Annotated in this window: 48 protein-coding genes and 1 tRNA gene (1 of these 49 running past the window's edge); 28 read left to right on the top strand and 21 right to left on the bottom strand. The window is 45.1% G+C overall.

Features of this window, described 5'->3' with window-relative positions; genetic code table 11:
• Positions 1 to 909, top strand: the 3' portion of a protein-coding gene (locus tag KE626_RS26485; RefSeq protein WP_211976040.1) for a glycosyltransferase family 2 protein. 192 nt of this gene lie to the left of the window's left edge; 909 of the gene's 1,101 nt are visible here — the last part of the coding sequence; its start codon lies off the left edge, out of view; its stop codon occupies positions 907 to 909.
• Between the two features lie 12 nt (positions 910 to 921).
• Here KE626_RS26485 and KE626_RS26480 read toward each other — a convergent pair whose 3' ends face one another.
• Entirely contained in the window at positions 922 to 1,281 is a 360-nt protein-coding gene (locus KE626_RS26480; protein WP_211976039.1) for a DUF1801 domain-containing protein, read from the bottom strand.
• A gap of 96 nt (positions 1,282 to 1,377) precedes the next feature.
• On the opposite strand from KE626_RS26480, the gene KE626_RS26475 reads away from it, so the two are divergent.
• The 3 genes from KE626_RS26475 to KE626_RS26465 all read left to right on the top strand — a co-directional run bounded on the left by KE626_RS26475 (position 1,378) and on the right by KE626_RS26465 (position 4,429).
• Complete coding sequence (locus tag KE626_RS26475; protein WP_211976038.1) at positions 1,378 to 2,127, top strand: type 1 glutamine amidotransferase domain-containing protein; 750 nt, start codon at positions 1,378 to 1,380, stop codon at positions 2,125 to 2,127.
• 110 nt (positions 2,128 to 2,237) lie between these two features.
• Entirely contained in the window at positions 2,238 to 3,248 is a 1,011-nt protein-coding gene (locus tag KE626_RS26470) for an LLM class flavin-dependent oxidoreductase (RefSeq protein ID WP_211976037.1), read from the top strand.
• 110 nt (positions 3,249 to 3,358) lie between these two features.
• A complete protein-coding gene (locus tag KE626_RS26465; protein ID WP_211976036.1) occupies positions 3,359 to 4,429 on the top strand; it encodes a 3-oxoacyl-ACP synthase III family protein in 1,071 nt (356 codons plus the stop codon).
• A 1-nt stretch (position 4,430) separates the two neighbouring features.
• On the opposite strand, the gene KE626_RS26460 is transcribed toward KE626_RS26465, so the two are convergent.
• Complete coding sequence (locus KE626_RS26460) at positions 4,431 to 6,374, bottom strand: lectin-like domain-containing protein (RefSeq protein ID WP_211976035.1); 1,944 nt, start codon at positions 6,372 to 6,374, stop codon at positions 4,431 to 4,433.
• A gap of 185 nt (positions 6,375 to 6,559) precedes the next feature.
• Between KE626_RS26460 and rluF the strand changes: the two genes are divergently transcribed.
• Positions 6,560 to 7,309: a 23S rRNA pseudouridine(2604) synthase RluF gene (gene rluF / locus KE626_RS26455; RefSeq protein WP_249207699.1), complete on the top strand. Its 750-nt coding sequence runs from the start codon at positions 6,560 to 6,562 to the stop codon at positions 7,307 to 7,309.
• 57 nt (positions 7,310 to 7,366) lie between these two features.
• Here the strand turns inward: rluF and KE626_RS26450 are convergent, their stop codons facing one another.
• Positions 7,367 to 7,846 carry a hypothetical protein gene (locus tag KE626_RS26450; RefSeq protein WP_211976033.1) on the bottom strand — a complete coding sequence of 160 codons (480 nt, stop codon included), beginning with the start codon at positions 7,844 to 7,846 and terminating at the stop codon, positions 7,367 to 7,369.
• 89 nt (positions 7,847 to 7,935) lie between these two features.
• On the opposite strand from KE626_RS26450, the gene KE626_RS26445 reads away from it, so the two are divergent.
• Positions 7,936 to 8,008: transfer RNA gene (locus tag KE626_RS26445), tRNA-Lys, on the top strand.
• Between the two features lie 148 nt (positions 8,009 to 8,156).
• On the opposite strand, the gene KE626_RS26440 is transcribed toward KE626_RS26445, so the two are convergent.
• Positions 8,157 to 9,389 (bottom strand): alpha/beta hydrolase-fold protein, encoded by a 1,233-nt coding sequence (locus KE626_RS26440; protein ID WP_211976032.1) that lies wholly within the window; start codon positions 9,387 to 9,389, stop codon positions 8,157 to 8,159.
• Between the two features lie 520 nt (positions 9,390 to 9,909).
• Here KE626_RS26440 and KE626_RS26435 point away from each other — a divergent pair.
• Complete coding sequence (locus KE626_RS26435; protein WP_211976031.1) at positions 9,910 to 10,431, top strand: dihydrofolate reductase family protein; 522 nt, start codon at positions 9,910 to 9,912, stop codon at positions 10,429 to 10,431.
• A 176-nt stretch (positions 10,432 to 10,607) separates the two neighbouring features.
• Here the strand turns inward: KE626_RS26435 and KE626_RS26430 are convergent, their stop codons facing one another.
• The 3 genes from KE626_RS26430 to KE626_RS26420 form a co-directional block, all read right to left on the bottom strand.
• Complete coding sequence (locus KE626_RS26430; RefSeq protein WP_211976030.1) at positions 10,608 to 11,135, bottom strand: hypothetical protein; 528 nt, start codon at positions 11,133 to 11,135, stop codon at positions 10,608 to 10,610.
• Positions 11,136 to 11,262: 127 nt separating this feature from the next.
• Positions 11,263 to 12,027 (bottom strand): glycoside hydrolase family 11 protein, encoded by a 765-nt coding sequence (locus KE626_RS26425; protein WP_211976029.1) that lies wholly within the window; start codon positions 12,025 to 12,027, stop codon positions 11,263 to 11,265.
• A 471-nt stretch (positions 12,028 to 12,498) separates the two neighbouring features.
• Positions 12,499 to 12,963, bottom strand: a complete 465-nt coding sequence (locus KE626_RS26420; protein WP_211976028.1) for a DUF1579 family protein — start codon at positions 12,961 to 12,963, stop codon at positions 12,499 to 12,501.
• A 269-nt stretch (positions 12,964 to 13,232) separates the two neighbouring features.
• Here KE626_RS26420 and KE626_RS26415 point away from each other — a divergent pair, with 269 nt between their 5' ends.
• Positions 13,233 to 13,976, top strand: coding sequence for an SDR family oxidoreductase (locus KE626_RS26415; protein ID WP_211976027.1), 744 nt, complete (start codon positions 13,233 to 13,235; stop codon positions 13,974 to 13,976).
• 23 nt (positions 13,977 to 13,999) lie between these two features.
• Here the strand turns inward: KE626_RS26415 and KE626_RS26410 are convergent, their stop codons facing one another.
• From KE626_RS26410 to KE626_RS26390, 5 genes are all read right to left on the bottom strand, one after another.
• Positions 14,000 to 14,590, bottom strand: coding sequence for a TetR/AcrR family transcriptional regulator (locus tag KE626_RS26410; protein WP_211976026.1), 591 nt, complete (start codon positions 14,588 to 14,590; stop codon positions 14,000 to 14,002).
• A gap of 111 nt (positions 14,591 to 14,701) precedes the next feature.
• A complete protein-coding gene (locus tag KE626_RS26405) occupies positions 14,702 to 15,655 on the bottom strand; it encodes a c-type cytochrome (protein WP_211976025.1) in 954 nt (317 codons plus the stop codon).
• Between the two features lie 70 nt (positions 15,656 to 15,725).
• The gene (locus KE626_RS26400) at positions 15,726 to 16,049 is read right to left on the bottom strand and encodes a DUF3817 domain-containing protein (RefSeq protein WP_211976024.1); all 324 of its coding nucleotides are present in this window, start codon (positions 16,047 to 16,049) and stop codon (positions 15,726 to 15,728) included.
• Between the two features lie 14 nt (positions 16,050 to 16,063).
• The gene (locus KE626_RS26395) at positions 16,064 to 16,480 is read right to left on the bottom strand and encodes a hypothetical protein (protein ID WP_249207697.1); all 417 of its coding nucleotides are present in this window, start codon (positions 16,478 to 16,480) and stop codon (positions 16,064 to 16,066) included.
• Positions 16,481 to 16,809: 329 nt separating this feature from the next.
• Positions 16,810 to 17,160 (bottom strand): hypothetical protein, encoded by a 351-nt coding sequence (locus tag KE626_RS26390; RefSeq protein ID WP_211976022.1) that lies wholly within the window; start codon positions 17,158 to 17,160, stop codon positions 16,810 to 16,812.
• Positions 17,161 to 17,595: 435 nt separating this feature from the next.
• Here KE626_RS26390 and KE626_RS26385 point away from each other — a divergent pair, with 435 nt between their 5' ends.
• The 5 genes from KE626_RS26385 (at position 17,596) to KE626_RS26365 (ending at position 21,911) form a co-directional block, all read left to right on the top strand.
• Complete coding sequence (locus tag KE626_RS26385; RefSeq protein ID WP_211976021.1) at positions 17,596 to 18,033, top strand: hypothetical protein; 438 nt, start codon at positions 17,596 to 17,598, stop codon at positions 18,031 to 18,033.
• Positions 18,034 to 18,199: 166 nt separating this feature from the next.
• On the top strand, positions 18,200 to 20,080 hold the full coding sequence (locus KE626_RS26380; protein ID WP_211976020.1) for a tetratricopeptide repeat-containing sensor histidine kinase: 1,881 nt from the start codon (positions 18,200 to 18,202) through the stop codon (positions 20,078 to 20,080).
• The gene (locus KE626_RS26375) at positions 20,070 to 20,711 is read left to right on the top strand and encodes a response regulator (RefSeq protein ID WP_211976019.1); all 642 of its coding nucleotides are present in this window, start codon (positions 20,070 to 20,072) and stop codon (positions 20,709 to 20,711) included. The genes KE626_RS26380 and KE626_RS26375 overlap by 11 nt, the downstream gene beginning before the upstream one ends.
• A 131-nt stretch (positions 20,712 to 20,842) precedes the next feature.
• Entirely contained in the window at positions 20,843 to 21,268 is a 426-nt protein-coding gene (locus KE626_RS26370) for a hypothetical protein (RefSeq protein WP_211976018.1), read from the top strand.
• Between the two features lie 31 nt (positions 21,269 to 21,299).
• Positions 21,300 to 21,911, top strand: coding sequence for an SIMPL domain-containing protein (locus tag KE626_RS26365; protein ID WP_211976017.1), 612 nt, complete (start codon positions 21,300 to 21,302; stop codon positions 21,909 to 21,911).
• Positions 21,912 to 22,115: 204 nt separating this feature from the next.
• On the opposite strand, the gene KE626_RS26360 is transcribed toward KE626_RS26365, so the two are convergent.
• From KE626_RS26360 to KE626_RS26350, 3 genes are all read right to left on the bottom strand, one after another.
• On the bottom strand, positions 22,116 to 23,642 hold the full coding sequence (locus tag KE626_RS26360; RefSeq protein ID WP_211976016.1) for a RagB/SusD family nutrient uptake outer membrane protein: 1,527 nt from the start codon (positions 23,640 to 23,642) through the stop codon (positions 22,116 to 22,118).
• Positions 23,643 to 23,663: 21 nt separating this feature from the next.
• Positions 23,664 to 26,741, bottom strand: a complete 3,078-nt coding sequence (locus tag KE626_RS26355; RefSeq protein ID WP_211976015.1) for a SusC/RagA family TonB-linked outer membrane protein — start codon at positions 26,739 to 26,741, stop codon at positions 23,664 to 23,666.
• A gap of 296 nt (positions 26,742 to 27,037) precedes the next feature.
• On the bottom strand, positions 27,038 to 28,015 hold the full coding sequence (locus KE626_RS26350) for an NmrA/HSCARG family protein (RefSeq protein ID WP_211976014.1): 978 nt from the start codon (positions 28,013 to 28,015) through the stop codon (positions 27,038 to 27,040).
• A 102-nt stretch (positions 28,016 to 28,117) separates the two neighbouring features.
• Here KE626_RS26350 and KE626_RS26345 point away from each other — a divergent pair, with 102 nt between their 5' ends.
• Positions 28,118 to 28,501, top strand: a complete 384-nt coding sequence (locus KE626_RS26345) for a winged helix-turn-helix transcriptional regulator (RefSeq protein ID WP_211976013.1) — start codon at positions 28,118 to 28,120, stop codon at positions 28,499 to 28,501.
• Positions 28,502 to 28,552: 51 nt separating this feature from the next.
• Here the strand turns inward: KE626_RS26345 and KE626_RS26340 are convergent, their stop codons facing one another.
• From KE626_RS26340 to KE626_RS26330, 3 genes are all read right to left on the bottom strand, one after another.
• On the bottom strand, positions 28,553 to 29,494 hold the full coding sequence (locus KE626_RS26340; RefSeq protein WP_211976012.1) for a helix-turn-helix domain-containing protein: 942 nt from the start codon (positions 29,492 to 29,494) through the stop codon (positions 28,553 to 28,555).
• 5 nt (positions 29,495 to 29,499) lie between these two features.
• Entirely contained in the window at positions 29,500 to 30,363 is an 864-nt protein-coding gene (locus KE626_RS26335; RefSeq protein WP_211976011.1) for an NmrA family NAD(P)-binding protein, read from the bottom strand.
• Positions 30,364 to 30,465: 102 nt separating this feature from the next.
• Positions 30,466 to 33,366: a ligand-binding sensor domain-containing protein gene (locus tag KE626_RS26330; RefSeq protein WP_211976010.1), complete on the bottom strand. Its 2,901-nt coding sequence runs from the start codon at positions 33,364 to 33,366 to the stop codon at positions 30,466 to 30,468.
• A gap of 183 nt (positions 33,367 to 33,549) precedes the next feature.
• On the opposite strand from KE626_RS26330, the gene KE626_RS26325 reads away from it, so the two are divergent.
• The 8 genes from KE626_RS26325 to KE626_RS26290 all read left to right on the top strand — a co-directional run bounded on the left by KE626_RS26325 (position 33,550) and on the right by KE626_RS26290 (position 45,534).
• Complete coding sequence (locus KE626_RS26325; RefSeq protein ID WP_211976009.1) at positions 33,550 to 36,627, top strand: SusC/RagA family TonB-linked outer membrane protein; 3,078 nt, start codon at positions 33,550 to 33,552, stop codon at positions 36,625 to 36,627.
• A 68-nt stretch (positions 36,628 to 36,695) separates the two neighbouring features.
• Positions 36,696 to 38,231 carry a RagB/SusD family nutrient uptake outer membrane protein gene (locus KE626_RS26320; RefSeq protein ID WP_211976008.1) on the top strand — a complete coding sequence of 512 codons (1,536 nt, stop codon included), beginning with the start codon at positions 36,696 to 36,698 and terminating at the stop codon, positions 38,229 to 38,231.
• Between the two features lie 56 nt (positions 38,232 to 38,287).
• The gene (locus KE626_RS26315; protein WP_211976007.1) at positions 38,288 to 39,103 is read left to right on the top strand and encodes a glycoside hydrolase family 16 protein; all 816 of its coding nucleotides are present in this window, start codon (positions 38,288 to 38,290) and stop codon (positions 39,101 to 39,103) included.
• A gap of 104 nt (positions 39,104 to 39,207) precedes the next feature.
• Entirely contained in the window at positions 39,208 to 40,305 is a 1,098-nt protein-coding gene (locus KE626_RS26310; protein WP_211976006.1) for a Gfo/Idh/MocA family protein, read from the top strand.
• A 7-nt stretch (positions 40,306 to 40,312) separates the two neighbouring features.
• Positions 40,313 to 41,077, top strand: coding sequence for a 6-phosphogluconolactonase (locus KE626_RS26305; protein WP_211976005.1), 765 nt, complete (start codon positions 40,313 to 40,315; stop codon positions 41,075 to 41,077).
• Positions 41,049 to 41,912 carry an ROK family protein gene (locus tag KE626_RS26300; protein WP_211976004.1) on the top strand — a complete coding sequence of 288 codons (864 nt, stop codon included), beginning with the start codon at positions 41,049 to 41,051 and terminating at the stop codon, positions 41,910 to 41,912. The genes KE626_RS26305 and KE626_RS26300 overlap by 29 nt, the downstream gene beginning before the upstream one ends.
• A gap of 29 nt (positions 41,913 to 41,941) precedes the next feature.
• Positions 41,942 to 43,642 carry a GMC oxidoreductase gene (locus KE626_RS26295; protein WP_211976003.1) on the top strand — a complete coding sequence of 567 codons (1,701 nt, stop codon included), beginning with the start codon at positions 41,942 to 41,944 and terminating at the stop codon, positions 43,640 to 43,642.
• Between the two features lie 89 nt (positions 43,643 to 43,731).
• Positions 43,732 to 45,534: a DUF4091 domain-containing protein gene (locus KE626_RS26290; protein WP_346344487.1), complete on the top strand. Its 1,803-nt coding sequence runs from the start codon at positions 43,732 to 43,734 to the stop codon at positions 45,532 to 45,534.
• Between the two features lie 140 nt (positions 45,535 to 45,674).
• Here the strand turns inward: KE626_RS26290 and KE626_RS26285 are convergent, their stop codons facing one another.
• Positions 45,675 to 46,256 carry a hypothetical protein gene (locus tag KE626_RS26285; protein WP_211976002.1) on the bottom strand — a complete coding sequence of 194 codons (582 nt, stop codon included), beginning with the start codon at positions 46,254 to 46,256 and terminating at the stop codon, positions 45,675 to 45,677.
• Between the two features lie 341 nt (positions 46,257 to 46,597).
• Here KE626_RS26285 and KE626_RS26280 point away from each other — a divergent pair, with 341 nt between their 5' ends.
• Positions 46,598 to 47,767: a hypothetical protein gene (locus tag KE626_RS26280; protein ID WP_211976001.1), complete on the top strand. Its 1,170-nt coding sequence runs from the start codon at positions 46,598 to 46,600 to the stop codon at positions 47,765 to 47,767.
• A 76-nt stretch (positions 47,768 to 47,843) separates the two neighbouring features.
• A complete protein-coding gene (locus KE626_RS26275) occupies positions 47,844 to 48,401 on the top strand; it encodes a dihydrofolate reductase family protein (protein WP_211976000.1) in 558 nt (185 codons plus the stop codon).
• An 11-nt stretch (positions 48,402 to 48,412) separates the two neighbouring features.
• Here the strand turns inward: KE626_RS26275 and KE626_RS26270 are convergent, their stop codons facing one another.
• The gene (locus tag KE626_RS26270) at positions 48,413 to 48,925 is read right to left on the bottom strand and encodes a GNAT family N-acetyltransferase (protein ID WP_211975999.1); all 513 of its coding nucleotides are present in this window, start codon (positions 48,923 to 48,925) and stop codon (positions 48,413 to 48,415) included.
• A 109-nt stretch (positions 48,926 to 49,034) separates the two neighbouring features.
• On the bottom strand, positions 49,035 to 50,024 hold the full coding sequence (locus tag KE626_RS26265) for an erythromycin esterase family protein (RefSeq protein ID WP_211975998.1): 990 nt from the start codon (positions 50,022 to 50,024) through the stop codon (positions 49,035 to 49,037).
• 159 nt (positions 50,025 to 50,183) lie between these two features.
• Between KE626_RS26265 and KE626_RS26260 the strand changes: the two genes are divergently transcribed.
• The 4 genes from KE626_RS26260 to KE626_RS26245 all read left to right on the top strand — a co-directional run.
• Entirely contained in the window at positions 50,184 to 50,777 is a 594-nt protein-coding gene (locus KE626_RS26260; protein WP_211975997.1) for an RNA polymerase sigma-70 factor, read from the top strand.
• A 113-nt stretch (positions 50,778 to 50,890) separates the two neighbouring features.
• Positions 50,891 to 52,168 carry a FecR family protein gene (locus KE626_RS26255; protein WP_211975996.1) on the top strand — a complete coding sequence of 426 codons (1,278 nt, stop codon included), beginning with the start codon at positions 50,891 to 50,893 and terminating at the stop codon, positions 52,166 to 52,168.
• A 260-nt stretch (positions 52,169 to 52,428) separates the two neighbouring features.
• The gene (locus tag KE626_RS26250) at positions 52,429 to 55,785 is read left to right on the top strand and encodes a TonB-dependent receptor (protein WP_211975995.1); all 3,357 of its coding nucleotides are present in this window, start codon (positions 52,429 to 52,431) and stop codon (positions 55,783 to 55,785) included.
• Between the two features lie 35 nt (positions 55,786 to 55,820).
• The coding region (locus KE626_RS26245; protein ID WP_211975994.1) for a RagB/SusD family nutrient uptake outer membrane protein at positions 55,821 to 57,671 on the top strand (1,851 nt) is incomplete at its 3' end.

Raw genomic sequence — 57,671 nt, 5'->3', positions numbered from 1 at the left:
TTTATTAACCCGGAAAACCTGGGTGCGGCAGAAAGCCGTAACAAGGGGATTAATGCAGGCAGTGGCGAATGGATGCTGTTTCTCGATGATGATATTGTTGCAGACGATGATGTGCTTTTCCGTTATGTGGAAGCAATTGAAGCCCACCGGGAGGCCATAGGATTTATCGGGTTAACGGATTTCCCCGCGCCCATGAGTGCTTTTACACGGGCGCTGACGGCGGCGGGGCTGACTACCATCTTTACCATTGCGGAGAGGAAAGAGGAATTTATGTGGGGCGTTACGGCTAACATGATGTATAACCGTGCGGCAATGCAGGAGCTGCGTTTTTCTTCCATCTTTCCGAAAAACGGCGGGGGAGAAGATATAGACTTGCCTGCACAGATCTGTTTGCGGAACAATGCGCGTTTTATCTGTGTAAAGGAAGCCCGTGTTACGCATCCGTGGTGGAACGACGGACAACCGCACTATAAACGTTTTGAACGTTATGGAGAAGGCATGGCTTTGCTGTTGCCCCGTTTTAAACAATTTACCTGGTATGCATTTCCTAACCCGATAGAAGGGGCGTTGCTCGTGCTGTTGAGTGCGCCTTTATTTTTTATATTTCTCAGCTGGCAGAAATGGCTGATGTTATTGCTGGCTATACCGGTGATCGATATACTGATCAATTACATCCGGGCATCACGGGATGGATTTAAAGAACCTAAAGTAGCGTACTATATGACGTTGCTGAGATGCAGTAACGAATGGGGCATGTTTAAGACCGTGATGGGGCAGGGCCGGTTCAGTTATTTTATGAAGCGTATCAATATCGATTTTACCCGGCCGCGTAATTTCCGCACTAACCGCTGGCGGATCATCAAACTGGTGATCTATATTATTTTGCTGGCGGTATTGATCTTTAGTTAGACGGTATACTGTTTATCTTTTTTTTGCTGCATACCATTTCACCATCTTTCCAAGAATGTCGTTAACCGTATCCATCGGAATATCTTCGCGCGGATCGATGAGCAGGATTTTCATGCGCGCACGCTTTTCTATCTGCAGGAGGGGATGGATAATGTTTTTTCCTTCCACGATGCCAATATAGGGTTGTTGCAGTTGTTTGTGTATCCAGAGGTAACAACACATTTTACCGTTATAGCAATAAAAGGGCATCCTATATTTCCAGGCTTCAGTAATGTGCGGGTCTAATTGCAGCAGGTGCGCTCTCAGCGCTAACAGGCAGCCTTTGGCGGGTTCCGGCTGGGATTCAAACCAGGTATCAATATCGCGCAACATGATTTATTTTGGAACTAAATTTACGAATTACCGGCGGCTAAAAACTTTTTCATTATCTTTCTCATCCTGACTTCCCTATTATCAAAATGCATCAGCATGAAGAAAGTCCTGGTACCACTACCTGATTATGGTTTTGACCCAACTGAAGCGGCTATCCCCTGGTTATTGTTAACGGCAGCGGGATACGATGTACAGTTTGCCACACCGGGAGGTTACAGCGCCATGGCCGATTTACGCATGCTGAGAGGAACGGACCTGGGTATCTGGAAATGGGTGCTGACTGCCCGGAAAGATGCGGTAATGGCTTATCACCAGATGTCTAACAGTGATGCATTCTGTAATCCCATACCATACACGGATATTGTTGCGGACAACTATGACGCATTGCTGTTGCCCGGCGGGCATGATAAAGGTGTACGGCCTTACCTCGAATCAGCTTTACTGCAACAGGTAGTGTCCCATTTTTTTGTGACGCAAAAACCGGTAGGAGCTATCTGTCACGGTGTAGTGCTGGCAGCAAGAAGTAAACATCCGCAAACAGGGCTGTCTGTGTTGCACACTTACAAAACCACGGCCTTGTTACAATCGCAGGAGCTGATGGCTTATCGTCTTACCAGGCTATGGCTGAAAGATTACTATCTCACTTACCCGGTAACGGTACAGGCAGAAGTAACCGCGGAACTGCAGGATGCCGCCCAATTTCTTACCGGGCCGTTACCCCTGAAGCGCGACGATGCCCGTCATCTCAGGCGTGGCTTTACAGTGTTGGACCGCCATTACCTGTCGGCCCGCTGGCCCGGAGATGCCTATCATTTTGCCACCGATTTTATCGCGCTGCTGGGTTGATCTGCCAACTTCACCTGTTTATCATGGTGCTTACCTGGAGGTTATCGGCTCGTGTGCATCGGGCGCGTTGTCGTAAATTTGCGGGAATGAACCAATAAACCGTCTGAAGTATGAGTAAGCAAGGATTAACACGTCCGCTGTCAGTATTGGATCTGGCGCCGGTGATGGAAGGACAGACGCCTGCAGAGGCATTTCACAATAGTCTGAGGCTGGCAAAACACGTTGAAAAATTAGGATTTAAGCGCTTCTGGATGGCCGAGCATCATAACATGGTGAGCGTGGCCAGCTCTGCTACCGCCGTATTGCTGGGATATATTGCAGGTGGCACCAGCACTATCCGTGTAGGCTCCGGTGGTATTATGCTACCTAACCACGCCCCGCTGGTGGTAGCAGAACAGTTTGGTACCCTGGCCTCCCTGTATCCCGACAGGATTGATCTTGGGCTGGGAAGGGCGCCGGGCACCGACCAGGTAACCGCCCGCGCACTGCGTCGCGACAGGCTAGGGGCCGGGCACGATTTCCCCGAGCAGGTACAGGAACTGCAACAATATCTTTCGTTTGATAATCATACGGGTCCTGTAAGAGCTATTCCGGGAGAGGGATTGGATATCCCGATCTGGATACTGGGTTCGAGCACAGACAGCGCCTACCTGGCTGCCGCCATGGGCTTGCCTTACGCTTTCGCCAGTCATTTCGCCCCGGCGCAGTTACATGCTGCGCTGAAAATTTACCGGCAGCATTTCAAGCCCTCTGAATTTTTACAGGCGCCGTATACGATGGCCTGCGTGAATGTGATTGCAGCAGATACAGATGCCGCAGCTAACCGTCTCGCTACTTCTTTTTACCAGTTGTTCCTGGGTATTATACGCGGAAAGCTGCGCCGTATGGGGCCTCCCATCGATAGTATGGAAGGTGTATGGACAGAACAGGAAGCCGCACATGCGCAACAGATGCTGTCGTGTTCCTTTATTGGCGGTCCTGGAACCGTACAACAGGGATTGCAGCGTTTTCTCGACGACACAAAGGTGGATGAAGTGATAGCGACGGCACATATTTATGATCAGAACGAACGGCTTTACTCTTATCAGTTGCTTAAAGAACTGTTTAATCATATCGTATAGGCATCCGTTTGCAGCAGCGGACATTGGCTACCTCCCAAAGGCATTTGTTTGTATCTTTATGGAATGGGGTTGTCAGGTGGCAACCTGAAAATCGAACTATGATTCAAACAATGCGAACAGTTATAACCGGTACCGGTAGCTTCATCCCTGCCAACAAAAAATTAAACAGCGATTTTTTGGACCAGGACTTCTACAGCGACCGGCAGGTGCGTATACCTGCTGAAGGAGCGGATATTATCCGGAAATTTGAGGAGGTAACAGGTATTTCTGAGCGCAGGTATGCAGACATAGACATGAACGCCACGGAGATGGCGGTGGCGGCTGCGAAGGTGGCGATCAAAGATGCGGGAGTGGATCCGGAGATGCTGGATCAGATCATCCTGGCGCATAATTTCGGGAATGTTTTAACAGATACTATCCAATCGGATGCGGTGCCTTCACTGGCATCGCGGGTAAAGCAGGCGCTGGGGATCCGTAACCCGGCCTGTATTCCATATGATGTGCTGTTTGGTTGTCCTGGCTGGATTCAGGGGCTGATCCAGGCCGACGCTTTCTTTAAATCGGGGCTCGCAAAAAAATGCCTGGTAATAGGTACGGAAACGCTGAGTCGTGTTATTGACCGCTATGATCGTGACAGCATGATTTTCAGCGATGGCGCCGGCGCCGTAATAGTGGAAGCGCTGGAAGGTAAGAACAGCGCTGCCGGTATTATCAGCGCCAGCGCGCAGTCGTATGCCAACGATGAACTGAATTATATCTATATGGGCATGTCTTATGCCCCGGAAGCGGATAAGCGTATCCGTTATATCAAAATGCTGGGCCGCAAGGTATATGAGTTTGCCCTCAAACGTGTGCCGGAAGCTATGAAAGACTGTCTCGATAAAGGAAATATCAACATCCGGGATGTAAAAAAGATCTTTATCCACCAGGCCAACGAAAAAATGGACATTGCCATTATCAAGGCTTTTTATTTGTTATATGGTATTAAGGAGATACCGACCGATATTATGCCTATGAATATTCATGTGTTGGGCAACAGCTCTGTTGCCACCGTACCTACACTGTATGATATGGTGAAAAGGAATGAGATCGCGAACCAGGCTGTTCACGCCGGTGATGTGATCCTGTTTGCTTCGGTGGGTGCAGGTATGAACATCAACGCCATTTGCTACCGCGTATAAGTTACCGTATAAGCGTTACCGTTCCTTTCCTGCTAAAACGCCGGCCGGTGTAGTCAACTCCCTGCACCATCCATACGTATGTGCCGGGGGGAGCGGGTCTTCCCTGCCAGCTGCCATCCCATCCGCCCGGAAGATCGGCGCTACGGTATATTTCCTGTCCCCATCTGTTCCAGATACAGAAGAAGTCCAGTTTAGGCACGCCGGCGGCTATAACATGGAATACGTCGTTACGCCCATCGTTGTTGGGGGTAAAGGCATTGGGCACATAAAATTCCGGGCCTTCATACACATTTACATTGATGGTGTCTTCATCATGGCAGCCCTCCGGAGAGGTGAGGGTAAGCCGGTAGGATTGATCTTTATGCAGCATGGCTACGGGGTTGGCTATACGTGGATCGGAGAGGCCGGTAGCGGGCGACCAGGTATATTGCAAACGGGTATCGCCCCATTGCGACTGCAATTGCAGTGGTTGCCCGGCAGCTACAATAGTATCGGCCCCGGCGCGGGCATATACTGCGGTAACCGTAACCGGAACGTCTGTAACGGGCGACGCGCATCCATCGGTGCTCACGGCGTATAGCCGTGCAGGATAGTAGCCGGTGTCGGCATAGCGGTATACCGGATCTTTGAGTGCGGAGGTAATGCCATCGCCCATTTGCCAGTGCCATTGCCGGATAGGAATGTTGGGCGTACTGTTGATGCCCTGGAAAACGGTCGAGGCGCCGAGACAAACATTTTCCCCCATACCCCTGACGGCCGGCGTATTGCTGACAAGTATGGATTTAGCAGCCGTGGTGGCACAGCCCTGTTGCGACGTGACCTTTAATTGTATTTGACGGGGACCTGGTGTGGTATAGGGCGCCAGTGGTTTTGCACCGGTGGCGGTAGCGCCGTTACCCCAATCCCATTCCCATTTTGCCAGGGTGCCAACTGTGATGGTGGTAAGGTCGTTCATATACATTTGTGAACCCAGGCACAGGGGATAGGGACCAAAGTCGACTACCGGGTACGCCCCTACGGTAAAAGGGGCCTTTAGTGTATCTGATGTACAGCCGCTGTTATCAGCGATCACCAGTTTTACCTCATAATGTCCGGCCGAAGGGTAGAGGTGTGCCGGAGGCTGCGGGGCAACGGAGGTGGTTCCATCTCCCAAATCCCACCACCAGCTGGTAATAGCACCAAAAGAGCTGGAATTGTCTTTGAACTGTATAGGCGTTCCGTTGCAAAATACCTGCTGCGGGTCAAAATTAAATTCGGGTCGCAGGGCCGCGCAAAACTGTTGCTGGTTGGAGAAGCCACCGGTAGAACCGGCAAAACCCCAGAAAACATTGGGGTCGCCGTTAAAGATGTCGTTGACGAGGTCTTTATCGAGCGTTAACCGTAATTCATTGTCCACGCTAACTTCCAGGTGCTGTAACGGCGCATCCCATTTAATGCGGAACAGGTGCCATTGACAGTCTTCTATATTGTCACTATTGCTCAGTACTGTTACCGGGCCGGCCAGGTTGCCGCTGCTGTTATGATCCGACAGCCCGTTCATTTGTATGGCCAGGTGGTCATAAGAGGGGTCGTTCTCATCAAAATTCTGCCAGGTATCTATCAGTATACCCAATGAAGGAGAAATGCCTTTAAAACCCAGTCCCTGCCCGGTAGCGCCGAGATTGGTACCTTTCGTTTGCAGGATAAAGCCGATGCCGTCTGCCCCCGTAGCGTCCTTGCAGCCGAGGTTTACATCAAATATATAGTTGAAGGACTGTAACAGGTTGATCTTATTTTTATTCCACACGGTGCCGCTGGTATGGAATGCGTCCGGTGTTAATACATAGCAGTTGCAGGTGCGCTGTGTGGCCGCACCGTTGAGTATGTATGGCAGTTGTGTCTGACCCGGAAGCCGGGAATTTAATAACAGCAACAGGCCGGTAACCAGGTATAGTATTCTTTTCATGTAAGGGGTCGGCGGACAGATTGCCGTTAACAAGTTACAGTTCCGGGAGCTAACATCAAAGCATAATTATTGGGTTTTGGCTTGTTCGCCGGCATAACATGAAATTGCCGTGTCGATCCCGGACTTTCCGTTGCCTGACTTTTTGCCCGGTTTTAAGTAATTTGCGGTTGATTTCAACCGTAACTATGGATATAAGCGTTAACAAATACATTAGCGAAACCGGCTTTTGCAGCCGCAGGGAAGCTGATAAATATATTGAACAGGGAAGGGTAACCATCAATGATAACATTGCTTCCAAAGGGAATCGTGTGAAAGATGGCGATGTGGTGGAAGTGGACGGAGAGCCATTGAAGAAGAAGAAATCTACCGTATATATTGCACTTAACAAGCCCAAAGGAATCACCTGCACCACAGATCTGAAAGATAAAACAAATATCATCGACTACGTAAATTTCTCCAGTCGCATATTTCCCATCGGCCGGCTGGATAAGCGTTCCGAAGGACTTATCTTTTTAACAAATGATGGTGATATCGTCAATAAAATTCTCCGGGCAGGTAATCAGCATGAGAAAGAGTATATCGTTACAGTAGATAAGCCCATCGACCTGGAGTTTGTAAAAGCCATGCGCAGCGGTGTTCGCATCCTCGGCGTAATGACGCAGAAATGTTTTGTACAGCAGGAAGGAGCCAACCGTTTCCGCATTATCCTTACGGAGGGGCTTAACCGGCAGATTCGCCGTATGTGTGAAGCATTGGGATATGAAGTAGTGACGCTGAAGCGTACCCGCATCATGAACATGACGCTAAAAGACCTGGCTCCCGGCTCCTGGCGGTATTTTACCAAAGAAGAGATCAACAACATCAACGCCCTCGTTGCCAACAGCAGCAAAACAGAGAAAGGCGACAATAACTACCAGGATGGCATGGATGAATAACCCATGTTAACAGATAATGCATAAGCCGCCATGCTGTAAAGCCGGCGGCTTATTTATTTAATCCAGTTTCTTTTCATAGAGGAAGGAAGAGTCTTTGGAATTATAGGTAAAAATAAATTTTCCGTTTACATCCGATCCGGAAAGAAGGTTGTTTTTATTTGCGAGCGTATACACCGGTTTATGTACAAAAGCGATTACAAAAGAATCAAGATATACATACTGCAATTGCAGATCGGTGAATCCTATTTCTTTCATGTCTTTAAATGCATTGCGGCTTTTATCGTTCATATTTTGCAGGTTCCATATATCCTGCGGAAAATGATGAAACGTACGCCGGTATTCTTTAACGGCCTCCATAAAAGTGATCGTAGGGTGTATGGCCCGTTTTCTTTTTTTGACATTGAGCCGCAAGCCGGTTCCCGTTTCCGTATGCTCCTGGACTTTGAGCTGTCCATCCGCTCCGCGGGAGTAGGTATAAGATTTTGCCGGCGGGGTACAGGCGTAGGCTAACAGTATAATTGCTAAGTACTTTTTCATATAGGTAATGAAGTTATTTTTATTTTTTTGAGAAAAAAATTTGGTGATTGTGGGAGAATGTTTACTTTTGCCACCCCTTAACGGGGAATGATTCCCTAGCTCAGTTGGTAGAGCAATACACTTTTAATGTATGGGTCTTGGGTTCGAGTCCCAAGGGGATCACAGAGAAGTTACAAACCTCGCGCAAATTGTACTTTTTTTGTTTTTTTAGCCGAGTTCCGATTGCAGAGATTTAACCATAGCCCTGATATTCACAATTAAGTATTAAAAAATGACAGGCTTTCTCTGCTTTCTTATATTGAACAAGCCATTACTGGTTTTCTGAAGCCCCTGCCAATTTAGCTTTTACATTTTGCAAGCCGGGCTTTAATGCAAGCGCCTTTTTATAGCAAATAACTGCCTTTGAACGATCACCTTTTTTCAAGTATGCATCTCCCAATTGGCTAAAAGCAGTTGCTGATGCGGGATAGTTTTGGGTATTCATTTCCAGTAAACTTATTGCATTATCCAGTGCTCCATACTGGGCTATTAAATACATTGCTATGTTGTGCACATTTACTTCTGGCGGTGTAACGGAATATCCATACCGTTGAGACAGTTGCTGATAGTGTTGCTTTACAACAGTGGCATTCAATGATTTCAGATCTGTCAGTGGCAGATCCCATTGCCTGAAAATAAACCGCAAAGCGTCATAATAGGCTTTTACGGGCTCCGTCATATGTGTGTCTTCGGGATAGTAAGCATACTTATGGTCTAAGCCCACTATCTTTCTTTGGATCACTATAGAGTCGAATTTTAACAGATTGGTATGGAAGGTAGATTCTGACATTCCTTCGTCCGCATCACTGTAAAAGATCATTTTATTTATATCCCGATCATTTTTTAGCTTTTCATCAGCGAGGCTAAGTAAATATTCCTTATCCCACCAAAAGGATGGGCTTATGGCTATATAAGCACTAAACATATCCGGTTGCGTTAACAGGCAATTGATTGTGGTGATGCCGCCAAATGAATGTCCTGCAAAAATTTTAAAAGGTTGTGTTTTGTAATGCGCGTCAACATAAGGTATCAGCTCTGCACCAATGAACTGTAAGAAATTATTGCCGCCGCCGCTTGACTTAAACCTGGAGTTCGAACTGGTATCAGGCTTTCCGTCATAATCAATAATACTATTGGTTGGGGTAAGGTCCCTTGTGCGGTTTTTGTTAGGAATTCCAACTATAATAATTTCTGGCATGACATTTACATCCTTACGGCTAAGGTATCGGCAATATTCTGCAATCAGACTAAAATGATTATCCCCGTCAAGAACATATAATACAGGGTAGCGCTTATCGGGCAGTAAGGTATCTACAGGCGGAATATAAATATAAATTTTCCGGTCTTCATCCAATACTTTAGACGAGAGTTTGATGATATCTGCTGATATGGGTTTAAATGCCGGGTCGGTTTGGGCAATTAAGCATTTGGGAGTTAATACTATAAAGAAAATATATACAATGTTCTTTCTAAAATGACGCTTTAAGAAGCTGTTGTAAATCATACGAGTAAAGGGTTAAAATATGTTGTTAAGTTTATGTGGTATTGCAAATTTATGCCTTTGCAGATCAGTACCTGCGTGCTGGTCAATTACAACTAACTGTGCGCACTCAAAGTTAGATATTCTCGGTAATAATACATAGAAAGATTGTGAAAAGTAAATGTTATACTACTTTAGATATTTGCCAGTAGTTTTAAATCCTTAACCAAAAGGTTCGAGTTTTGTACCAAGGGGATCACGAAGGAGTGTAAAACTAATTGTACTGACGTAATTAAAACCTTGTAGAAGCTGATTCTACAAGGTTTTTTTGTTTTGGGAGGTAAAGTTGTGGAATGATAAGTAAGGATAGAAATGTGAGCGTTGAGGTTAGCAACAGAATGATTACATTGTGCTGACCGTGGAGTTTCCGAAACCTATCTCTAAAATGTCGCAATCATAACGCTAAAATGTCGTAATCATGCCTTTTCCTGTAGTCATCCAGCATGTAACTTTGAAGTATTAATTAACCATAAAACGGATCGACATGAGAAAGTTAAAATTACAAATGAACATTTTACTTGGTAACAAATGGGACAGCGGAATGTCGGATTTTAGTATCGACAACCTTAAGAATGTTGACTGCATTTTACATGGACGAAAAACAGGAGAAGGTTTTATTCCATATTGGGCCGAAGTAGCAAGCAACCCCAATGATACCGAGTATCAATTGGGAAAGTTATTCAAAGAGATTCCTAATGCCGTTTTTTCAAATACGCTCCAGGTCAGTAAGTGGGACAATACAACAATTATAAGCGGCGATATAAAAGAGGAAATAAAAGCTTTGAAAAACAAAAACGGAAAAGATATTATTGTTTATGGAGGCGACTCATTTGCATCCTCGTTAATTCAGCATGATTTGGTTGACGAGTTTTATTTATTCGTAAACCCAGCTAACCTTGGTAACGGACAGCAAACTTTTAATCCTTTAAAAAACGATTTAGAGCTGAAACTTGTGAATTGTAAACCATTCGCATGCGGAGCAGTTTTGCTGTATTACACCAGGTAGAAGGACCTGCACCGTTGCTATATAGTTTCCCTGTTTCTCCCGGGTAGGGCGATATACCACCCTTATGGCTTGCTGGAATAATATGTAAGCAAAGAAAAGTGAGCGTTGAGGTTAGCAACAGATTGATTAAATTATGCTAATCCTCATTTGATGAAAGTTATGCGGTGTTATGCTTATCAATTTACACTCTTTCTTTTTTTTAACAATTCTTCATACGCAGGCTCCTCAGGCTGTTTCGTACCATCAGAAATTTTTATTCCGGCTTTTTCAAACTCCAGGATTAATCTTTTATCGAAATCTGCGATGTATGATACAAATGACAGGGAATCTTTTACTTCAGGAATTGCCTTAAAAGGAATATGCGATTCTTTAAATCTATGTAAAGTGGCTTTAGTACTATCGTTGCCTTCAAGAAGTACGGAGTCACCGTAGTCTGTAATCTTAGCCGCGTAATGATTTGTAAGGTACTTCAAAGAGTCATTTTCTATTTTGTAGGGAAGACTGAACCGGCCAACTTTCTGATTATAGAAAATGATGTATTGCGAGTCAATATCAAATTCGCTATATCCATTTGTCATTGAAAATCTATGCCATTTTCCGATTAGGAATTTTTTATCTCCTTCCACGTTTTTGAGACTCGGTGAATCGCAGGCTGGAAGAGCAAAAATGAAGAATGCAAGAAAATAAAGTATTGATCTCGTCATAACTAATTATTAAATAATGTTAAAGAGGTATTCTTAGCCCGGGTAAGTGATAAGAAATACCCGCACTAAATACTGCCTGGAAAAAAGCCAGGCAGTATTTGTCTGTTATTAATTTAAACCAGTGTGTTTATTGCGCCCAAATAGTACAGTTAATATTGCCATTAGTATTAGAGCCCCAAGTCTCTGCAACCATAATAGCCGGAATATTTAACTGACCAAGCGTATATCCTAAACTACTCCACTTGTTATAGTGGTTGGCAAAAGTAATGACGCGATTTTGCCCGGTAGTAACTTTTGTAACTCTGGAGCTATAAATCTGTCTGAAACCATCACCTCCGTCGATATTTTTACCGGTCACCCAACGGGTCCATACGTTATAACCTGCACCATCGCTTTCAAAGGTCCCTAAATAAGTGCCGGTATGAGGTGAAACTGCACCCCATGTTTCATTCACGTAATACTCATAATAAGGGTTTCTGCTCCATCCATACCAGCCGAAAGTACCCCCGCCAGAGTTAGAATAAGTACCGAGATTATATCCTATTTTGTAGGATGCAGAACCTACAGAATAGCCTTTGCCGCATGTGAAATTACCATTAAAGCCATTCCAGCTAACGCTGTAATTTCCGCCAGCGCCATTTGCGTAATTAACTGTACCGGTAGCACCGTCACTTTTCCAAAGTGACCAAAAGAAGCCGTTATGCGTGCCCGACTGGTAGAATTGGGCCGCGACTTCAGCTTTGGAAAGGTGCTCAGTAGCAACTACCCCGGGATTGGTCTTTGCCTCTTTTTTGCAGCTTGTTAAAATTGTAGCGCCTGCAAGTACAATGATTGCAGCCGAGCCAAAAGCAACCTTCCTGGCTACTCTTGTTAGTGAGTTTTGTTTTTTCATATCGTGGTTTATTGGTTAGAGAAGCAAAAAAGCATATTTAAAAATGGAACAATGCTAATAATCAGCAAATTTGTTACACAAATGTTCATACGCTGCTTATTTTTAACCTATATTCAAAAACGTTACACTGAACACAGATAGAAGAGGTTAATTTCCAGGGTACGGGGAGATATTGAGGTAATAGCTCTTTTTCAAACTGTGAAGCAGACACAGGAATGGCTTTCATCAAATGAGGAGCCAGATCTTTATTTTATGAATCTGGGAGAACGGAGAGATAGGAACGGAATCCAGGCGCTGGGTAACTGAAAAAAGGGTTTACCGGGGATAAATGCTATTGCAATTCCACTGCACTGGAAATAAAGCTCTGTTATTTTTTACTCGTATTTCAACGGGTCAACGTACCTGGAACATTACTGAGATATTTCAGCAGTTTACCAGTACTATACTACTACTCAGGTTCATAGTTCTCTATTACTTTATACGATTGAGTGTAAGTTCTAAATCTTTTTCCCATGTCGTGTCGTCTTTGGATAATTCGCCTTTGCTAATTATGACATTTCCGTCATCAGCAATTGTCCAGGTGAATCGTTGTGAAAACCCAGGAGCATTTCTCCACCATTTCAATTCATTGTCGTTAAATGAAACATCAATTTTCCTTGAAACTTTTCGTTCGTCAAAGTAGAGCATAAAATATTCCCCGGTGGCATTGTCACTACCGAAAATTGCGATGCCGCTGGGAATGCCTTCTTCGTCAATTTCCGAATGCATAATCACAAAAGCACCTCCTTCAAGCCACTTGAATGAAGTATGTCCGTGAAAAGTAGTGCCAGGAAGATATGGATGTGTCCCGATAGTTTCCCATTCTCCAATTAATATCTCAAAAGGTTTGAGGGCAGGATTCGGTATTGCTGCTTCGTGTTTTATGTGGTTCATCATATTTTTTATGGTTATGTTGTTTTGCAATTTTATTTGTCAGTCCGATGCTTGCAGTTTGACTTAAAGTTCGCGCTATGGACAATGATTTTTTATTTACACAAATTTACACAGAAGATATTCTTTCCAGGGGTGGGAAAAAGACATTTTGAGGTGCTTATTGCGACAATATGAATCAGCTTATACAAGCTACACAAAAGAACTCGCTCCTTTGTGATCATACCGAATCTCTTTTATTGTTTAACTTTAACCGCTCAAATAGAACGCCATTTATGACAACATTTGCAAAAGATGCCTTTCAAGGTAAAACCGCTATTGTAGTAGGAGGTTCAAGAGGGATCGGGAAGGCTATCGCAGAGCGTTTAGCCGCGGCCGGTGCTGCAGTGGCCATTAGTTATGTGAACAGCGCTACCGCTGCAGAACAGATTGCAGAAAAGATCAGGCAGCAGGGTGGCAGTGCCATTGCTATACAGGCAGATATTTCTCAACTATCGGCTATCAGCGCACTTTTTGATAAAACGGAAGTATCCCTGGGGAAGCCCGATATCGTAGTCGCTAATGCGGCCAACTATATTCCCGCTTTATTGTCGGAAGCTACGGAAGAACAATATGACACGGTATTCAACACGAATACCAAAGGCATTTTTTTTGTACTGCAGGAAGCTGCCAGAAGGGTAACGGACGGTGGCCGCATCATCGTTACCTCTACCGGCGGCACAAAAATGTATTTTACGATGAATGCTATTTACCTCGGTAGTAAAGGGGCGGTAGAACAATTTGTCAGGGTGCTGTCCCGGGAATTGGGAGCACGTGGCATCACCGTTAATGCGGTTTCTCCCGGATTTACGAATACAGATCTCCTGCCGGAGCGCGACAGGGCAGTGGCTGCTGATATGTCTCCTTTTAAGCGGATAGGGGAGCCGGAAGATGTGGCCGACGTAACTGTTTTCCTGGCCAGCGATGCAGGCAGATGGATAACGGGGCAAAATATAGGTGCGGGAGGAGGTGTGTTTTAAACAAACATTAACGTTAAAGAATCTTACCGCAAGGCTTCCAGATAATTTTTAAGCTCCTTTAAAAATGGTAAATAAGCCTTTTTGCTATTGACCAATTTTCCGAAGTTGCGGATTCCCCAATAGCCAGACATCACAAACATCGTTACATGCATTGGATTTACGTCCCTGCGTACAAACCCATTTTTTTTCCCTTTTTCAATGGATGCTGACATCATTTTTATCCATTGGCGGGTTAGCCCATTTAATGCATGGTTGAAATCAGTATGCCAGGGAGTCATCTCATGGGTCAGATTAGAAGCAGGGCAACCGTATTCAACTTTGAGAAATTCGTCCTTCATCAAAAGACCATATATTAGACTATATATTGCAGCTAAGGGGTCGTGATCATTTTGCAGCGTATGTTTGAAGCCATTCGTCATGTTAGGTTTCAAAAGTTCATTTATGATCGATATCCCCATTTCGTCTTTGTTTTTGAAATGGTAGTAAAATGCCCCCTTGGTAACTTTCGTGGTGGCAATGATATCATCAATACTAGTCGTTTGATAACCTTTTGCGTATATCAGTTCAAACGCCTTTTCCAGGATAGTCATCCTGGTCGCTTCCGCTTTTTTCATCTGTTTAATCAGTTTGCTTTATCCTTAAATATTAACAGGGCGAGGGTATCCTGAAGGCAATCGCCCTATTCCTCGCGAAGAGCATATTTCATGCCTGATAGATGACGTCGGTTACTTTCCCGGTTTGTTGTCCAGGCTATTGATATATTCCCTGATCAGTTGCACCCCTTCATCATCGGGCGTTGTGGTGCCAATTTTAGGCATATGATATTCGCCCATTGTGCTCATCCGAATTATTATGTTCTCCTTGTTATAGGCAATTCCAGTTTTGTTGAACGGCACCTCATAACTCAGATTTAATGAAGTACCGGCGGCCATACCGGTTTCACGATGGCAATGGGCACAATTTATCTCCAGGTATGCCCTGGCCCGAAGGGCTAACACAAAGGAAGAATCCTTATAATCGGGCATATAAGCTACTGCCGGGATGCTCCCCTGTGCCAGAAACCCCCTGCTTATTAAGTATGTTAACTGGTTGACACTTTTCCCTCCCACGTTGATATTAACATTCAGGTTGCGCATTTTTGGACCGAGCGGAACTAGTTTATTACCGGACCGGTGACAGGTGCCACAATCTTCCTGCGTTGGAATTTTATATATCAGCTGCCGCCGCTTTCCCCACCGGTCCTGAAAATCAACCGGCACTGTGGCGCCTTCCGTTAGTAATTCCGCGTCCGTTTGCCCGGCGTTCCAGCGGTAGGTGGCCACATTCCATTTCTGACCGGAATACTGCAGTAAACGGGTTTCAATGATCTGCCGTCTGCCTTGCAAGGGTTTTGAATAGTAGAACGTCTTCGCAATCAGCGTTCCATCTGGAAACACAGGAAGCCCATTGCCGGCAGTAACTACCCGTGTACCTTCCGGAATTTTAATGAGCCGCTGCTTTTCAGCATAGTCTGTAAACAACGCCGACCCTATCTGAACCGGCACCACATTGGAAGCCGGCACCAGTTCCATCATGTTGCCTTCGAATAGCTTGTATGCTGATAACTTAGCCTTAAAAGCAATATTGTTATTGATCGCCCGGGGGGTGTCGTTACACCCGGTCAGCAATATCCAGGCCATTACGAACGAGATCAGACCGTTTATTCGTTCACGTTGATGCGGGCAATTTTTAACTAATGCCCCGCTAATCTTAATGTTTTTCATGGGACGCCTGCTCAGGGGCGAGAATATACCTGTCTATATAAAAGGTCCCGAATGGAATGATGCAGGCAACCAAAACCTTCCAGGAGGTTTCTGAAAATTTCCAGCGATATGTCACACCTGCACTCAAAGTTGTCAGCACAAACAATGCGAATAGAAGGCCGTGAACAGGTCCGATCATCTTTACAAGCGCGGGCTGGCCACCCCAATATTTAAGGGGCACGGCGATGAAAACCAGAACGATCAATGAAATACCCTCGAAAAAGCCGATTATTCTCAGACGACCTATCGGCGTTTTTAGTAATTGAAACATAATAGACAATAAATTTAAAATGATCTGAAATATGGCCGGTTAACCAACGGGGAGAATGGCCAGGGAATAGCTACCAGGATAATCAGTAAGGCAACTGCAAACCAAACCAGTATCGTCCTGAATTTCTGTCCGTCTGACGTCGCCCGCTTTGCCTTAGCCGATCCGATGGTGATCAGCACGACAGCAATGACCATCGAAGCAATATGGATCAGTCGGAAGAATGTATGCTCACTCACAAAATCCGTAGTCCCAACGTTCGCGACATTAAATTTCACAACGGGACTTATCATGTAAAGGTAAAGGCCCAGGAGCAACTGAACATGCGCGATGGTGGTCGTAATGTGCCTGACCATGTTGTTGTAGCCCGAAAATACACTGCCCGACCGTAGCCCGGTCCATGCCATCGAGATAGCGTAAATAAGGCTTGTCAAGACGAGCCATCGATTGATGGAGTGTAAGATTAGAAGTGTTTGATGCATCGCCGTATTTGTTACGGTGCAAAAGTAAAACAAAAACATACTATCTGGTATGTTTTTAGAAAAATATTTGAAAATGTTATTTTACTTAATAGTAACCAATTAAGTTAGGCAGTTACTTTCGAGGGCACACTGCGTTAATGTACCATCTGGCTGTGGAGATTTTGTGAAAGGAAACTTGGTGGTAACCTGGAGGCGCCAGGGTTATAGCTCCAGCACATCCAGGTTAATAAACGAATGCAATAACAATTAAAAATTATCCATTGGGAAATGTTACCGCGTAATTAGTATTGCTGGAAATCGTAATAAGAAACGCTGCCGCCGTTTATAGCAACCTGTACATAGGTGTTTGCATTGTCTTCAGCATTACAATAAACCGGGTTAGATGGTGAAAGGAATCCATATCCGTTCGCGGAATATACCACGTAATTGCCGGAGGAAACATACAAATAATTACCGGACCAGCTTAAGCCAGGTATAGGGCCATTGCCGAAGGCATAGATGAAATTCCAGGCTAAAGCCGGCGCATGCAGGCGCGGTAGGGGAGCTGATTGTTTGAACGCCGAAGTTGCTTTCATGCTAACACTGCAACTAAAGATGATAGCAGCAGTCAAGACTAGGGTCCTTTTTGTCATAAGTTAACTTTTAGAAGGTTAATGTGATTAAACTTTCCAGAAGTTAATAAGAGTTTCTTTAATCGCTTCATCAATTTGTATCATATTGTTGCCAATTTGTATCATTATAGATATCATGACGCCTGATCTGTTTTATTGATAAAGGCCTTCCAAAACTGAATAACGCTAGTCGGTGGGCCTGGGATAGAACACGAGTCTGCATGTATAGTTCGCGGGAAGCTGATTGGATAATGGATTATCAATTTGTTTCAAGATAACTTTGAGGTGCTGATTTTCCGGTTTCAGAAATCTTCTGTAATTTTTCCGTTGGTTAAAAGAATTAGAAATAAATCTAACACCGATATTTGAAAAATATGACTATTAATACACCAATAGTAGACAGCTTCAAACCCAAGTGGCCAGATCGCTTTCATAGTTCTATAAATGGTAAATAATATGAAGAAAATAGTGCCTTACATTCCTTTTATAATAATAACAGGACTAATGATGTATAGTCTATATACAGTGGGAACAAGCAATATAATTTTTTCTTACGAGCACTATATAGCACTCGTTTTAATGCTGGTGGGTGTGATATCATTATGGTACAATCTTTCAGTAAATATGCTGGCCACCTTTTTTGCCTTGCTTTTGGGTACCTTCAGTCAGGCTGCATTTACACCAATAATTACAAGGTATAGATTTGGATTCTCGGTTGAAAATAAAGGGTTGGATATAGCAATACAGCCTTACTGTTTATTTTTAATGATGCTATTTTTCTCCCAGGTCTCCACCATTCCGGTCTCTATGCGAAAGCCTTTCATTTGTGCATTTACCGTATCGCCACCTATGTCAGAAACGGTTACAAGTCTTATTTCCGTTGGCGTTCGATAAATGAAATATTGCATATTTTTTATTGTAAATGTAGAAATATTTTCCTGTCACTCATGCTTTCCCGTGTATTGGCAAATATGTTATGTTTAACTACCTTCCATGTCTGAAAAAAATATTTTTCCTGATGATGGGAGTTGCCATATTAACCCGAACCAGACGAAATAAAATGTTAGCCCTGCTTTTTGGTGGCCTGCTGGCGGTTTCCTGTTCTTGTCTGGCTCAAAACAGTACCGCTTTTACGGGCTACGGAAATGTGCCCGTAAAAACACCCGATTCCCTTTTGCGGAAGATACAGCTTGCCAAAAATATCAAGGCGAAAATACTGGCCTTTCAGCCTCTTTTGGCTTTCCATGCCGCCCATGGCACCACAGACTCCGTGATCATTTATGCACAACAGCTCATGGCGGAGCTTAACCAAAGTGATCTTTCATCTGCCGACAAACATTCCTGCCAGGTCTCTCTTTATCTTACACTGGCCAACGCTTATAGTGATGAAGGACTGTACGACGAAGCTTTGCGGTATTACCTGCAGGGCGTGAGTATTGCGGAATCGCTCGGTAACAAAGTTGCCGTCAATGACAATAAAATGGGTATGGCCAACGTATATGCTGCCCGCAATGAACATGACAAAGCCATTGCTGCATACAACGACCTGCTGAATACGGGGCAGGATGAACGACTGAAATATTGGGTGTATGAGCGGCTGGGCCTCATTTTTCTTGAGCAGAAAGACCTGTTTCAGGCGAAGCAGTACACTGAAAAAGCACTGGTTTATTTTCAACAGCAGCACCAGGAGAAAAAAGAGCAGCAAGCGAAACTCACACTCGGCATCATCACGGAATTAAACCAGCAAACTGATGAAGCGTATGCTATTTACAATGAAGTAAAAAACAATGCGGAGCAGCACCAGTTTTTTGACCTGTATATCCATGCCGGACAAAGGATGGGCAACCTGCTCATTAGGCGGAAGGATTATGAGAATGCAAAAGTGTTGCTGTCCCTGGTTTACGCTAACGCCCTTCAATGGAACGACCTGGAAGCGCAGCTGAAAGTATTGAACAGTCTTCGTAACCTGTACGCGGTAACAGACGATTATAAAAATGCCTACGCACTCATGACCCAGTACCTGGGCGTTTTGCAGGAAGTACTGAACAAGCAGAATAAAAAGGAGATCAATGAGCTTGAAATAAAATATCAAACGGCCCAGAAGGAAAAAGAGATATTGAATAAGGAAAACCAGTTAAACCATCAAAAAACGGTAAAATATAGTCTGCTGATCGGTTTCCTCGTTATCCTGCTGCCAATCGTAGGTTTACTGTATATGTACTACCAGAAGCTGCAGGCGCAAAGCAAATTAAATACTACTATGGAGGAAATGAACCGGCAAAAAATCGCAGCGTTGCTGAAAGATAAAGAACTGGAGCTGCTCAAAGCCTCTGTCAGCGGCCAGGAAAAAGAGCGGAAGCGGATTGCAGGTGAATTACACGACAGCATCGGCGGCAACCTCGCTGCCATCAAACTCCAGCTCTCTAACCAGGTCGGGGTGAATAGGCTGGAAACAATTATCCGGCAGGTAAACGATACCTACCACCAGGTGCGCGATCTTTCCCATGATCTTGTTCCTCAGAAATTCACCAACACCGGTTTTACAGCGCTCATTTCAGGCTATATCAGGCAATTCAACGTGCCTGGTAACGCCACTATCACCTTCCATGCCTTTCCCGGCGACGAAGTTGACAGCATCGGAACATCACTGAAAGTGGAGATCTATAAGATCATCCAGGAGCTCATCACCAACGCCCAGAAACACAGTCAGGCATCGAAAGTTGAAATACAACTGACCCGGCTGGACGACATGATAAAGTTGCAGTTTGAAGATGATGGCCAGGGATTTTCCATGGAAACAGTAAAATTCGGTATCGGATTCCAGAATATTCGTGAGCGGTTGAAATTATTCGACGGCGTATGCACTATTGACTCTTTCCCGTCGAAAGGCACAGTAATTGACATTGAAATACCCTTAAATCAGGAATGTTATGAAGCATAATATCATCCTTGCAGACGATCATAAATTGTTCCTGGAAGGTCTTATCAGGTTGATAGCGCAAGACAAGGATCTCCATGTACTCTATTATGCGCATAATGGTAAACTGTTGATGAACTATCTTGATCAACACCCGGCGGAGCAGGTCGATCTCGTTATCACCGATATCAGTATGCCGGATATGGACGGCATCACACTGAATAATTATATCAAGGAAAAAAGGCCGGAGATCAGCACCCTGGTGGTAAGTATGCATACCGACAGCAATATGATTGATACGCTTGTACAGAATAATGTAGACGGGTTTTTATCAAAAAATGCGGATTCAGACGAATTGCTGGAAGCGGTAAAAATGATTCTAAAAGGTGGGAAATACTTTTCAGAGGCGGTGAAACAGGAATACCTCAAGAGCGTTTTCAACAAGGAAAAAGAAACCCTTGAAATGCTCACTTCCCGTGAAAAGGATGTATTGAAACTGATTGCGGAAGAATACACCACCCAGGAAATCGCCGACAAGCTCTTTCTCAGCAAACACACTATTGAAAGTTACCGCAAAACCCTCATCCTTAAATTAAAAGTGCGTAACCTGGCCGGGCTCACCAGGTACGCCGTCAAACTAGGCCTCCTCAGTTAACCCCCTGAAAACAGGGTATTGAATTTCACTGAATACGATGTTGTTACCCCCATCGTACCCGGCTACCTTTGTTGCATAACAAAACAGAACAATCCATATCAAACAATCCTGTAACTAAAAAATGCAACATTATGATCTACGGAATAACATTAATCCTGCTGAGTATCATTGCCGTTCCCTCCCTGATTTTATCTAAAAAACCCAACGCAAAAGAGTTGTTGGAAAAGGTGGAGCCCTACCAGGGATGGATCGGGATTATTTTCTGTTTCTGGGGCATATGGGGACTTGTAACCGCCGTTTTAAATATTGGCTGGCTTACCTCGGTGCCTATCTGGTGGACCACCTTAGCCGCAGGCAGCCTGGTGGAAGCATGCCTTGGTTTCCTACTCGGATTCCCGCTCATTAACAAGTTCTTCCTCTCCGGCAATGAAAAGGCCAGGGAAAAAGCGGTGGGTATCCGGGCAAAAATAGCCCCGAAACAAGGCAAACTAGGTATACTGGGTATCATTGTTGGCGCCTGGATGATCGTTGCTTCCTTCCTCTTTACGATTGCCTAGCATTATCCTTTTACAACTCAACTTTCAGCTGATGAAAAAAATAATACTGGCCGCCATCATATTGATGGCGGCATTGGGAAGCCATGCGCAGGAACAGCAAACCCACGCTATCCAGGTTAGCGGCATCGCCAAAATACACCGCGAGGTGGAAGCTTACCTGGCAGATTTTTCCATTACGGTGGAGTACGGAGAATCAGAAAGCAAAAAATCTTTCGAAGACCTGAAAAAGGGCTTTTTCGATAAAGCCAAAGAGGCTGGTCTGGACGAGAGCCAGTTTAAAGAAGATAAAGTGGGTTACCAGGCATTACAACTTTTCAGGGAGGGCAGTTTATATACTTTCAAAGCCCGTTCCCTCGACGAACTCCTGAAGGCGGCCAAACTAGCGAATGGCAGCGTTATCGTTATCACAAATGCACGGGTAACGTTCAAACCTGTTGAGAAAGGTGAAAAACAATTCGAGACCGCGTTTCTCAATAGCAGGGATAAAGCTGCCATCATTGCAAAAGCAATCAATAAAAAGCTGGGCCCCGTGTTGACGGTGACGGATCTTACCTCCCAGGAATTGAGGGCAGAAGAGAACTTTTACTTTAAACCAATCGAAGATCAATATCTCTCGTTGTTGGTAAGTTTCGCGATTGAATAGCCGGCCTGCCATCCATTTTTGACCCCGGGGCTTATTGAGGCCCCCAAGCCACAAGCGCTAATAGTAATTGTACATAAATCAAACGCTGTTTTTAATCCGGCGAAGGTAGTTTAAAAGCTAAGCGAGGCTTGTTCTCAACGCAGAACACAGCCTCGCTTACCTGGTGCTTTCCGCCGGGCAATCAGCCCCGGCAGGGTTTATTTTCTATTTCCAAAGTGGATTCTGTACCATGGCTGGATTGGCATTTAATTCAGCCTGCGGAATAGGGAAATAGTCATGTTTAGCGGGCACAAAAAACTGACGGCCTACTTTATCGCTGTTGGTGAACTCCTGCTTGAGCAGTCCCCATCTCTTAAGATCATAGAACCGCTGACCTTCACGGGCAAATTCGAGCATGCGTTGATGCCTTATTTCAGCCATCATCGCGTCTTTGGAAAGACCGTTGGCGAGTGCGCCGAGTTTAGCTCTTGTTCTCACCGCCTGTAACCACGGATATGCTTCAGTGGTTTTACTTTGCATTACCAGGGCTTCCGCCAGCAACAGCTCAATATCTGCATACCTTAATGCCCGCTCATTATTGCTGGAAGCATAATTGGCAGCACCGCTGCTTCCCGACAGCTCATTGGCCTGCAGGTAATTCTGGTATTTTTTGAACATCGACTTAAAACCAAACTGCAACGTAAAGGCACTAAACGGTTTCCGGTAGAAGATCGCGCCTGGATAGTCCCATATCAGTGTTGCATACATGCGTGGATCCAGTTCCCGGGCCGCTGTTTTTTCTAACTGAAATTCGTTGAAAAGCTTATCGGTAGGACTTACCTCAAACCAGCCGGCAACTTCCGATGGTGCAAACTCCTGCGCGGTAGTTACCCCCAGGGCTTCATTGGCGTTTTCACCCGACCATGGGTTCGTACCGCCTACATCGGCGAGTTGTATTTCAAATACGGACTCGCTGTTATTCTTTTTGGCAGCTGTGAAGTTATCACCGTAGTCTGTAGTGAGACTGTAGTTGAAAGGGGCAGTGGTAAGCTGTTTGAGCGTTGATTCCGCATTGGCCCAGTTCTTCATATATACAAACGATTTTCCCAGGAAACCCAGTGCTGCGCCTTTGGAAGCCCTGCCTGTTTCTGATGGATCGCGCGTAGCCGGCAGGTCTGCAGCCGCCTCTGTGAAGTCTTTAACTATTTGTGTCCAGACATCGGCTTCCGGAGATTTGGCAATGAAGTAGTCCTCTTTCTTGGCCGGAACACTGGTGCGTATCGGCACATCACCAAAGTTGGTTACCAGGATGAAATAATTCAGCCCACGGATAAATTTAGCTTCGGCGATATAAGCCTTCTTTTTCTGATCGGTGAGCCCGGCTTTATCAATGTTTTCCATAATCTGGTTAGCACGGAAAATAGCCCGGTAAGAGATGTTAAACACATTGGTAGCCGCGGAGTTGTCCGGTGTATTGGTGAAGGTAGATAACTGGTAGAGATAACTCACATCGTTACGGATGAAGAAATCATCACCCCGGCCATTGGATAATTCTACACCACGTACGCCCCAATACCCGCCATCTACATTTTTAAATAGCCCGTAGGTGGCAGCCATGGCGCTTTTAACATCATCTTCATTTTTCCAGAAAGTCTCCGTGGTAATCTGGTTCGGGTTAGTAAGTTGCAAGGTATCGCGGGAACAGCCGGTAAACGCCAGTGTAGCTGCGATCGAAATCAATATTTTTTTCATACGTTTCATCGTTTTAAAAAATTACAATGACAGTTGTAAACCGATAGAAAGCACCCGTGCGAGGGGATAGGCCACATGGCCGAAATCAACGCCGCGGTCGAGAATGCTGCCAGTCCTGCCAATATCCGGGTTAGACCCGCTGTATTTTGTGATGGTAAACAGGTTGTCGGCACTCACGTAAGCCCGTAAACTGGTAATTCTCATACGTTGTACCAGGCTTTCAGGAATGGTATACCCGAGTTGCAATGTTTTTAAACGGAAGTAGGAACCGTTTTCGAGGAAGCGGGACGATGTTTGATCATTGAAATTAGGATCGTTGATCACCGCTCTTGGAATATCTGTATGCGTGTTCTGTGGCGTCCAGGCATTGAGGGTGGCACGGCTGTAGTTGAATTCAAGGTTCATGCCTTCCAGGTCCTGGCGTAAACCGTTATAGATCTTATTCCCCTGCGTTCCCTGCATGAAGATGTTGAGATCGAAATTGTAAGCTTTGAGATTAATGCCTACACCATATTCGAAATCAGGGAAAGGACTGCCGCAGTTAACGCGATCGGAATTACTGATAATACCATCTCCGTTGGCATCCAGGAATTTAATATCTCCCGGCGCTGCGTTGGGCTGAATTAACTTACCCTCTTTATCTTTATAAGCATCTATTTCTGCCTGTGACTGGAAGATACCTAATGACTTAATGAGATAGAAGCCGGCAATTTCCCCGCCGGCCTGCGTTAGGGTAGTGGAAGCGCCATGGTGGGTGGGTGGTCCGCCGAAGATTTGCTGGGAGCCGGTGCCCAGTTCTATGACTTTATTTTTAACGGCAGAAAAGGTACCCGTTACGCTATAGGTAAGCACTCCTACCGTATTGGTATGGTTCAAACCCAGCTCAAAACCTTTGTTCTGAATGGTGCCGGCATTTATTACGGGATTGGTAGAAGAGCCGGTGGAACCGGGTATAGGAACATTCAACAACACATCGGTTGTATTTTTCCGGAAGTAGTCTGCGGTAACATTTAGTTTGCCATTCAGGAAACTGATGTCCGTTCCGATGTTCATGGTCTCCGTATTTTCCCATTTGATATTGGGGGATGCAAAGGCTGTTTGAATAGCGCCAAACCATTTTTGTTGATCCGCCCCGGTAACATAGTTGATATTAGAGGAGATGGCTGCGCTGTATTGATAATCGCCAATTTCCTGGTTGCCGAGTATACCATAGCTACCCCGCAATTTCAATGCGGATATAATGTTTGGAGATACGGACCAGAACTTCTCATTGGAGATATTCCAACCTGCGGCAATGGAAGGGAAGTTACCATATCTGTTGCCTGCTCCAAACCGGGAAGAACCATCACGACGGAAACTGGCGGTGAGCAGGTAGCGGTTGTCATAAGAATAGATGACGCGGCCCAGCACAGACAATAGGGTGCTCACCGTGCTGTTGCCGGCTACGGTGGCGGTACCGGAAGCAGCATCCAGTTCCTTTAAGCCATCAGGAAGATTTGTTTTGCTGGCCAGCCAGTAGTTGTACTGCGTTTTCTGATAAGAATAACCTGCTAGGGCCTGTATACTGTGTTTGCCGAAATCTTTCGTGAAATTGAGCGTATTTTCAACTAACACCAGCTGGTTGCGGTCTTTCGACTGGCTTAAATCATTTGTTGGATGCGAGAAGAGCGATCCTACATTGTATCGCCTCGCATAGTCGTCTGTGTTGCCGAAGGAACTGGTATAACCCAGGTTGAATTTATATTTCAGTGAGGGAAGTATAGATACTTCTGCAAAAGCATTGGCAAGAATAGAGGTGACTTCATAGCTAATATCTTCCAGGTGCAATTGTGCAACAGGATTTGCTACATTCACCACGGGACCGGTAGCGCCTGCATATCCGCCAAGCGCTGTGCTGTCGTAAACCTTGAATACAGGGATCATCTTAGCAGCGGATCCTACCGCATTTCCTCCCTGTCCGCCCCAGCCACCGGGCATGCGGATCCATTTTTCACGGGAAAGCAATACCGTTTCACCGACTTTCAGAATGCCTTTGGTCGTTTCTGATTTTACACGCGCGCCGTATCGGCTATAACCGGTTACATCTACAATACCATCCTGTTTGTTATAGTTGCCCGATACACTGAACCGCGATGTTTCACTGCCGCCACTCATGGTGAGCTGGTATTGCTGAATCAGCGCCGTTCTGTATATGGCGTCCTGCCAGTTAGTGCCTTCCCCGAGTTGAGAAGGGTTGGCGGCAATTGCCAGCCTGGGCAGGTTAGCTGCATCATGCGCTGCATTGCTGACGGTGGCCCATTCTGATGCGTTTAATACCTTCCAGGGATGGTCTATTTTCTGCCTGCCGAAGTTGGTACTAAACTGGATGACAGCCTTTCCCGGCTTACCGGTTTTAGTGGTCACCAGTACCACGCCGTTGGCCGCACGCGATCCATAGATGGCGGCTGCAGAGGCATCTTTCAATACATCCATTGATTCGATATCGCCAGGTGCGATATTGTTGATACCGGCCACGGGCACGCCATCTACGAGGTAAAGTGGTGTTGCATTGCCTAGCGTTCCCACGCCCCGTATCAGGATGCGGGTGCCCGCTCCGGGATCTCCTCCGGCCGATTCTACAGTTACTCCGGGCAGCTTGCCCTGCAGGGCTCTGCCTACATTACTGACGCCTTCTGTCTTAAGGTCGGCGGCCTTCAGCGATGCAATAGAACCTGTAAGGTCCTTTTTCTTAACGGTACCGTAACCAATTACAACTACCTCATTGAGGCCGGCGGTGCTGCGTTTGAGCCGGATGTTAAGGGCGCCTTCAGCGCCTACTGTGACTTCTGTGGACTCAAATTCCATGGAGGATACCAGCAATTTATCGCCGTCTTTTACCATCAATGAAAACTGTCCTTTATCGTCTGTAACTGTGCCCCGCGTGGTACCCTTGATCTGGATAGATGCCATGACAACGGGTTGGTTAGTCGCATCTTCGGTCACTTTTCCGGTCACTTTTTGCTGTGCATTGGCTGCAAAGCCGGATAAAATAAGAAAAACAAGGAACATATGCCTGTACCAGGCAGGTGGTGAAATGCTCACCCCGGTGTAATTTCTCATACGGGAATTTTTAAGATGTCAGACTTTAGTTGATGACTACATTAAGTGTCTAATTTACATTTAAAATTTAATAGTCAGATGGACAATTAAATTTTTTAGATGGACTATATTATGATTTTTGAAGGGAGAACGCCGCTGGCCGACGGTGTTCATAAACGTAAAGAAGCCGCCTCAATCGCGTGAAACGGCTTTCTTACTTACTTCAGCGTATGGTTAAAATGCGTACTGCAGAATATATTAAGAGCCGGCAAAATCGCGGGCTGCCCAAACAATATCCAATACTTCCCGGTAAACGCTCAATACAGAAGTTTTTGTCCTTCCCACCCGGTGCTGCTCAGAAATTGCTCCCAATTCAGGCTCCCAGGGTTTATTTTTCTACTCCACATTAAGTCACGATCATCCCTGAAATATCCGTATTCTACTGCATATTCAACCATCCCTGTGAGTTCCTGCACTAAAACTTCGTTTGAACTGAATGCCGGAAAGTGACGAAGGAGTTCTTCCCGGGAAAATGCCGAACTATACACTGCATTCTTGCCGGTTACCCTAATAAAGGTATCCACCATTTCCTGGGGAGAGATAATATCACCGATAACAGGAAGGGATTGACCTGCATACTCATCCGGGTTTGAAAAAATTTCTAAAACAGCCGGCCCCGTAGCTGTAAGGGGATCAACAAAAGGCGCACGGAAGTCTTTTGGCAAATAGATAGGAAATACGAGGGTGTCGCCATTTAAGACAGGCGTGTAAAATTCCATCAAATTCGTGTAGAAGAACGCCATGTAAATAAATGAGCTTTTGATCGGCAGTGTACGAATGTATTCTTCGATTTTAGCCTTGTCGGTAAAATGTGGTGCGAACTTTTTCCCGCTTGTAAGTTTATCGACATTTTCTAAACTGCTGAACACGATATGAGGTACCCCGGCTTCCACAGCTGCATCTGCCAACTGTTTACCCAATTCGAATTCATGGGTTGCGGGTGGAGCGATATTAGGCGTCATCAGAAAAACGCCGGCAGACCCATGGAATGCTTTCACAAACTCTTCCTGGTAGCCCAGGTCAAGTGGTATATTTATAAGCTCAACTCCTTGTTGAGACAGGATAAGCGCTTCAGGTGAATCAATACGACGAGTAATTCCACGTACCCGATACCTTCCGGATGTCAATAATGTACGGGCTGCACTAAGCCCCTGTTTGCCCAAAACACCAACAATTGTAATAAGTGGTTTATCTTTTTGTACGGCTATACTGTTTATTTTTGTACTCGTAATCATGTAAATGAATTTTTGAACTATAAATATTATAGTTGCAAAATTATTTTTAGTGAAATACATTTACAATAACTATCAAAACAGATAGGTGCCAAAAATAATAGCATGAAAACAGAATGTATTGGTGATTACATAAAACTGAACAGCAAGCTATACCCTTGCTCAGTAAGCTTAACAATGGATTTGGTAGGAGGGAAATGGAAGGCAGTTATCTTATACCATTTAAAAGACGAGGCAAAAAGATATAATGAACTCCGTAAAGAAATGCCTTCAGTTACGGAGATGACATTGAGTTTGCAGTTAAAGCAGTTGGAGAAAGATGGTTTAGTGGAAAGAAAAGCGTATGGCAAAAAGCCTCCCATCAAAGTCGTTTACAGCCTGACTGATTTTGGCAAAACGTTCATTCCTGTTTTGGAGGCAATCACAGCATGGGGAAATAAGACTGCCAGTGAGAAAGGCGAGTTTGTTTATCTGCAGGAAACCGAATAGCGAAACTTATTCCCTTGTCGCACGAATCTACCTGTAAATCCCAGGTGTGCGCTAAGGTTTAATAAATCTACCAGACTTTCTGAATTCCAGCGGCGAAATATTCGCCTTGGTTTTGAACAATTTGGAGAAAGACTGCGGGTATTCAAACCCCAGTTCAAAAGCGATTTCATTTACAGACAAATCTGTCATAATCAACTTTTCCTTTGCCTTCTCTATGATCTTCTCCTGTATGTGCTGTTGGGTGCTGTTGCCTGTAAGGGTTTTGAGCAAACTGCTGAGATAATTAGGTGAAATATTCAGCTGGCCCGATATATCCTTTACCGTAGGCACCCCGTTCATTTCGAGTGCTTCCGGTGAAAAGGCCTTTTCCAGCATGGCTTCCAGGTGACTCACGATACCATGATGAGTGATTTTACGGGTAATGAACTGTCGTTGGTAAAAGCGCTCTGAATATCCCAGCAGGGATTCAATAAGGGAAATAATAATCCCCTGGCTGAATTTGTCAATGTTAGCACTATATTCCTGTTCAATATTCCTGAACAATCCGCTAATAGTCTGCTCTTCGTTATCAGACAGGAACAAGGCTTCATTTACTGCGTAATCAAAGAACTCATACTGTTTTATCTTCAACGCAAGAGGGTGGTTCCAGAGAAAATCCGGATGGAGGAGCAGTAACCATCCGGACCGATCCATGTCATCTTCCTGATCGCCAATAAAATTAAATACCTGTCCTGGTGCTATAAAACTCATTACACCTTTATCAAAATCATATTCCTGCTGCCCGTACTTCATTTTCAAACAAAACTGCGTGAACCTGCTCATCCCTATAAAATAAAAATTAGTGGCAGCCACTATATCTGGTCCATACTTAGGAACCTTCTTTAGCTCAGCAATATTTAATACGCTGATAAGCGGATGCCTTGTATCAGGCAAGCCTTGCAGCTGCAGTAGTTCATGGATGCTTTTTATTTTCCGGGGAAGGTTTCCTGCCATAATATTTAGTTTTGATGATACCAGGCAGCGTACTCCCTGGCAAAGTCCCGCAGTTTTCGTTTTCCTGATACGGGTCTGCTAAGGAAGTAGTCCTGTTGCGCTTTCCCATTATGCATGTTTTCCTGCATCTCTACCAGTAACCCGGCCACCTCTGGTGATACACCGGTAGCTTCAAGTGTTTGTTTTACCTGCTCTTCGGGAAATGCTCTCCATTGAAGCTCAGGAATCCCAATGGCTTCTCCTATAATTTGTGCTGCCTGGGTACAGGTAAGTTCCTCGCTGACCACGTACATCACTTTCAAACCCGTCATCGCAGGGCTGTTTATTTCTTCCGCGATAGCTGCAGCGATGTCTTCAGGAGCTACAAAAGCTACCAGGTCTTCTCCGCCATAGTTCGATATAATCATACCCTGCTGGCGGATCATATCTTTAAGGTGATAGAAATTACTGTAAAAGGGTCCTGGCCGTACAAAGGTAACAGACAAGTCCTCAAGTGCCTCAAATTTTTTCTCCGGCCAGATGGAATTCAGCAGGTGCGCTACCCATCCGGAGAGGACGATTACACGTTTTATCCCTGTTTCCCTGATAGCCAGGATATAATTATCCATATTCCTATCCCATGCATCGAGATCCCTTGCTGTAAAATTCAGTGGATTCATACAATAAACAACATCAGCTCCTGTGAAGGTTTTAATGAGAAAAGGTAAGTCCTGGATGCTGCCAATAGCAGGTTGAGCGCCTATCGCCTGTATCTGGCCCTGCTTATCCGGATTTGTGCTGATAAGGGTAACCTGGTGTCCGGCCTTCACCAATATTTCTGCAAGCGGTTTGCTGATATTCCCGAGGGAGCCTGTAAGTACAATTTTCATTTTCGATAATTTAATGTACTCAAAGGTCTACCGGAATGCGGAAGAAAAAGTGTTCAAATCTCAGAAGATTGTATGAAAATGCAGGAAGAAATATTGGCCGCTTTACATCTGGTTAAAAAAGGTGCTTAACGATTGCTCCGTTGGCAGGCCAATTTTCTTCCTTATCCTGTACCGGCTTACTTCCACACCGCGAACGGTGATGTTCAATAGTTGGGCGATTTCTTTTGTGGTCAGGTTCAATTTAAGATAAGCGCACACTTTTAAGTCGGAAGTAGTCAATTGCGGGTATTGCTTTTTTAGTTTGTTCAGAAAATCATCATTCAACTCATCAAAGTGAGCGGCAAACACTTCCCAGTTGGCATTGATTTTTTCTGCATCCTTAATGAGGTCAGTAATGCTTTTAATATCGTTTGTTTCACTGTCCAGGCGTGATACTTTTTCTTTTATTTTGGTTAAGGTATCTGAATTTTCCATCAGGTGCATGCTGGTATTCGCTAATTCTTTTTTCTTCAGCAGTACCTCCTGCGCTAATTTTTCGTTTTGAAGTTTGATGATTTCCTTTTCATTTTTTTCCAGCTCCAGGTGATGGATATATTTGAGTTTCTTTTGTTCTTCTTCGAATTTTTGTTGCTGTAGCAGTAGCTTATGCTTCAGATACCTGCGTATCATAAATACCAGGCCTCCTAAAATGCACAGGTAGCCGAGTATAGCCCAGGTGGTTTTATACCAGGGCGCTTTTATCAGGAAGGTATAAGACGCTACTGCGGACTCGTTATGCTGGTAGTCCCTGGCTTTTACTTTAAAGGTGTATTCCCCGTTTGACAGGTTGGTATAGTCTTTCTCTGTTTTATTATCCCAGGAAGACCAATCATTATCGTAACCTTCCAGTTGATAGCTATAGGTGATATTTTGCTGAAAATCGTATACCGGTGAGCTGTATTCAAAATGAAATGCATTGGATGCGGATGGCAACTGCAGCACTTCGGGGGTGTTACCGGATACGGCAGTGGCGGGATATCCGCCCTGGTAGCCGCCAAAGATGGTGCTGTCGGTTTTGCCGGTGGTTTTCACCATTCCCAGCCGTACGGTAATGGGTTGTTTGGCGGAAGTGTATCTTTTATAGTCAAGATGAATTAATCCTTTTTCTGAACCAATAAGTACATGTTCGCTGTTATAGGGATAAATGTTTTCGAACTTTGGAAGGAGCTGTCCGGCTAACTCAGGAAAATACGTCACTTTAGGGGCCCTGGCGGAATCAGCCGGGGAAAAGTGAACTACACCGGTTCCTTTCTCGTTACAAAACCATATGTTGCCGTCTTTATCTTCTGTCAGGTACCATACTTTCATTTCTCCAAAAACCGGGGCAAGAAACCTGGAAGGGGAAAATTTATTCGTGGAGGGATTAAACTCATAAAGTCCCCTGGTGGTAGCAAAGATGATTTGATTTTTTATTTTGAAGACAAAATTATTTAAGGCGGAAGGCAGGCCATCATTGGAGGTATATAGATGGATGGAGTATTTTTTCTTGTCTTGTGACAAGCTCACGCGATAGATGCCCCGATAGGGATGGGAAGCCCAGATATCTCCATTGACGTCCAGCGCCATAAAGCGGTAGGAGTCGGGAGTACCGTTTATTTTACCCTCGTCATTAAAATTATTATTTTCATATCGGAGCCGTTTCAGCCCATAGTAGGTGCCTACTATGATATCCTGCACCGGGTAAACGGAAGACAGGGGCAGAAAATACCAGCTGCCTGCTTCTCCGGAAAGTTGCCTGGCTTCGTTTCCCAGTATGTTGTAGCTGCCGTTGTCATTGCCCAGCAGTAAATGCCCGTTCACCTCCGTAAGATTCCAGGCTTCGCGGTTCTCTGTATTTTTTACCAGGGAGAAGTCATCCTTCGTAACATGGATATCATTATTATTAGTCAAAGGAGCGCTGTATAGCCCGTTGGACGTGGCCACATACAGCCTGTTATTGAATATAGCAGTAGCATAGCCGGGCAGATTATTGGCTTTACCCACCTGGAGATACCGGATAGAGGAGTTATAGTTGATATAACTGATGCCACTGTTTAACCCGGTCCATAGGTTATTACTGGCGTCCATGAACACGCTCAGGGCATTGTTATTCTGAAGGCCCTGTTCATTGGAATAGCTTTGCCACAGCTGGTTTCTTATATTAACTACCTGGCAGCCACCGGAGAAGGTGGCTACCATCAGTTCATCATCATTTATTTTTGCAGCAGCATTGATGTAGAGATGACTGGGTTTATTATTAAACTGCGGAGTTATCGTGCCGTTATGCAATAGAAAAATACCATTTGTGCGGCTCACGATGAAGGTACTGTCCTTGCCCATTGAAACGATACCGGCGATAAGTATCCCTGCTAGTTTCTTCCCATCTGCTACCGGCGCCCATTGGTTTTTGTCAAATTGTAATAATCCGGCCACCCGGTCTGCGGCATAAATATGCTCCCCGGCACGCCCCAGGAAAAGCCATTTTGAATGCGAAGGATGTACATGAACCGATTTGTCGTTGTACTCAAAGATGCGATCATCAGCCTGGAAGAAAACCCTGCCGCCCATAATGGCAATATGCCATATGTCGGCAAATTTCCTGTATTGCTCGGGGATATTATCTTTTAAGGAGGTATACGTCAGTATGCCATTGGTACCGGGAAAGAAATATCCGATCTCGTCCTGTCCGCCCACATATATTTTCCCGTCATCACTAACAGCGAGTGACCACATAACCGTGCTATTGGGTAATGGATAGAGTTTCCAGTGACTTCCGTCAAAACTTAACAGGCCTTCATTATTGGCAAAGTACATTACTCCCTGCTTATCTTGTCCTATCTCCCAGTTCTGGCTGCCACCATGATAATCAAATTTGGTGTAGTTGACAACAGCCGGAAGTCCGCATTCATTTTGCGCCCGGACAGTATAACAGCATGCTGATAACAGCCCGGAAAAAAACAGGATATTGAGTAATGTCTTATTCATATTTAAATCCCAACCCACTGATGTAGTAGTATTGTAGTAGTGTCTTTGCTTATAAAAATAGGCAATTACGTGATAAGACGTAGTATTGTTGGGGCAGTTTCTCAACATTTAATGATAAGCCCGCCTACATTTGTTATTCCACGATCCACTTATTCAGCACGAGCGAAAAACTAAATTTTACGTATGAAAAAAAAGTTCTCCAGAATTTTTATCCTCCTTGTATTTTCTGTTACGGCCCATTTTGCCACCTATGCTCAAAACAAAGTTGTAAAAGGCACTGTAACAGATGACAAAAATGCGCCTGTTATCGGAGCCTCTATAGGTGTAAAAGGTACGGTTATCGGTACTGCTACAAATGAGGCCGGTGCATTTACACTTTCTATACCTCCCGGTTCAGATTCAATAGCAGTGTCGGCGGTTGGCTTTGTGAGCCAGGTGATTGCTATTACCGGCAGCGTATTGAATATTCAGCTGGAGCCTTCCAGGACCCGGTTGGACGAAGTAATAGTGGTTGGTTATGGTACCCAAAAGAAGGGCGACCTCACGGCTCCGGTTACAACGGTGAACACAGAAAACATGCTTAAACGCACTACCGCAAGCCCTATGGAGGCGCTGCAGGGAAGCGTTGCCGGTGTACAGGTAGTTACCAGCGGGGCGCCGGGCAGCTCTCCGAATGTACGCATCAGGGGAGTTGGATCATTTAATAATGAAAATCCATTATATGTGGTGGACGGCATGTTTGTTAATGACATCAGTTTCCTTAATCCAAATGACATTGCCGACATGTCTATCCTGAAGGACGCCTCCGGCGCCGCCATCTACGGGGTACGCGCCGCCAACGGTGTAGTGCTCATCACCACAAAAAAAGGAAAAGCAAATATGAAGACCCGCGTAACCTACAATGGTTATGTAGGGGTGCAGAAGCCGACACATGTTCTTAAAATGGCCAACGGAGCGCAGTATACCGCGTTTTCCCTTCAACGGGGATCTGTTGCAGATAGCGGTACCGTTTTGTTATCTTCACAAAGGTTTGGTGGCAGCGGGCTGAATCCCACTACCAGCACGGATTGGTACGATGTGATATTAAGAAAGAGCGCGTTGTTAACCAACCATGGCATCGATGTGCAGGGTGGAAGCGACAAGGTAACTTACTCCCTCGGGTTGAACTATACTTACCAGGATGGTATTTTGAATGCCCTGAACAACTTTAAAAGATACAACGGGCGGTTACAACTGGAAGCCAGGGCATTCAGCTGGTTGAAGGTAGGCTTCTCCGCCATCTTTAATAACTCGGTTACCTTCAGTCCCAATAACGGCGCTTTCCTGGATGCTTATACGGCTTCCCCGCTGTTCCCGGTGTACGACAACGCCAATGTAAACGCTTTCCCCGTGAAGTTTACGGCCGCTTCCGTTATCGGAAGATCTGACGATAAAAATCCGATGGCCTCTGCCTATTATAACTACGACAGGTCAAAGGCCTTCCAGATATTACCAACAATTTATGGCGAAGCAAGTTTTTGGGAGAATAAGATCACTTTCAGATCCCAGTTAAGCCAGATATATGGTTCCCTGTTGGGAACAAAGTACAGCCCGCAGATGAACCTGGGGCCCGGCGCCGGTTCTACTGTGTCTCACCTGAAATCCATCCAGGAAAGAACCACCAATTATATCCTGGATAACCTGCTCACCTACAAGGACGGTAAAGGCTTGCATCACTGGAGCCTGTTACTGGGACAATCGACCCGGGAAGAGCGGTGGCGTCAAACCAGGACCGAAGCCGATAACATACCGGATGTGGAAGAATCGTGGTATGCCGGCCAGGGAACACCCAGTGCCACTTACTACGGAGAAGATGGTACCCGTAACGCCGGCATCTCCTACTTTACCCGTGGTACTTATGATTATGACAATAAATACCTGCTTACTGCTACGTTTCGTGCAGATGGAAGTTCAAAATACCAGACTAAATGGGGCTATTTCCCTTCCGTAGGTTTGGGATGGGTACTGAGCAGGGAAGCATTTATGAAGAACCAGAAAATCTTCGATTTCTTAAAATTGCGGGGTAGCTGGGGTAAGCTTGGGAACGACGGGGTAAATGCTAACGCAGGTTATGCGGTTGTAAAAACAGGCAACAATGCTTCCGCCGTTTTTGGCAGTACTGCCGGCGCCAATGGAGAATATGTGCCGGGGTATTCCGTAAACAGGTTTTTCACAAATATCTCCTGGGAAATAGTGACCGAGTGGGATGGTGGTGTTGATTTTGAAATGTTACGGGGAAGATTAAAAGGCTCTGTTGATTATTACAACAGGAAGACTACCCAGGCTGCTTTCTCCCGGCCATTCCCTTTCACCTATACAACGATATATGGTAACTGGGCAGACATGGAGAACAGCGGTTGGGATGTAGCACTGAGCTGGAATGATAAAATCGGTAACCTGGGCTACCAGATAGGCGCGAACATGTCGACCCTGAAGAATAAAGTCACCAACCTGGGAACACTTCCCAGTTCGACCAGCGGTTTCCCCGAGTGGACAGCGGAATTTCCGAATCGTATCCTCGTAGGCCAACCTATCAACTACTTCTACGGTTATGAATTTACAGGCATATATCAAACGCAGCAGGAGGTGAACAATGATCCGATTGCGGCACACTATAACCAAACAGCTACTTCGCCCATCCTTCCTGGTTTCCCAAAATACAAGGATCAGAACGGCGATGGCGTGCTGGATGATAAAGACCGTATCAACATGGGAAGTTATTTACCTAAGGTTACCTACGGTTTTAATATAGCGCTGAATTATAAGCAATTTGATTTTAGCATTGCGTTCCAGGGCGTGTCTGGTAATAAGATATTTAATCTTAACCGCGGACGGCTTTACAAAGCTTCCACCTCGCTTAACCTGGACGAAAAATTTGCCTCTAATCTCTGGACGGGACCTGGTTCAACAAACGACTATCCTTCTGCGTATGCGTTGGGACAGGGTTGGTTTAAAGTGAGCAACTCCTTTTTTGTAGAGAGCGGTGCTTACCTGCGTATACAGAACATTCAGCTGGGTTATAATTTTAATGTAGGCAAAGAATCGCCTGTTGCCATGAGGGTATTTGCTACTGCCGACAGACCATTTCTCTTTACCCGGTACAATGGTTTTACGCCCGAAGTTGGTACCAATACCTCTTTTGGCTACTCGGTATCCGGTTATGATGCTAATGTTTACCCGGTTTCTTCTACCTACAGCCTGGGCGTGAGAGCTACTTTCTAACGCCTTCGTTGAAGAATATACGAAAAGCTGGCTGTAGTACTAGTTATAGACAATTAAAAAAAGAAAACATGAGAAGCTATATATCAATTTTGCTCATAGCAACGGTTTTATCATCCGGTTGCTCCAAGTTCCTGGATCGCCCGTTGGAAAATAAGCCCCAGGCAACGACCATCGATTATAATGACCTGTCATTAATGTACCAGCCGGTATCCGGTGTATACAGAACCGCTTCCAGCGGTACTTTTGGGAAATGGATCAGTGTTGCCATCCGGTCGTCACGCAGTGATGATATTACCCCGGGAAATGATGATGCCGGACAGGTGGGCATCCACAATTTTCAAACAGATGTGACGGTAAAAAGCTACTGGGGCATCAACGACATGTGGATCAGTATGTATTCAGTGGTACTGAGCGCGAATAGTGCGTTGGCTGAACTGGAGAAGTTTGGAAAAAATATACCCTCCACCGATGCTGATAAAACCAAACTGCTGGCGAAATACCAGGCGGAAGTCCGCTTCTTCAGGGCACTCGCGCAGTTTTGGCTTTGCAGATCCTATGGCGCCGTACCTATCCTGGGAATAGAAAGCAATGACCCGGCCAACCTCGGAGGAGTTACCAAAAGCAGTGTGGAAGATGTAAACAAGTATGTTATTTCTGAAATGGATTTTTGTATTGCCAACCTGGAAGACGCAAGGCCTAATGCCGCCACACACATCGGCGCCGTTACCAAATATACCGCGCTGATGTTGAAAGCCAAAGCGGCTATGGATCTGGCAGGTAATAACAGTGGCAGTACTTACTGGGATGTTGTGCTGGATTGTACCAACCAGATTGTCAACAGCGGTAAATTCTCCCTGTTCAGCAATTACTACCAGCTGTTTAAAAAGCCAGGTAAGTTATGTGATGAAGCCATTTTAGAGCTGCAGTATTCTGATTTTGGAAAGTCTACCGGCGATATCGTGATTTCCGGTGGCCCGGGCGAAGAATGGGGTAATTTCTTTTTCTTCCAGGGCCCGGAAAATACCTACAGCCCCGTCATCACTGGTCCGGGTTGGATGGTGCCCACACAAAAAGCGGTTGATTTTCTGAAATCGCGTAATGACAGTATCCGTTTAAAAACGACCATCCAGTATTGTGGTATCAATGGCGATCCTGCTACTTATTCAGTGACACCGGATGGAGATACCATTTCCGGAAATGCTTCCAGGAAAAAATATTTCAACGGCAAATCATATACCCCCCGCTCGCAAATGACAGCGGACAGGATTGATTATTACGGCGCAAATAATAACATCCGGATAATGCGTTATGCGGAAGCCCTGTTAATGAATGCGGAAGCAAAAATCCGTAAAGGACAAAACGGAGATGCCCAGGTGAATGCCGTCAGAAACCGGGTGAAGCTGGCGTCTATCAACAATGTAACCCTGCAACAGCTACTGGATGAACGCCATGCGGAACTGATCTGTGAATGGTGGGGTGAAAGATTTAATGACCTGTTAAGAACTGATCAGGCAGCAACTGTACTCCCTGGTTTTATAAAAGGAAAGAGCGAGTATATTCCGATTCCCCAGGCACAGGAAGATGTAAATCCAAGGCTCAAATAATTTAATTATATTAAAGCACTTAAAAAGAATAGCTGCTGTAAACGAATTTAAATCAAATGAAAAGAAATATTTATTGTTTTGTGTTAACGCTGGTGGGATGTTGCTGCATAGCCACGGTACAGGGGCAGTCTGTTAAACGGCATATGAAATGGAAGCAGACCTGGAGTGATGAGTTTAACTACAACGGATTACCCGATAGCACTAAATGGGGGCATCAAACCGGAAGATCCGGCTGGGGAAATAACGAGCTGCAGTTTTACACCGCCGCAGATATCAATAACGCGAAGGTGGAAAATGGTACGCTGTACATTACCGCCAGGAACGCCGGCAGCGGGGATCACCAGTATACTTCGGCCAGGATGATCACGCAACACAAAGGCGACTGGAAATATGGAAAGCTGGAAGTAAAAGCAAAGCTCCCGAAAGGCAGGGGGCTCTGGCCCGCTATATGGATGCTGTCTACCAATGACGAATATGGCGGCTGGCCTGAAAGCGGTGAAATTGATGTAATGGAGCACGTGGGTTATATGAAAGACAGTATCTTCGGAAGTTTGCACAGTAAATCCTATAACCATATTATCGGAACACAGAAAACGAAAGGTGTTTATATCAGTCAGCCTTATGACAAATTTCATGTGTATGCTATAGAATGGACACCGGATAATATCACCTTCCTGCTCGACGGGAAGGTGTATTACCAGGTGGCTAATGAACACAAGGGTCATGAGGGATGGCCCTTTGATAAGCAGTTCTATTTGCTGCTAAACGTGGCTGTTGGCGGTAATTGGGGCGGAAAGGAAGGTGTGGATGAAGCAGTATTCCCCGCAGCCATGCAGGTGGACTATGTAAGAATGTATGAATGGATCCCGTAGTATTCTAATTCGTAATTCATAATTCTACTCAAGATGGCAGATGATGTCAGGATACAAACAAACAGGTGAATAATATTTTAGGTAAATAACTTTAACGTTAAAGTATGAAGAGAATAAAAGTTGCCATATTAGGCGCAGGATTTATTGCTGACATCCATCTGGAAAGTTATACAAGGTTTGTTCCGGAAGCGGAGCTGGTAGCGGCGTATGCAAGAAGTGCCGACAAAGCAAAGGCCTTTGCAGAAAAGCATCATATCGCACAGCATTTTTCCTCCATTGATGAGTTGCTTAAAAACACCGATGTTGATGTGGTGGATATTTGTCTTCCTAATTTTTTACACAAGGAAGCTACGCTCAAAGCCGCTGCCGCAGGGAAGCATATCATTATCGAAAAGCCTTTGGCAGTTACATTGGAAGAAGCGGATGAAATGATTGCCGCCTGTGAAAAGGCCGGGGTAAAACTGATGTATGCAGAAGAGCTTTGTTTTGCACCCAAGTATGAACGCGCCCGGCAATTGGTGGAAGAAGGTGCGGTGGGCGAGATGTATATGTTAAAGCAATCGGAGAAGCATTCCGGGCCCCATTCAGATTGGTTTTATGATATTAATCAATCCGGCGGCGGCGTATTGATGGACATGGGTTGCCATGGTATTGCCTGGTTCAGGTGGATGTTGAAGAACAGCAAAGCCGTGAGCGTTACAGCATCTATGAAAACTGTGCTTCACAAGGGAAGAACCAGGGGAGAAGATAACTCCATCGTGATCATCGAATTTGAAAATGGTGTAACGGGTGTAGTAGAAAATTCCTGGGCAAAACAGGGCGGTATGGATGACCGCAGCGAAATCCATGGCCTGGATGGCGTGGTGTATGCTGATCTGTTTACCGGGAATTCTGTGCTGGCTTATAGCAAAAACGGCTACGGTTATGCCATGGAGAAAACAGACACCACAATAGGATGGAGCTTTTGCATATTCGAAGAAGCCTTTAACCAGGGGTATCCACAGGAGTTAAAACATTTTATAGACTGCGTGCAGCACAACCGCGAACCATTGGTGACCGGAAAAGATGGAAGGGCTGTCCTGGAAATTATTTATGCCGCTTACGCTGCTGCAGGACAGGGAAAAAAGATAAGCCTTCCCTTTAACCAGAAAGTAGAAAAGCCGATTGATTTATGGCTGCATCCAACTTCCGCCGCTAAATAATAAATGCATGAAAATAGCAATTTATCAAACGTATGAAGAGCTCTCAGCAAAGGTTGCAGCACATGTACTGGAGTTGATGGCAGCATACGATCAGCCCTTGCTATGCCCGGCATCCGGCGATACCCCGGCTGGTTTGTACAAGGCAATGGCCGATAGCTGCCGGGGAAAACAATTCGATGTTGCCGGTTGGAGCATTGTAGGATTGGATGAGTGGGTAGGACTAAACGGCACCGACGAGGGAAGTTGCCGGTATTCCATTGACAAAGAGCTGTTTCAACCGCTGGGTATTGCTGAGAATAACATTTGCTTTTTTGACGGCCGTTCGCCCGATCTTCCGGAAGAATGTTTGAGGACAGAGCGGTTCATCGGTACGCGGAACGGCATAGATGTAGCTATTCTGGGCGTAGGCATGAACGGGCATATTGCTATGAATGAGCCCGGGTGCGCCATTGATGGCAGAACGCAGGTGGTGGCGTTGCATCCGGTAACAAAGCAGGTGGGACAAAAGTATTTTACGCAGCCCCAGGTGTTAGAGGAAGGGATTACTTTAGGAATGGGTACGCTGCAGGAGAGCAGGCATATTATTTTAATGGTGAGCGGGAAGCACAAAGCAACGATTGTCCGGAGAATGTTGGAGGAGCCCGCAACAAATGAGCTGCCGGCAAGTCTCCTGCTGCAGCATCCGTCAGTGACGCTGTTTTTGGATGCAGATGCAGCCATTTGTTTGTTAAATAAAAATTTACATGGAGAAAGCGCAGATAATAGGGGTTGACCTGGGGGGAACAAATTTGCGCGCCGGTATAGTTAATAAAAGCGTCCGGGAGCCTGTTGTTTCGCAGCCTCTCTATGCACAGGGAACCAGGGCCGACATCCTGGAACAGATTTTTGGCATCATTGATAAAATTATCAATCCGGGAGTAAAGGGCATCGGAATAGGAGTACCGGGGCTGGTAGATCCCATTAGCAGGATCCCCTACGATGTAGTGAATATTCCTTCCATCAACGAAACAGACCTCCGGGCAATACTGGAACAGCGTTACGGCGTAGCGGTGAACATTGAAAACGATGCCAACTGCTTCGCGTGGGGGGAATTTCATTTCGGCGCAGGACGTTCCTGCAAATCCATTGCAGGATTGACGATCGGTACCGGGCTGGGAACAGGAATTATTGCCGATGGAAAACTATTAACCGGGAAGCATGGAGGAGCAGGAGAATTTGGAATGATCAGTTACCTGGATAAAAATATAGAGTATTACGTTAGCGGACGTTTTTTTTCAAACGTGTATCATACCACCGGGGAGCTTGTTTACAAACGGGCATTGGAAGGGAACCCGGAGGCGATTAACATGTATGAGGAGTTTGGCCGGCATTTGGGGGCAGCCATTAAGTTGATCCTGTATGTATTGGATACGGAATGTATTGTGATAGGTGGCGCAGCAAAAGCGGCTTTCCCGTTTTATTCAAAAAGCATGTGGGAAGCATTGGCTGATTTTGGATTCGGGCGTTCCCTGGCAAGCCTGAAGATCGAAGCGTCTTCCCTGATCAATGCTAATATTTTAGGCGCCGCGGCATTGCATCTTCCAACAGCTGACAGGTGTCAGCAATAAGTCAATAACAATTTCTAAAATTTTTATGTATGACTGATAGTATAGAGGTTACTACAGAGTATGATGCTATTGTGATTGGTAGTGGTATCAGCGGTGGCTGGGCTGCGAAAGAGTTGTGTGAAAAGGGATTGAAAACATTGGTGTTGGAGCGGGGAAGAAATGTGGAGCATATAAAGGATTATCCGACGGCCAATACACCGGTTTGGGAATTTCCTTACAGGGGCGCTGTGTCCCGGAAGGAATTGGAGGCGAATCCTTATATCAGCAGGGCCGCGGGCTATGACGACAGCACGAAACATTTTTTTATAAAAGATAGCGATCATCCTTATATACAGGAAAAACCTTTTGAATGGATACGTGGATACCAGGTTGGCGGGAAGTCGCTGATATGGGGACGGGCCTGTGCGCGTTGGAGTGAAATGGATTTTACTGCTCCGCACCGCTATGGATATGGAATTGAGTGGCCTATAGGATACCAGGATATTGCTCCCTGGTACAGCCATGTAGAAAAATTTATTGGTGTTTGCGGCAATAAAGAGGGCATCGCTACTATGCCGGATGGAGAATTTCTGCCTGCCTTTGAATTGAACTGTGTAGAGCAGCATTTAAAGGACGTGTTGGCAGACAAATTCAATCGTCATTACGTATCCGGCAGGTGGGCGCAGGTAACACAGCCGCAGGAGATCCATAAAGAGCAGCATCGCCAGTGTTTGAGCCGCAATCTTTGTATGCGTGGCTGTCCATTTGGAGGGTACTTTAGTTCAAATGCCTCTACACTTCCCTGGGCGGAAAAAACGGGTAACCTCACCATACGCCCGTTTTCCGTTGTACATTCTGTTATGTATGATGAGCAATCCGGAAAGGCAACAGGGGTAAAGGTCATTGATGCTAAAACAAAAGAAACAACGGTGTTCCATGCAAAAATTATTTTTCTCAATGCGTCGGCATTAAATACCAATCTCATTTTGCTGAACTCAACCTCCAAGCGGTTTCCGAACGGGCTGGGGAACGACAACGGATTGCTGGGAAAGTATATTGGCTTTCATAATTACAGGGCGGGGATGAGCGGGGAGTTCGATGGTTTTGAAGATAAGTATTACAAAGTATCGAAGCCTGCAGAATGCATTATTCCCAACTTCAGGAATGTATACGAGAAAGATACGGATTTTGTAGGCGGTTACGTGGTTTTTAGCGCTGCTTACCGTGAAAAGTTAAGCGATAAAAACATGCCCGCTGCATTAGGGGCGGCCTTTAAAGAGGCCATCAGCAAACCCGGCAAATGGGGTGCATATATGTATATGCAGGGAGAAACCATTCCCAAGGAAAGCAATCATGTGCGACTGAGCAAAGATAAAAAAGATGACTGGGGAATTCCCCTGCTGATTACATCCGTAGATTATGACGATAACGACGACCGGATGGTAAAGGATTTTATTGAACAGGGAAAGGCCATGCTTACCGCCGCGGGGGCTAAGAATATTGTGGTGACTGATAACCACCAGCCGCCGGGATTGGATATACATGAAATGGGAGGGGTGCGTATGGGCAAGGATCCCGCCAGTTCCTTACTGAATGAATGGAACCAGTTGCATCATTGTAAAAATGTATTTGTTACTGATGGCGCCTGTATGACAAGTACCGGCAACCAGAGTCCGTCTATTCTTTATATGTCATTAACTGCAAGGGCTGCCAACTACGCAGTGGAGCAGCTAAAAAAAGGGGCATTGTAAAAGGAACGCAGAGAATGAATTAAAACGATCGCCGTTCTCACCCGGCGATGAAGGGTGTTCCTTAGTAATAACTTGTTAAACAAAAAGGCGTGAAGAGAATAGCCATGATATGCTGCCTGATGTCAGCAACAGCATTCGCACAACACAAAGCACAAATAGATGCCAACCGCTTACCGGTGCTGGCGCCACACTATCAGCCCGAATATACGTTTGATGAGCCGATGGCAGCTGCTGCCTGGAAGGAAGTGGGCAGTGGCTTGCACGCAGCTGTTGGTTCAACGGAACTGGCTTATTTCAGGGCGGAGGTGCCGTCACAAAATATCCATGCTACCTGGGAAGCTACGGGATGGAGAAACGAACGGCTGAATACCCAGCTGTTGGTATGGTCGCCCGACAGCCTGCGCCAGGTGAGGTTTACCGTGAGCGACCTGGTGAATGCGGACGGAAAGCGGATCAGCAGCCAACATGCTAAATTGCATCTCGTGCGTTATGTGCTATCTAATTATCCTTATGGCGCAAAGGATGCAGTATGTGAAGGTTCCCCGTATAAACAGGGTTTCCTGATGCCAGATAGATTTGAAGACTTTGACCGGTTTGATCTGCCAGGCAGCACCACCAGGCCGGTATGGCTTTCGCTGGACGTTCCCGGGAATGCAGCACCCGGACAATACACCGGTACTGTGTTGGTACATACGGAGCGTTATACAGATACCCTTCAGCTGAAAATCAGGGTGCAACAGCAGGTGTTACCAGCGCCGCACGATTGGCAATACCGCCTGGACCTCTGGCAAAATCCCTGGGCAGTGGCATGGTACAATCACCTGGAGCCATGGTCTGCCGAACACAAAGTCCTGCTGAAAAAACACCTGCAATTGTATGCTGATGCAGGTGGCAAATACATTACTACCTATGGTGTACATTCGCCCTGGTCAGATAATTCCTATATGATAGAAGGAGGCATGATCGAATGGATTAAACAAAAGGATGGTTCCTGGAAATATGACTACCACATATTTGACGATTACGTGGAAATGGCCATGGCATTGGGCATCGACAAGGCCATCACTATTTATACACCTGTTCCCTGGGGTAACCGTTTCCGTTATACCGACGCGGCCACCGGCAATCATGTATATGAACAGTGGGCGCCGGGAACAGCAACATACCGGGCACGCTGGCATGATTTTCTGAACGATCTCAGGGCACACCTGGAAAAGAAAGGCTGGTTTGAGAAGACTTACCTGGGTATCAATGAGAACGAGATGGAACAAACGCTGGCTGCTATTAAAGTGATAAAGGCGCATTCGCCCAAATGGCATATTACTTATGCAGGCAACTGGCACCAGGAGCTGGATACCCTGCTGGATGACTACTGTTACCTGTACGGTAACGAGCCTACAGACCCTCAGCAGCGGCAGCGTAGTGCCAGGGGGGCTACCACCACTTTTTACGTTTGTTGTAATCCGCCGGTGCCTAACAACTTTGTATTTTCTCCCCCTGTTGAAGGGCGCTGGATCAGCTGGTATTCATTTGCGCGGGGATATGATGGTTTCCTGCGCTGGGCTTATGACGGATGGCCGGAAGATCCTGTGCGGGATGCCCGTCACGGTTCATGGCCTGCCGGCGATTGTTACCTGGTATACCCCGGTGGCAATAGCTGTATCCGTTTTGAAAAGATGCGGGAAGGGATAGTCGATTATGAAAAGATGCGTATCCTGAAAGCACAGGCAGCTGCATCCGGCAGCAAAACGGTGAAGCGCAGCTGGTTGGCCCTGGAGCAGCATTTGAAGCTGTTTGCTGCTGAACATGATTTTAAAGAAGAAAAGATTACGGCAGATGTAGACAAAGGAAGAGCACTGATAGCAACATTGAGCGATGAATTAATGCGTTAGAAGGCACATACAAATGTGCAGTAAACTATTTAAGCCGGGTGCTCAAAGTCCCCACGGCAAAGCACCCGGCAACATATTCATGACAAGCAGATCGAAAAAACCACTATCTCAGCGTCGAAAAAGCGTATAAGAATAAAATATTATTTTTTCGGCGGCATCGGCGGCATCGGTGGCATTTTCGGCTGCTGCTGCGCATATTGATACATCAAATTAATTTTCCCGTTTTCATCAAACCGCCATGTTTCCTGCAATTCATTGACAGTCTTTTTGCCTTTGGCATCTGTGCAAACTTCCCGGGTCCATACAGTCACCCAATCTTCTTTTTTGTCCTTGCTTCTGAGCGGTATCCAGGCGTGAATAGAATCAACAACAGTGCCCATCATTCCCCTCTTCTTTTTAGCCACTACAAAAAGGCTGTCGCGGTTGCCGGCAAACATAAAGCCATCGGCAAAAATCATGGTGTCATTTTCTGCGAAAGAACTCTTTGAATTGTCAAGCGTGTTCTTGTCCCAGTTTTGGTACAATTCCAGGATTACCTGTGCTTTTTTGGGATCGCCGATCTCAAAATCGGAGGAATACTCCGCCGTGTACGGATAGGTGAGACTTTCCTGTTTTGGCGAAACGGAATCGGCTGTCTTCACAGCTTCCGGTGCAGATTTGTTGGTGTTGGAGGCGCAGGCTGCTAAAAAAGCAACCACTGCGACGAGGTACATCTTTTTCATAACAAGTGTTTCTAATTTTTAAATAATAGATCCAGTATAAGGCGACGACTCAAAAGGTGGAGCGATGGGGACAATACCTTATCCTAAGTTAAGGATTTTTATGGACAAAATAATAATTTTAATCACTTATCTCATTGGGTATCAATATTTTTGTTGCGTGACAGGGATGCTATTGCTCATATACTTATCGTATAACAGCATACTGCCATCAGCGGATTCAGAAATGCCCTATCTTTAATTTAACTATTTATAATTCTCCTTTGAACGATGGCTAACCGGCGGGAGGAGAAAAGGTTTGTTCCGCATATGATGATTACTATCTTCCAAAAATATTTTTTCCTATGTATATAAGATGGACATGGCTGATGACAGCCGTCATTTTTATTAGTTTTATATCCCTTGCTCATGGTCAGTCAGTTATTATCCGGAAGGGAATTAACTTACCCAAAGATTCCCTGACCCAGGCACTGCTCATCAATTCGCTTAATGGATTGCTTGCACAAAAGGAACAACCGGCTGCTGCAAATGAATTTCTATTAAAAGAGGAGATATTGGCCACCGCCGTGCTGTTGGATGAGCTAAAAGGCATGGGGCAGAATGCCGGTCTTAAGGACAATGATTTTTATAAATGTTATCTGGGCAATGCGGTGAAACTCGATGAAGATAATTTTATCCTGCAGATTTCTTATATCGGCATGACCGAAAACATTCCTGTTCTGCGTGGAAGCTTTAAAATACTGGCTAAAAGGGGCAAGGACAAGTTTTACTTTTACGCTCCGTTGAAGCAGAACACTGCCAGCTGGAAAACCCGGAAAATCAATAATACTACTTATCACTTTAAGGATACCCTGTATATGGCATGTGTTAAGGAGTATGAAAAATACCTTGCGTTTTATAACAGTAAATTGCATACACCGGGTTCACCCGCTGAGTTTTATTATTGTGATAATTTTACGGAAGCTCAACAACTGGCAGGGATCGACTATATAATGGATTACAACGGCGTTAAAAATAATCAATTAACGGCCCGGCAAAACAACACTGATCTGTTGCTCAACGGATGGACTGCTAACCCTTACCGGTTTGATCCTCATGATATGTGGCACGACCGCCTGCGGACGGTACTTGCTAATGATGTGATTAACCGGCCGGTTGATGAAGGTTGCGCTTATTTATACGGTGGGAGCTGGGGCCTTACCTGGGATGAGGTTTTAGGCAGCTTTAAAACCTATGCAGCTAATAATCCGAATGCGGATTGGCAAATGTTGTACCTTGATTTGAAAAACTTCACCGATGGAGATAAACCTTTAAAGGCAGCCTACGTAATAAATGCGTTGATAGTACAAGAAATTGAAAAGGAGAAAGGTTTTCAGGCGGTTTTGGAATTACTGGGTTGTGGCAAAAGGGAAAAAGGGGATGCCAATTATTTTGCTGCTTTGGAAAAAATAACCGGCGTGAAAAGGAGTGATTTTAACCGGTATGCTTCGAAGTTAATCAGCGCCGCTCTTTAGCGTTGTTGCAAATTTTGCGGATAGTTCCGGGAAGATCCATTTGATTATCTTTTACTATTGATTTAAATCAAACAACATGAGAAAAATAATTGCAGGAATTAACATGACACTTGACGGGTTTTGTGATCACACGGCAGTAACCGCGGATGAAGAACTGCATCAACATTATGCCGACCTGTTAAATGATGCAGACGCCATTCTATACGGAAGGATAACCTATCAATTGATGGAGTATTGGAAGCCCTTTGTGAAAAATCCTACTGGCAACAAAGCAGCAGACGACTTCGCCGTGCTAATGGACAAGATTCCCAAAATTGTTTTTTCCCGCACACTGAAAAGCCTGGATTGGGAAAGTGCGAGATTAGCGAACCGGGATATTGAAGCAGAGGTCAGAGATCTCAAACAACAGCCGGGTGGAGATATTTTAGTGGGCAGCCCCAGTTTGATCATCGCGCTAATCAACCTCGATTTAGTGGATGAATGCCAATTCTGCGTTCACCCGGTAATAGCGGGAAGCGGGTTGCCGTTGTTTGGCAAAATAAGCAAAAGAATCAGTCTCAAACTCTTAAAAACAAAAACCTTGGGTGGCGGTGCAGTGGTGTTTTACTATGAACCCACAAAAACGGATGCCTGAGACAGCATACCTCATTTTTTCGGTAAGACTTTCTCGTAGGCTTTTCTTGGGGCGCCGGCCAGTATTACTTCGCCGCAATAGGTGTAACCTAACTTATCAAACAGGTGCAGCATCCCTTTATTGTCGAAATTCGTATCCACCCTGATACTGCTGATATGATGGGTCAACGCATAGTTTTCAATCTGCCTCATCATTTCCTGTGCCATCCCTTTTCCTAAATACGCTTCAGCAATGGCGACCCGGTGATAGACCACGAAGTCACCATCTGTTAACCACTGGCCTTTTATATCGGCGTATGCAGGCTCATCGTTGATCATCACTGCACAATAGCCGATCATGGTTTCACCATCAGCTAATATATAGCCATAGCCCTTATTGATATCGGATTCAACTATTTCCGGGTTGGGATAGCCATTTTGCCATTGTTCGCTGCCATCTGCCTTTCTGCGGGCAATTGCTTTCTCCAATATAGACCAGATCTGTGTGGCATCCTGTTCTTTTGCTTTTCTGAATTCCGGCGTCATATCTTTTTATCTCCTTTAGCATTGCAAATTCCGACAATCCTATGGATATATAAAATGATATTTTTCTATTGAAACTATCGATAAAATCGATTGATTGAGCATATTTCACTTATTTACCTGTACCTATAATACTTGATGCGGAGGTTGTTTTTATGAATAAGATGGCATCAAAATCGGCACCCGGTATTATGGGTAAAGCGTTGACACTTGTCCGGTTTGCATATATATTGGTGATATTGTTTTTTACACCTGAGAAAGGATTCGGCTTTAAATTGAAAGGTATATAGATAGTAGCATGATTTGCTTTTGCAAACATCTCTGAAAATGATCCTTTTTCTGTTTCAAAGTCTTGCTTTGTCAACCCATCCGCCGTTATTAGTGTTACCGAACCTTTAAAAGTATCAAAGCCCAATACATAAAAATTTTCGCCGAATTTTTGTTGCAGATAATATCCCATTCCTTTGAATTGGGCCATGGTGGTGTCCTTGGCGATATGGACGTTGTGAGCCCAGATCATTGTTTTGAGTTGATGGGATGTTTGTTCGGCAATGATGTTTTCAGCCATAAATTTATCCCGGTTAAGCGGGTCGGATGCATATTCTTCCCGGTCAAAACCAAATACACTGACTTTTTTTAATGGAGGCTGTTTGCTATTGTATAATTTTATAAATTGGAACAGGTCGTAAATTTCTTCTGTGTTATAAAGCACCATATCCTTCATCAGGGTTTTCAGATCTCCCGTACCATTTATTACATACTGATTGAGTGGATCGATGTAAGATTCGCGAAACTCGAAGCCCAAACGCTTATAATCCAGATTAACGATTAGGTATTCAATGATTCTGCGTTTTTGATTGAAGAATTCTTTTGTTCCATGAGAAGCTTCACCAAGCCCGAATACCATGTTGTTTTTTAATTCAGCAGCGAGAAAGTTGAAGTCGGTAGTTGATGTAGCCGTATCAGCATTTATTACATGTGCATTTTCATTGAGCCATCTCGTGTTTGTATCCTGCGAATAACCCGTTATCATATTGGCCAACAGGAAAAGACAGGTAGTTATACTTTTTCTGATGATGATTGCTTTTGGTTGGTTCGACATCTTCAAATATTTAAAAGTTCCAAGGTTAGATGCTGAGGTATACCTATTCCATAAAAATATTCCGGCATAACCCCGGCTCCATATTTTACGCAAGCGTTTGCGTATATCCTTATAAAATAGAAAAGTTTACTTTCAAAGGTTACTGATCATACTATAAATATGGAGGTTAAAAGTGATGAACACTGTCTCGTCCTTTTGAAAGAAGGAAATGAGGACATTTATCGGTACCTGATCCGCGTTTATGGACCGGTGCTCTGCAGTTATGTGGAGAAAATAGTATTTGACAGGGCAGCAGCAGAGGATATTGTGGAAGACATATTTGTTAAACTATGGGAAAAGCATACAGTATTCGATAGTTTGTTGGGGGTGCGGAAATTTCTTTACATGGCCGCCAGGAACGCCAGTTTGAATTTTAAGCGAAGTAAAGAGCGGGAAAAAACAAAACATGATGCTTTCAGCAGGTTAAGCACTGAAACTATTTCCATAGATGAGATAATTTATGCCGAATTAATGGCAGAGGTACGCAGTGCTATAGATAGCCTCCCCCATAAAATGAGGAAAATATTTATCATGGGGTATATAGATCAGCTAAGTAATCAGGAAATAGCCGCACAACTGGACCTGTCCTGCCAAACGGTGCGCAATCAGAAAACAAAGGCGCTCACCATCATCAGAGGCCTCTTAAAGGGGCACCCGGGCGATCGCATCATACTATACATCACCTTATTACTCGCCATCAGGGGGAAACTGTAAAACAGGCGCTATTCCCCGGGATTTTCCAGTTCCAGGAAATTTTTTTCAGAAATAATGTTTTTTACGTGGTACAATACGGTACATGCGGTGTTATATACCGGAAGAGGTACCATATGGATGAAAAAAAAATAAGCGAAGCACTATACATCGCCTCGCTGATAAAAAAACAGGTGAACAAAGAAATTACGGCGGAGGAGCTGGCCTCCCTGCGTGCCTGGATAGCCGATAGCAGCGGAAATGAAAAGATTTACCGGGAAATCGCCAGTGGTGAACCGCTGAGGACTGATTTGCTGAAGCTGGAACATTATGATACCAACAAACTAACGCAAAACATCTTTAGAAAAGCGGGTCTGTCTTTATCCCTTGCAGACCAGGTTCCTGGTGAAGATCATGTAAGCCGGTCGAAGAATAAGCATCTTTACTGGACCTGGGCGGCAGCTGCGGCGGCCGTATTTTTTGCGGTGGCGTTATGTTTTAAAGCCATGGAAAGCCGAACTACCCCGGAAAAACGGCTGGCATTAAATGATATAAAACAAAAAAGCCTCGCACCGGGCAGCAACAAGGCCATTCTAACACTGGCCGATGGGTCACAGGTTACGTTGGATAACAACTCCCATGATACGTTGGCCCGGCAGGGCAATAGCACCGCTATTCAACATAAAGGCGGGCTGCTGGCGTATAGCAGTCCCATTAATCTATTACCTGCAACTGTTGCCTACAATACAATTGTTACCCCGGCAGGCGGCCGCTATGAAGTGGTATTATCCGATGGCACACACGTTTTTCTTAATTCCGCCTCCTCCTTAAAGTATCCTGCCTCGTTTCCTGATAGTCAGCGGGAGGTGATATTAACCGGGGAAGCCTATTTTGAGGTGGCACACCTGTTATCCAAAAACGGGCATGGAAAGCGCCCCTTTACCGTGAAAATAGTTCTTCCCTCCGGAGATGGGGGAGAGGTAAATGTGTTGGGAACACATTTTAATGTGATGGCTTACGCAAATGAATCCGCGGTAAAAACGACCCTTGTCAGCGGTTCGGTAGATGTTCACAAAGGAAACAGCCATGTATTGATCAGGCCCGGCCAGCAGGCCATTTTATCCAACAACTTAAATAAACCTGAGGTCCGGGAAGCTGACCTGGAACAGGAGCTGGCCTGGAAAAGCGGGAAATTTGTATTTAAATCCACGGATATCAGGCAGATCATGCGCCAGATTGCCAGATGGTATAATGTAGATATCATCTACCAGGGAGATATGTCTGGTATCAGGTTTTCGGGAGATATCATGCAGAAAGAAAACGCAGCACAACTATTCGAAATCCTGGAGGCAGACGGCAGGCTTCACTTTAGCGTAACAGGCAACCGGGTAACTGTTTCCCGTGTGTCAAAATAATAATTCCACATAAAGTAACCATTTAAATAAATGCCAATGAATCTATAGAAATGTCATGTATGTAGAACCAACAAAAACCGGATATCGCTGGCAGGCGGTACCCGGGGCTGTTTAGATCACGTTAGAAATCTTTTGCAAAAATTTATTGTAATACTAAACTGTACAAATATATGAATCTACTTGTACATAGCAAACCTGTTGCTATTTGTAAAAAGGGGTGGCTATCCCCTTCATCAACCAAAAATCGGATAATAATCGCCATGAGATTAACAGCCATTTTATTATTTGCGGCCTGTATGCAGGTAAGTGCCAGCACTTATTCCCAAAGTGTGACCATTTCCGGCAAGCGTCTTACCATTGAAAAAGTTTTTCAGATAGTGAGGAGCCAAACCGGCTACCAGATTATATTTAATCCCGACCTGGTAAAAGATGTACCTGGATTAGATATTGATGTAAAGAATGCGTCGCTCAGAGCGGTGTTTGACGACTGTTTCAAAGCGCTTCCACTAACGTACGAGATCAGATACAATACTATTATTATTAAGTACCGAAATCAAACTCCACCGGACCCGATAGATGAGCCGGCGCCGCCACTGCAGATCCGCGGAAGGGTAACCAATGAAAAAGGAGATCCACTGGAAAGAGTGAGTATTAAAGAAAAAGGAACTGTTAATGGTACCTATACCAATGCAGCCGGAGAATTTACCATTACGGTAAAAAATGATCACGCAATCCTGCAATTCGCTTACCTGGGCTATAAAAATAAAGAGAAAGCAGTTACAGGATCCGGTTTTATGGAGGTGCTGCTGGAGTCTGCTGCGGTGAATATCGACTCCATTGTGGTAACAGGATTTAATACCAAACAAAAGAAGATCAGTGTGGTTGGGGCAGTGACTTCCATTTCTCCCGCAGAATTGAAAACCCCTTCGAGTACGCTTAGTTCCTCCTTTGCAGGCAGACTGGCCGGCGTTATTGCACGGCAGCCTTCAGGAGAACCAGGCAGTGGCGCCGAATTCTGGATCAGGGGCGTGTCAACCTATGGTGGTACCGGCGCGCTGATTTTTTTGAATGGTATCGAAATTTCCGGGGGCGACCTTAACAGCATTGATCCGGCTAACATCGAAAGCTTCTCTATTTTAAAAGATGCGGCTTCTACAGCGCTGTATGGTGCAAGGGGCGCAAACGGTGTAATATTAATAGAAACAAAGCATGGTAAATTAATGGAGAAGCCAAGGATTACGGCCTTGGTGGAAAACACGGTATCATCACCTACGCAAATCGTGAAATTTACCGATGCCGTTTCCTATATGAAGTTATATAACGAGGCATTGAAAAATGATAACCCCTATAATGCCGACAGGTACTCCGCTGATAAAATTGCCGGTACCGCTAAGGGACTCGATCCATATGCTTATCCTAATGTAGACTGGTATAAATTATTGTTCAAGGATTATGGACTCAGCCAGCACGCCAACCTGAATGTACAGGGCGGCAGCAAAATTGCCCGTTATTATATGGGCCTTGCCTATTACAAAGATCAGGGCGTGCTTAGAAACAACCTCGTAAGCGGATTTAAAAATAATATTAATAACAACCGCTATAATTTTGTCAATAACGTCAACGTAAATGTTACCAAAACAACAGAGCTGGAGCTGAATATTAATGCTGATTTTTATCAGAATACAGGCCCTGCAAACTCCGCTTCCTCACTGTTTGGCAGTGTGATGGGCGCCAATGCGGTGGACTTCCCGGCCTTTTATCCTGTACCCCCGGACGTTGTAAATGATCATATTTATTTCGGTAATAAAACGGATGGATTTAATATCGCCAACACCCGCGATAACCCCTATGCAGATATGGTGCAGGGGTATAATCAAAATGCGGCATCTACCATTCTTTCTACCCTGCGCGGCTCTCAAAAGCTGGATATGGTTACGCCGGGGCTGAGTTTTAATGCCCTGATTTCGTTTAAAAACTGGTCCAGCAGCGGTATCACCCGTAAGTATACACCCTACTACTATACGTTGGGTGGTTACGAGGCAGATCCTGGCAAAACGCCTGTTTATAATTTAAACTGGATCAGTGCCGCAGGCGGATCTACTGCGTTAAGCCAGTCAGGAACCAACTCCGGCGATCGCACGCTCTACATGCAAACCACGTTGAATTATACCCGCATGTTTAATGATAAGCATGATGTATCAGGTATGCTGGTGTTTCTAAGAAGCGAATACAATACCAATAACCCGGGTGATAATATTGTCAGCACGCTTCCTTCCCGTAAGCAAGGCTGGGCGGGCCGGTTAGCCTATGGTTACGATTCACGCTATTACATAGAAGGGAACCTGGGGTATACCGGGTCGGAAAATTTTGCAGAAGGTCATCGCTACGGCCTTTTCCCGGCCGCCGGCGTTTCCTATGTAATTTCCAATGAAAAGTTCTTCGGGGACACTAAACTGTCTCATGCCATTACGCTCTTAAAGCTGCGCGGATCATATGGCCTGGCGGGTAATGACCAGATTGGCGGTAACCGTTTCCCTTATCTTAGCGTGGTGAACATGAATAGTGGTGACAATAGTTTCACCACGGGCGTAAACTTCGACAATTCAAGAAATGGTATACAGATCACCAGGTATCCGAATAATAATATACAATGGGAGATCAGTAAAAAAATGAATATAGGACTGGATCTGGGCTTGTTCAATGAACTCACATTAAATGTAGACTGGTTCCGCGAAATAAGAAGCAATATTTACCAGCAAAGAGCTACCATACCGGCAACAGCCGGCGTATTGAGCGCTTTGCCTTACTCCAATATCGGCAGGGTACTGAACAGGGGAGTTGATGCCACGCTGGCCTATAGCCATAGCGTGAACCATGATCTGAATATTTCCCTGAGAGGAACGTTCACTTATGCGCATAATACCATCCTGTATTATGATCAGCCCGACTATGCAGCGTTGGGCCTGGATAACCTGTCCCGCATAGGGCATCCGCTTAATACCAACCGCGGCCTGCTGGCCGAACGGTTGTTTATTGATGCAAATGAAGCGGCGCATAGCCCTGTATTTACTACCTCGCACGCTGGTGATATTAAATATAAAGATCTTAACGGCGATGGTAGTATTAATAATAACGACCGGATAGCAATGGGGTATCCCTCTGTGCCTGAAATTGTTTATGGCGCCGGGTTTACGATCGCCTATAAAAAGTTCGACCTGGGTGCATTTTTCCAGGGTACTTCCAGGGTATCTGCTTTTATCGGTGGATTTAGTCCGTTTGGGAGGTCACAAAATAATGTACTGGCTGCTATTGCAGAAGATCACTGGTCTGTTGACAACCAAAACCTGCATGCCTTTTATCCCCGCCTCACCGCAGTGGAAACAGCTCCCAACAATGAACAGAATTCTTCCTGGTGGCTACGCGATTTTTCATTTGTACGCCTGAAACAGCTTGAATTAGGCTATACCCCTTCAAAACTGGTCAGGATTTATCTCAGGGGACTCAACCTCCTTACGTTCTCCAAATTTAAATTGTGGGATCCGGAACAGGGTGGTGGTAATGGATTAGGTTATCCTCCGCAGGTCATTTTTAACCTGGGCGCACAGTTCAACCTGTAACCCAACAGCTGTTATTAATCAGAAAAAAGATCATTATGAATTTCATCAAGCATAAAATAATATTAATAAGCGGGGTATTGGTGTTAAGCCTCACAGGATTATTTTCCTGCAAAAAATACCTGGATATCGTACCACCCAATACGGCTACCATTGATGCGGCATTTCAGAATTATAATACAGCCATGCAGTTCTTGTACTCGCTTTATTCCTATATGCCAAAGGAAAACGATGCGAGCTATGGCACCATCAGCGCCTGCGCTACAGACCAGGCAATAGTGGTTTGGCAGGGAAATGTTATTTCCAGCTTGCTGCGGGGAGAACAAAACTCGTCCAATCCATTGTTTAACTATTGGGAAGGGAAAAACTGCTTGCCTGCTATCAGCGCATTTGAAGGCATCAGGCAATGCTATATTTTTTTAGATAACGTAGATAAAGTACCCGGTGTAACAAATGCAGATAAAACCCGGTGGAAAGGTGAGGCCACCTTCCTGGCAGCCTACTATCATTATATTTTGCTCCGTCAGTATGGGCCTATCCCTTTAATTGACCACCAGGTAGATTTTAATGCCAGCACCGGCGATGATATCTTCCCTGCGAGGATGCCATACGATTCCTGTGTTAATTACATAGCACGCAGGTTTGATGAGGCCATCTCCCAGTTACCGGTTACTTTACCGGCCCAGAATGAAATGGGACGTATCACAACCGTGGCCGTAAAGGCCATCAAAGCACGCATGCTGTTAACCGCAGCATCACCACAGTTTAACGGTAATACTGAATATTACAGCAATTTTAAGAATAAGGAAGGCGCTCCTTTGATGAACCTCAGCTATGATAAAGAAAAATGGAAACGTGCTATAGATGCCATTAAAATAGCAATGGATGCAGCTTTGCAGGCTAACAGGCACCTGTACCAGTTTGCTGACTACAAAGGACCTCAGAATTTATTTTCTGCTACCCGTCGCGACAGCGGTATCATTGCTTATCGTTTTGCCATGGTGGATCCCTGGAATCCCGAGCTGATCTGGGGATATTCGCCTCCTGAAGGCTACTATCAATGGCAGCAAAACTGTGCGCCATTAACCGGTAATACATACAATGGCATCGGACCAAGTATGAGAACGGTGGAATCATTTTATACGGAGAACGGACTACCTATCGATAAAGATCCTACCTGGGATTACGAGGGCAGGTACAATGTTGATGCATCGGCGCATACGATGAATGTAAACCTGCACCGGGAGCCGCGTTATTACGCCTCAGTGGCATATGATCAGGGACTGTATTATGTGAATGGCACTGCTGAGAAAATGGATTTTAAAGCCGGTGGTCAGCAGGGCTGGAGCTCCGGATCAACCAATTATTCTCTGACCGGGTTTCTTGTACAGAAAGTAGTACACCCGCAAACGGTAGCAACGGATAATGACTTTACCATGGTGAAATATCCCTGGCCTATTATGCGGTTATCGGAATTATATCTTTCCTATGCAGAGGCGTTGAATGAATATTATGGAACAGATCAACAGCAGGTAGTATTGGATAATCTGAATGCCATCAGGCTGAGATCCAAGCTGCCTACGGTGCAGGCTTCCTGGGCTATTGCCGGTCATCCGCCGGTTTTTACACAAGACGAAATGAGAACCATCATACGGCAGGAAAGAAATATTGAATTGGTTTTTGAAGGACAGTACTTCTGGGATATCCGCAGGTGGAAACAGGGCAATCAGTACTTTAATCAAACCATTTATGGTATGAATTACCAGGGGGCAGATGAAAGTACATTCAACCAGGTAATACCGGTTATCAAACAGGTATTCAAAACGCCGGCTAACTACCTTTTCCCCATTAGCGTGGATGAATTGAGTAAGAATACTAATCTCGTTCAA

Source organism: Chitinophaga hostae, assembly GCF_018224885.1.
GTDB lineage: Bacteria > Bacteroidota > Bacteroidia > Chitinophagales > Chitinophagaceae > Chitinophaga > Chitinophaga hostae.
This window is presented reverse-complemented; position numbering and strand designations above follow the sequence as displayed.

What these genes read in the sequence shown, in the direction of transcription:
- KE626_RS26480 (WP_211976039.1), bottom strand. Translation starts at nt 1,281, where the DNA reads ATGTTGCGCGATATTGATACCTGGTTTGAATCCCAGCCGGAACCCGCC.
- KE626_RS26340 (WP_211976012.1), bottom strand. Translation starts at nt 29,494, where the DNA reads ATGGCAGGAAACCTTCCCCGGAAAATAAAAAGCATCCATGAACTACTG.
- KE626_RS26470 (WP_211976037.1), top strand. Translation starts at nt 2,238, where the DNA reads ATGAGTAAGCAAGGATTAACACGTCCGCTGTCAGTATTGGATCTGGCG.
- KE626_RS26270 (WP_211975999.1), bottom strand. Translation starts at nt 48,925, where the DNA reads ATGACGCCGGAATTCAGAAAAGCAAAAGAACAGGATGCCACACAGATC.
- KE626_RS26335 (WP_211976011.1), bottom strand. Translation starts at nt 30,363, where the DNA reads ATGAAAATTGTACTTACAGGCTCCCTCGGGAATATCAGCAAACCGCTT.
- KE626_RS26345 (WP_211976013.1), top strand. Translation starts at nt 28,118, where the DNA reads ATGAAAACAGAATGTATTGGTGATTACATAAAACTGAACAGCAAGCTA.
- KE626_RS26265 (WP_211975998.1), bottom strand. Translation starts at nt 50,024, where the DNA reads ATGTCGAACCAACCAAAAGCAATCATCATCAGAAAAAGTATAACTACC.
- KE626_RS26250 (WP_211975995.1), top strand. Translation starts at nt 52,429, where the DNA reads ATGAGATTAACAGCCATTTTATTATTTGCGGCCTGTATGCAGGTAAGT.
- KE626_RS26390 (WP_211976022.1), bottom strand. Translation starts at nt 17,160, where the DNA reads ATGACAAAAAGGACCCTAGTCTTGACTGCTGCTATCATCTTTAGTTGC.
- KE626_RS26465 (WP_211976036.1), top strand. Translation starts at nt 3,359, where the DNA reads ATGCGAACAGTTATAACCGGTACCGGTAGCTTCATCCCTGCCAACAAA.
- KE626_RS26305 (WP_211976005.1), top strand. Translation starts at nt 40,313, where the DNA reads ATGAAAATAGCAATTTATCAAACGTATGAAGAGCTCTCAGCAAAGGTT.
- KE626_RS26295 (WP_211976003.1), top strand. Translation starts at nt 41,942, where the DNA reads ATGACTGATAGTATAGAGGTTACTACAGAGTATGATGCTATTGTGATT.
- KE626_RS26300 (WP_211976004.1), top strand. Translation starts at nt 41,049, where the DNA reads ATGGAGAAAGCGCAGATAATAGGGGTTGACCTGGGGGGAACAAATTTG.
- KE626_RS26330 (WP_211976010.1), bottom strand. Translation starts at nt 33,366, where the DNA reads ATGAATAAGACATTACTCAATATCCTGTTTTTTTCCGGGCTGTTATCA.
- KE626_RS26310 (WP_211976006.1), top strand. Translation starts at nt 39,208, where the DNA reads ATGAAGAGAATAAAAGTTGCCATATTAGGCGCAGGATTTATTGCTGAC.
- KE626_RS26420 (WP_211976028.1), bottom strand. Translation starts at nt 12,963, where the DNA reads ATGATGAACCACATAAAACACGAAGCAGCAATACCGAATCCTGCCCTC.
- KE626_RS26425 (WP_211976029.1), bottom strand. Translation starts at nt 12,027, where the DNA reads ATGAAAAAACAAAACTCACTAACAAGAGTAGCCAGGAAGGTTGCTTTT.
- KE626_RS26400 (WP_211976024.1), bottom strand. Translation starts at nt 16,049, where the DNA reads ATGTTTCAATTACTAAAAACGCCGATAGGTCGTCTGAGAATAATCGGC.
- KE626_RS26350 (WP_211976014.1), bottom strand. Translation starts at nt 28,015, where the DNA reads ATGATTACGAGTACAAAAATAAACAGTATAGCCGTACAAAAAGATAAA.
- KE626_RS26325 (WP_211976009.1), top strand. Translation starts at nt 33,550, where the DNA reads ATGAAAAAAAAGTTCTCCAGAATTTTTATCCTCCTTGTATTTTCTGTT.
- KE626_RS26320 (WP_211976008.1), top strand. Translation starts at nt 36,696, where the DNA reads ATGAGAAGCTATATATCAATTTTGCTCATAGCAACGGTTTTATCATCC.
- KE626_RS26285 (WP_211976002.1), bottom strand. Translation starts at nt 46,256, where the DNA reads ATGAAAAAGATGTACCTCGTCGCAGTGGTTGCTTTTTTAGCAGCCTGC.
- KE626_RS26370 (WP_211976018.1), top strand. Translation starts at nt 20,843, where the DNA reads ATGATCTACGGAATAACATTAATCCTGCTGAGTATCATTGCCGTTCCC.
- KE626_RS26460 (WP_211976035.1), bottom strand. Translation starts at nt 6,374, where the DNA reads ATGAAAAGAATACTATACCTGGTTACCGGCCTGTTGCTGTTATTAAAT.
- KE626_RS26375 (WP_211976019.1), top strand. Translation starts at nt 20,070, where the DNA reads ATGAAGCATAATATCATCCTTGCAGACGATCATAAATTGTTCCTGGAA.
- KE626_RS26260 (WP_211975997.1), top strand. Translation starts at nt 50,184, where the DNA reads ATGGAGGTTAAAAGTGATGAACACTGTCTCGTCCTTTTGAAAGAAGGA.
- KE626_RS26360 (WP_211976016.1), bottom strand. Translation starts at nt 23,642, where the DNA reads ATGAAAAAAATATTGATTTCGATCGCAGCTACACTGGCGTTTACCGGC.
- KE626_RS26275 (WP_211976000.1), top strand. Translation starts at nt 47,844, where the DNA reads ATGAGAAAAATAATTGCAGGAATTAACATGACACTTGACGGGTTTTGT.
- KE626_RS26365 (WP_211976017.1), top strand. Translation starts at nt 21,300, where the DNA reads ATGAAAAAAATAATACTGGCCGCCATCATATTGATGGCGGCATTGGGA.
- rluF (WP_249207699.1), top strand. Translation starts at nt 6,560, where the DNA reads ATGGATATAAGCGTTAACAAATACATTAGCGAAACCGGCTTTTGCAGC.
- KE626_RS26385 (WP_211976021.1), top strand. Translation starts at nt 17,596, where the DNA reads ATGAAGAAAATAGTGCCTTACATTCCTTTTATAATAATAACAGGACTA.
- KE626_RS26430 (WP_211976030.1), bottom strand. Translation starts at nt 11,135, where the DNA reads ATGACGAGATCAATACTTTATTTTCTTGCATTCTTCATTTTTGCTCTT.
- KE626_RS26255 (WP_211975996.1), top strand. Translation starts at nt 50,891, where the DNA reads ATGGATGAAAAAAAAATAAGCGAAGCACTATACATCGCCTCGCTGATA.
- KE626_RS26440 (WP_211976032.1), bottom strand. Translation starts at nt 9,389, where the DNA reads ATGATTTACAACAGCTTCTTAAAGCGTCATTTTAGAAAGAACATTGTA.
- KE626_RS26280 (WP_211976001.1), top strand. Translation starts at nt 46,598, where the DNA reads ATGTATATAAGATGGACATGGCTGATGACAGCCGTCATTTTTATTAGT.
- KE626_RS26415 (WP_211976027.1), top strand. Translation starts at nt 13,233, where the DNA reads ATGACAACATTTGCAAAAGATGCCTTTCAAGGTAAAACCGCTATTGTA.
- KE626_RS26315 (WP_211976007.1), top strand. Translation starts at nt 38,288, where the DNA reads ATGAAAAGAAATATTTATTGTTTTGTGTTAACGCTGGTGGGATGTTGC.
- KE626_RS26405 (WP_211976025.1), bottom strand. Translation starts at nt 15,655, where the DNA reads ATGGCCTGGATATTGCTGACCGGGTGTAACGACACCCCCCGGGCGATC.
- KE626_RS26355 (WP_211976015.1), bottom strand. Translation starts at nt 26,741, where the DNA reads ATGAGAAATTACACCGGGGTGAGCATTTCACCACCTGCCTGGTACAGG.
- KE626_RS26410 (WP_211976026.1), bottom strand. Translation starts at nt 14,590, where the DNA reads ATGAAAAAAGCGGAAGCGACCAGGATGACTATCCTGGAAAAGGCGTTT.
- KE626_RS26475 (WP_211976038.1), top strand. Translation starts at nt 1,378, where the DNA reads ATGAAGAAAGTCCTGGTACCACTACCTGATTATGGTTTTGACCCAACT.
- KE626_RS26380 (WP_211976020.1), top strand. Translation starts at nt 18,200, where the DNA reads ATGTTAGCCCTGCTTTTTGGTGGCCTGCTGGCGGTTTCCTGTTCTTGT.
- KE626_RS26435 (WP_211976031.1), top strand. Translation starts at nt 9,910, where the DNA reads ATGAGAAAGTTAAAATTACAAATGAACATTTTACTTGGTAACAAATGG.
- KE626_RS26450 (WP_211976033.1), bottom strand. Translation starts at nt 7,846, where the DNA reads ATGAAAAAGTACTTAGCAATTATACTGTTAGCCTACGCCTGTACCCCG.